Annotated in this window: 40 protein-coding genes and 1 tRNA gene (1 of these 41 running past the window's edge); 26 read left to right on the top strand and 15 right to left on the bottom strand. The window is 36.9% G+C overall.

The features are described 5' to 3' along the window. A protein-coding gene (locus tag JO178_RS02900) for a cupin domain-containing protein (protein ID WP_291931355.1) crosses the window boundary here: on the top strand, positions 1-342 show its 3' portion. The gene continues 21 nt to the left of window position 1, outside the view; 342 of the gene's 363 nt are visible here — the last part of the coding sequence; its start codon lies off the left edge, out of view; its stop codon occupies positions 340-342. A gap of 235 nt (positions 343-577) precedes the next feature. Next, entirely contained in the window at positions 578-958 is a 381-nt protein-coding gene (locus JO178_RS02895; RefSeq protein WP_291931352.1) for a PEGA domain-containing protein, read from the top strand. Positions 959-1,049: 91 nt separating this feature from the next. Here the strand turns inward: JO178_RS02895 and JO178_RS02890 are convergent, their stop codons facing one another. From JO178_RS02890 to JO178_RS02865, 6 genes are all read right to left on the bottom strand, one after another. Next, positions 1,050-1,793, bottom strand: a complete 744-nt coding sequence (locus tag JO178_RS02890; RefSeq protein WP_291931350.1) for a dienelactone hydrolase family protein — start codon at positions 1,791-1,793, stop codon at positions 1,050-1,052. 131 nt (positions 1,794-1,924) lie between these two features. Beyond that, complete coding sequence (locus JO178_RS02885; protein WP_291931348.1) at positions 1,925-3,601, bottom strand: S41 family peptidase; 1,677 nt, start codon at positions 3,599-3,601, stop codon at positions 1,925-1,927. A gap of 11 nt (positions 3,602-3,612) precedes the next feature. Beyond that, on the bottom strand, positions 3,613-4,329 hold the full coding sequence (locus JO178_RS02880; protein ID WP_291931345.1) for an outer membrane beta-barrel protein: 717 nt from the start codon (positions 4,327-4,329) through the stop codon (positions 3,613-3,615). Positions 4,330-4,560: 231 nt separating this feature from the next. Continuing rightward, a complete protein-coding gene (locus JO178_RS02875) occupies positions 4,561-5,172 on the bottom strand; it encodes an HAD family phosphatase (protein ID WP_291931341.1) in 612 nt (203 codons plus the stop codon). A gap of 147 nt (positions 5,173-5,319) precedes the next feature. Then, complete coding sequence (locus JO178_RS02870) at positions 5,320-5,745, bottom strand: hypothetical protein (protein WP_291931338.1); 426 nt, start codon at positions 5,743-5,745, stop codon at positions 5,320-5,322. A 95-nt stretch (positions 5,746-5,840) separates the two neighbouring features. Next, positions 5,841-6,272: a type I restriction enzyme HsdR N-terminal domain-containing protein gene (locus JO178_RS02865; protein WP_291931335.1), complete on the bottom strand. Its 432-nt coding sequence runs from the start codon at positions 6,270-6,272 to the stop codon at positions 5,841-5,843. A gap of 7 nt (positions 6,273-6,279) precedes the next feature. Here JO178_RS02865 and holA point away from each other — a divergent pair, with 7 nt between their 5' ends. From holA to JO178_RS02830, 7 genes are all read left to right on the top strand, one after another. Then, on the top strand, positions 6,280-7,317 hold the full coding sequence (gene holA, locus JO178_RS02860; RefSeq protein ID WP_291931332.1) for a DNA polymerase III subunit delta: 1,038 nt from the start codon (positions 6,280-6,282) through the stop codon (positions 7,315-7,317). 194 nt (positions 7,318-7,511) lie between these two features. Then, positions 7,512-8,453, top strand: a complete 942-nt coding sequence (trxB, locus tag JO178_RS02855) for a thioredoxin-disulfide reductase (protein WP_291931329.1) — start codon at positions 7,512-7,514, stop codon at positions 8,451-8,453. 427 nt (positions 8,454-8,880) lie between these two features. After that, a complete protein-coding gene (locus JO178_RS02850) occupies positions 8,881-9,258 on the top strand; it encodes a VOC family protein (RefSeq protein ID WP_291931327.1) in 378 nt (125 codons plus the stop codon). A 247-nt stretch (positions 9,259-9,505) separates the two neighbouring features. Next, a tRNA-Ser gene (locus tag JO178_RS02845) sits at positions 9,506-9,593 on the top strand. A 365-nt stretch (positions 9,594-9,958) separates the two neighbouring features. Beyond that, positions 9,959-10,552 carry a Crp/Fnr family transcriptional regulator gene (locus JO178_RS02840; RefSeq protein WP_291931324.1) on the top strand — a complete coding sequence of 198 codons (594 nt, stop codon included), beginning with the start codon at positions 9,959-9,961 and terminating at the stop codon, positions 10,550-10,552. 53 nt (positions 10,553-10,605) lie between these two features. Further along, entirely contained in the window at positions 10,606-11,751 is a 1,146-nt protein-coding gene (locus tag JO178_RS02835; RefSeq protein ID WP_291931315.1) for an FAD-dependent monooxygenase, read from the top strand. A gap of 740 nt (positions 11,752-12,491) precedes the next feature. Then, positions 12,492-13,928: a tail fiber domain-containing protein gene (locus tag JO178_RS02830; protein ID WP_291931310.1), complete on the top strand. Its 1,437-nt coding sequence runs from the start codon at positions 12,492-12,494 to the stop codon at positions 13,926-13,928. Positions 13,929-14,055: 127 nt separating this feature from the next. Here JO178_RS02830 and JO178_RS02825 read toward each other — a convergent pair whose 3' ends face one another. The 4 genes from JO178_RS02825 to JO178_RS02810 form a co-directional block, all read right to left on the bottom strand. Then, positions 14,056-15,177 (bottom strand): agmatine deiminase family protein, encoded by a 1,122-nt coding sequence (locus JO178_RS02825; protein ID WP_291931306.1) that lies wholly within the window; start codon positions 15,175-15,177, stop codon positions 14,056-14,058. Between the two features lie 69 nt (positions 15,178-15,246). Further along, positions 15,247-16,071, bottom strand: a complete 825-nt coding sequence (locus tag JO178_RS02820; protein ID WP_291931303.1) for an AraC family transcriptional regulator — start codon at positions 16,069-16,071, stop codon at positions 15,247-15,249. A gap of 174 nt (positions 16,072-16,245) precedes the next feature. Further along, positions 16,246-17,700 (bottom strand): sigma 54-interacting transcriptional regulator, encoded by a 1,455-nt coding sequence (locus JO178_RS02815; RefSeq protein ID WP_291931300.1) that lies wholly within the window; start codon positions 17,698-17,700, stop codon positions 16,246-16,248. 5 nt (positions 17,701-17,705) lie between these two features. Beyond that, positions 17,706-18,845, bottom strand: a complete 1,140-nt coding sequence (locus tag JO178_RS02810; protein ID WP_291931298.1) for a VWA domain-containing protein — start codon at positions 18,843-18,845, stop codon at positions 17,706-17,708. A 1,121-nt stretch (positions 18,846-19,966) separates the two neighbouring features. Here JO178_RS02810 and JO178_RS02805 point away from each other — a divergent pair. From JO178_RS02805 to JO178_RS02755, 11 genes are all read left to right on the top strand, one after another. After that, positions 19,967-23,179 (top strand): hypothetical protein, encoded by a 3,213-nt coding sequence (locus JO178_RS02805; protein ID WP_291931295.1) that lies wholly within the window; start codon positions 19,967-19,969, stop codon positions 23,177-23,179. After that, the gene (locus JO178_RS02800) at positions 23,176-24,132 is read left to right on the top strand and encodes a hypothetical protein (protein ID WP_291931292.1); all 957 of its coding nucleotides are present in this window, start codon (positions 23,176-23,178) and stop codon (positions 24,130-24,132) included. Before JO178_RS02805 ends, JO178_RS02800 begins: the two co-directional genes overlap by 4 nt. A 40-nt stretch (positions 24,133-24,172) precedes the next feature. Next, complete coding sequence (locus JO178_RS02795) at positions 24,173-31,018, top strand: hypothetical protein (RefSeq protein WP_291931290.1); 6,846 nt, start codon at positions 24,173-24,175, stop codon at positions 31,016-31,018. Between the two features lie 4 nt (positions 31,019-31,022). Then, positions 31,023-35,876: a hypothetical protein gene (locus JO178_RS02790; RefSeq protein ID WP_291931286.1), complete on the top strand. Its 4,854-nt coding sequence runs from the start codon at positions 31,023-31,025 to the stop codon at positions 35,874-35,876. Between the two features lie 417 nt (positions 35,877-36,293). Continuing rightward, a complete protein-coding gene (locus tag JO178_RS02785; RefSeq protein WP_291931283.1) occupies positions 36,294-38,006 on the top strand; it encodes a HAMP domain-containing sensor histidine kinase in 1,713 nt (570 codons plus the stop codon). Beyond that, a complete protein-coding gene (locus tag JO178_RS02780) occupies positions 37,990-38,643 on the top strand; it encodes a response regulator transcription factor (protein WP_291931280.1) in 654 nt (217 codons plus the stop codon). The genes JO178_RS02785 and JO178_RS02780 overlap by 17 nt, the downstream gene beginning before the upstream one ends. 445 nt (positions 38,644-39,088) lie before the next feature. Further along, the gene (locus JO178_RS02775) at positions 39,089-39,487 is read left to right on the top strand and encodes an ACT domain-containing protein (RefSeq protein ID WP_291931278.1); all 399 of its coding nucleotides are present in this window, start codon (positions 39,089-39,091) and stop codon (positions 39,485-39,487) included. Between the two features lie 137 nt (positions 39,488-39,624). After that, positions 39,625-40,572: an alpha/beta hydrolase gene (locus tag JO178_RS02770; protein ID WP_291931276.1), complete on the top strand. Its 948-nt coding sequence runs from the start codon at positions 39,625-39,627 to the stop codon at positions 40,570-40,572. 269 nt (positions 40,573-40,841) lie between these two features. Then, on the top strand, positions 40,842-42,098 hold the full coding sequence (locus JO178_RS02765; RefSeq protein ID WP_291931274.1) for an alkaline phosphatase family protein: 1,257 nt from the start codon (positions 40,842-40,844) through the stop codon (positions 42,096-42,098). Between the two features lie 12 nt (positions 42,099-42,110). After that, on the top strand, positions 42,111-45,068 hold the full coding sequence (locus JO178_RS02760) for a SusC/RagA family TonB-linked outer membrane protein (protein WP_291931271.1): 2,958 nt from the start codon (positions 42,111-42,113) through the stop codon (positions 45,066-45,068). A gap of 17 nt (positions 45,069-45,085) precedes the next feature. Further along, positions 45,086-46,540 carry a SusD/RagB family nutrient-binding outer membrane lipoprotein gene (locus JO178_RS02755; protein ID WP_291931268.1) on the top strand — a complete coding sequence of 485 codons (1,455 nt, stop codon included), beginning with the start codon at positions 45,086-45,088 and terminating at the stop codon, positions 46,538-46,540. Positions 46,541-46,658: 118 nt separating this feature from the next. Here the strand turns inward: JO178_RS02755 and JO178_RS02750 are convergent, their stop codons facing one another. The 3 genes from JO178_RS02750 to JO178_RS02740 form a co-directional block, all read right to left on the bottom strand. Then, positions 46,659-47,054 carry a VOC family protein gene (locus JO178_RS02750; protein ID WP_291931265.1) on the bottom strand — a complete coding sequence of 132 codons (396 nt, stop codon included), beginning with the start codon at positions 47,052-47,054 and terminating at the stop codon, positions 46,659-46,661. A gap of 129 nt (positions 47,055-47,183) precedes the next feature. After that, positions 47,184-47,987: a DUF4249 domain-containing protein gene (locus JO178_RS02745; RefSeq protein WP_291931261.1), complete on the bottom strand. Its 804-nt coding sequence runs from the start codon at positions 47,985-47,987 to the stop codon at positions 47,184-47,186. Positions 47,988-47,990: 3 nt separating this feature from the next. After that, positions 47,991-50,321: a TonB-dependent receptor gene (locus tag JO178_RS02740; protein ID WP_291931258.1), complete on the bottom strand. Its 2,331-nt coding sequence runs from the start codon at positions 50,319-50,321 to the stop codon at positions 47,991-47,993. A 344-nt stretch (positions 50,322-50,665) separates the two neighbouring features. On the opposite strand from JO178_RS02740, the gene JO178_RS02735 reads away from it, so the two are divergent. Together JO178_RS02735 and JO178_RS02730 are read left to right on the top strand one after the other, a co-directional pair. Continuing rightward, positions 50,666-52,429, top strand: coding sequence for a serine hydrolase (locus JO178_RS02735; protein ID WP_291931255.1), 1,764 nt, complete (start codon positions 50,666-50,668; stop codon positions 52,427-52,429). A gap of 44 nt (positions 52,430-52,473) precedes the next feature. Beyond that, positions 52,474-53,073: a TlpA disulfide reductase family protein gene (locus JO178_RS02730; protein ID WP_291931252.1), complete on the top strand. Its 600-nt coding sequence runs from the start codon at positions 52,474-52,476 to the stop codon at positions 53,071-53,073. A 138-nt stretch (positions 53,074-53,211) separates the two neighbouring features. Here JO178_RS02730 and JO178_RS02725 read toward each other — a convergent pair whose 3' ends face one another. Both JO178_RS02725 and JO178_RS02720 read right to left on the bottom strand, forming a co-directional pair. Further along, positions 53,212-54,255: an alpha/beta fold hydrolase gene (locus JO178_RS02725; RefSeq protein WP_291931248.1), complete on the bottom strand. Its 1,044-nt coding sequence runs from the start codon at positions 54,253-54,255 to the stop codon at positions 53,212-53,214. A gap of 63 nt (positions 54,256-54,318) precedes the next feature. Then, positions 54,319-54,909, bottom strand: coding sequence for a hypothetical protein (locus JO178_RS02720; RefSeq protein ID WP_291931245.1), 591 nt, complete (start codon positions 54,907-54,909; stop codon positions 54,319-54,321). Positions 54,910-55,285: 376 nt separating this feature from the next. Here JO178_RS02720 and JO178_RS02715 point away from each other — a divergent pair, with 376 nt between their 5' ends. The 4 genes from JO178_RS02715 to JO178_RS02700 form a co-directional block, all read left to right on the top strand. Then, positions 55,286-55,849 carry a Crp/Fnr family transcriptional regulator gene (locus JO178_RS02715; RefSeq protein WP_291931242.1) on the top strand — a complete coding sequence of 188 codons (564 nt, stop codon included), beginning with the start codon at positions 55,286-55,288 and terminating at the stop codon, positions 55,847-55,849. Positions 55,850-55,947: 98 nt separating this feature from the next. Beyond that, positions 55,948-56,337 carry a RidA family protein gene (locus JO178_RS02710; protein WP_291931239.1) on the top strand — a complete coding sequence of 130 codons (390 nt, stop codon included), beginning with the start codon at positions 55,948-55,950 and terminating at the stop codon, positions 56,335-56,337. Positions 56,338-56,480: 143 nt separating this feature from the next. Then, on the top strand, positions 56,481-57,269 hold the full coding sequence (locus JO178_RS02705; protein ID WP_291931236.1) for an SDR family oxidoreductase: 789 nt from the start codon (positions 56,481-56,483) through the stop codon (positions 57,267-57,269). Positions 57,270-57,427: 158 nt separating this feature from the next. After that, the coding region (locus tag JO178_RS02700) for a DUF2723 domain-containing protein (RefSeq protein ID WP_291931233.1) at positions 57,428-57,671 on the top strand (244 nt) is incomplete at its 3' end.

The following is a 57,671-nucleotide window of genomic DNA, read 5'->3' as shown; positions in this document are numbered from 1 at the left end:
GAATCCCCCTTTGTAGTACCTACTACAGACGGAAAACTCATCGAAGAACACTGGGGGAATTCTACAGGAAATGCTAATGTTTCCATTGCTCATATGGTGGCTCCTCCGGATTGGAGTGAACCTCATCAGACTCCCGAATTTGACGAGTTTACCTATATTATTTCCGGGAAAAAACAATTTGAAATTGACGGTGAAATTGTAGTACTGGAAAAAGGGCAAAGCATCCTTATTGAAAAAGGAGCAAGAATTCGCTACAGTAATCCGTTTTCTGAACCTTGTGAATATCTTGCTATTTGCCTTCCTGCTTTTTCTATGGAACTGGTAAACAGGGAAGAAATATAATACTGTTTCCGTTTAGCAATACACGGGTATTATGGCCCAATACAGGTTTTTGAATGGCTGATTGTATTGAAAGATTAAACGGCGATATTTTTAAAAGACAAATGTCTCGGGCAGTGTCCTGAGGCATTTTTTATGAAAAAGCTTTATTTTTATAATGATCCGGAAGGTTTGTTCTTTTTTATCTGAATTTATTTTGTAAGTTCGCGGGCTTAAAAAAAATAAGTCTTAAGAATATATGAAGAACAATCTATCAGTTGTATTATTATTAGGTATCGGACTTTCTACAACTTCATGTGCAAGCATGTTTACAGGTACTCAGGATTCGATATCCTTTTCCTCAACTCCTGAAGGAGCTACAGTATTTCACAAAGGAATTGAGAAATGTACAACACCCTGTACCGTAAAAATTCCAAGATCATTAAGCAAACAAACCGTTAGTTTTGAAAAAGAAGGTTTTAACAATAAAGAAGTGAAGCTGACGAAAAATTTTAATGCGGTAACCTTGCTAAATATCCTTTTTGGAGGGGCTATCGGTGTCGGGATCGATGCTGCTACAGGATCTCTTACTAAATATTCTCCGAAAGAATATAAGGTGGAACTGGAAGCTCAACAATAATCAGTCTGAGGTAATAGTCTGACAATGCGCCAGTGCTTGTTCATCACGGAATTATGGGGATATTGTCAGACTATCAATTGTTGTGATACAACTATTTCAGAATCTCCTTCAGAAACATCAGCGTGTGGTTCCAGGCTCTTTTAGCCATCACTTCATTATAATCCGGTGATTTCGGATCGGTAAATGTATGCTTGGAATGCGCATAGGTAATCATCTGCCAGTCTGCATTTCCATCATTCATTTCTTTGATGAGGTTGCTGTAATCATCAGGAGTTACGCTCTTGTCATCTGCCGGATTTTCAATCAGAATTTTAGCGTTTAATTTTTCACTTTTACGGGTCTGATCTTTTGCCAGACTTCCGTGAATAGAAACAACACCTGCCACAGGTAAGTTCCCTCTTGCAGCTTCTAAAGCTCCCGTACCTCCGAAACAATAGCCAATGACTGCTGTTTTATCAGCAATTGCTCCGTTTTTTTTCAGTTGTTCTAAAGCCAGCGAAATTCTTTTTTGATATTCTGCATAATTCTTTTTATAATATCCTGAGCTCTTCGCAGCAGCTTCATTATCAGCCGGTATCTTTCCTTCACCGTAGATGTCTGCAATAAAAGCAATATACCCCTGCTTCTCAAGCTCAATGGCCGCCGTTTTAGCTTCTTCATCAATTCCCTTCCAGGCCGGAAGGATGAGAACACCCGGAAGTTTTTTTCCTGCATTGGAGGTGACTAAGCCGCTAAGTTTCTGTGAGCCGTCCGGATAGGAAACGGGTTTGAGTTTCTGACTGAAAAATGTTCCTGAAACCATCATGAAAGTAGTTAATAAGATTGAACGTATCATTATATTCTGTAATTGAGTTAATAGCAAAGAAAAATCCTCATCTAAATTAATAAAATATAAAATAGGATGAGGATTATTGTTTTAAATGGCTATTGAAATATAAGATATGCTCATACTGAAAAATTTTCTTCTTATTTTGAAGAAAGATATTTTACGGCTTCCTGCATAACGCGGTCTGCGAATGTGGCAGGACTGTATTTCATCTGCTGTATTTCTGCCTGGGTAGGAGGGGTTACATAAATGTCAGGTTTTATACCAATACCTTCGATAACATTGCCGTTAAGATCTTTGGAAGCCATGGTAGGCATCTTGAATCGAAGTAATCCGCCTGCAACGTCTTGAAAGTAGGCGCCTCCATTGAAATCATTGGGATTAGGATCGAGGCCGGCGGTTGCTCCTATACTGTAATCTCCGATAGAAATGACCTGAGATCCCTGGCTTTTTAACATCAGTGTTGACATTTCAGACATACTGGCACTTCCTTTATCCGTTAGAATCACAATGGGAATATTGTTAGGAATGCCAAAGGGATGAAGCTGGGTCTGTACCGGAACCCATGGAGTGTAGTTATACAGTCCGGTTCCTTCCTTGGTTCTCTGGTAAAAGGCTGTTGTTTTCCGGGTAATAAAACGATCCACAAAAAAACGGGTATCTACAATAGCACCCCCGCCATTTCCTCTCAGATCTATAATCAGCTTTTTAATATCTCCTTTGTGCAACGGATTAAAGAAGGATTTGTAAAGAGAACCATTGGTAGTAATTTTTTGGGTGGCATTCTGAAACTGAGACAATTGATATCCTGATTCTATCTGAATATCCATTTGTTGTGCAAACCACAGAATGTAAGGAATAGTTTCATTGCTCCATACGGAGGCATAGGTTGAAGCATCATTATAATTGACCAGGTTTTTGGATTGATTCAATAGCTTCTGGGCCAGCGTTATCAGTGAATCAGACATCACCTCGGTTTCGTTAAATGTTTTAACCTGCTGGTTAAAGGTTTTTATATCAGGAGAACCGAGAAAAGTATTCCACTGATTGAGAATATTTACCGTGAAATCTCTTAGTTTTTTTCGAACGGAAATATCTTTAATGGCATTCAGGTTTGCAGAAGTATCAATATCAGTTACACTTAAAAGAAGTCCATTGCCCGGATCAGGACTAAGATACTTATCAGCTAAGCTAAGCTTAACAGTAGAAGACAGCGTAAATTGATTATAAGTAAAATAATAAATATCCGGATTAACTTTCAGGTTTCCTGCCAGATAGGTAAGCGGCTCTTCATCTTTAATAGGATAGCTATTACTCAGCTTATGATCCAGCCTGTCTTTCATATAGCCATACTTATCATTAAAATCATAATAAGAGGGAGCAGGATTATTCATTCCTCCATGAAATGTATCGTAATCTTGAGCAGTGATAGGCATTGCAATGCCTACAATAAAATGCCGGTCAATAATAGGATTGATAATTTCTGTAAAATATTGTTTGGCCTTTTCATAGTCTTCCTTTACCAAGACGGGAGCTTGGGAAGCAGACCTGTAGGTTTTCAGTGCTTCAAACTTTGGATAATATTCTTTATAGATGGTATTCCAGTCTTTTCCGTCCTGTCTTTTCTGTTCATAAAAGTAATTGTAACGTTGTTCCATCACATTCCAGAATACTTTAAAAAGGTCGGCATAGGACTGTATATCACTGGCAGTATATCGCGATGCATCAGTGGTTGTGGGAAAATCTTCAACGCATGAACTCAATGTTCCTGCTGCAACAAAAAATAACAGGCTTAAACGAATTAGATTCTTTTTCATCGGTATATGTTTTAATTAAATTTATATGATGCTCCTACAGAGAACATATGGGAGCGGAGCGATTCTTTTCGGCTTTCATCCTGATTATCTTTATTGATATCGGAAATTCCATGCAGATAAGTATAGGAACCGTATACATCAAATTTTTTGAAAGAGTAGCCTATCTGGGCTTTTCCTATGATACCGTACCCCCAGCGGTTAAGCTGATTTTCATTGGCTTTGAAATCGTAAGTATCCGATACTTCTGTGTAATTAAAACTGCCGTCTTCCTGAAGTTCATTAAAAACAGGGTATCTGCCACTGATTTTTCTCGACAGCCAGTATTCCGAGTACATTCCGCCTGCTGCTTTCAGCCATACTCCCTGCGTTTCGTGAGGGTTGTTGAGGAGGTAGGCTCCTATCATTAGTGGTGCTGTTAAGAAATTGTTCGTGTACCTGCTATACCAGCCCGCATAGTTTCCTGTTCTCTGATATTCATAGTTCTTTTGCTGGAAGCCCAGCCCTACGGATGCAAAAAGGGATTTCCAGATCATGTATTCTCCGGACAGATTAATGCCCAAACCGATACGGCTTTTATACCTTGATTCTATCTGATTGGAAAGATCAGCATGCAGGCTGCTGGAGGTAACCCCTGCATCAAGAGCCAGATTAAAATGATGCTGAGCCGAAACAAATGTACCGAACGACAGGGCGCCTATGCTTGCGGCCCTGCATATTTTTTTTCTCATATTGTGAATTATTTAAATTTTGCAGAAACGAATGTAAAAAAAATAATCGTATTATTAATGTTTTTTGAAATGTAATACGTTGATTTTGTGTATTTTGAATTGTTTTGGATCTTGCTTTTTTTCGTTGATTAATTCATGATTGAGAATATTTAATAATGAATCTTTCTAAATGAAAAAAATCCTCAATTACTAATTGAGGATTTATAGAATATTATTATAAGTGAAAAAATATTAGATTTTCACACCTAATTGATCGAGTTCTTCTGTTAAATTCGTATTGGTTTGTACCTGAATGGTATGAAATCCTAAAGACTTTGCCATCTCGATATTCTTTGGATTATCATCAATAAAAACAGATTCATTCGCCTGAATATGATACCTTTCCAGTAATACATGCCAGATTTTCGGATCAGGTTTAATCAGTTTTTCCGTTCCTGAAACCACAATTTTACCATCAAATAGCTGGAAGAAATCATAATTTTCTAGTGCATAAGGAAATGTTTCAGCAGACCAGTTGGTGAGTCCGAATAAGTGATAGTCTGTATTTTTAAGCTTTCTAAGGACCTCTACATTCTGTGGGATATCACTTTTCAGCATCACGGCCCAGTTATCATAATAAGCTCTTATTTCTTTTTCCCATTCCGGGAATTTTCTAATCTGGATATCAGTGCCTTCTGCAAGACTTCGTCCTTTATCCTGTTCGTCGTTCCATTCAGACTGGGCAATGTTTTCAAGGAAATATTCCATTTTTTGATCATCATTGAAATATTCTTTGAAGAAATACCTGGGATTCCAGTCCATTAAAACCCCTCCGAAATCGAATATAATGTTCTTTATTTTCATCTTAATTATTTATACTTTAAAATTAGGTAATTTTTATCCTGAGAAGTTGTCTGCTGCTGTATTTTTTTTATTAAAGGGTAATTTTTTGCAGATTAAAAATAGTCAAATAAAAAACCGAAAGAGATCTTTCGGTTTATATTTTTAGTTTTATCCATGATGTCCGTCGTGATGATCATCGTGGCGGTCATTAAACCTTCTGTCGTGACGATCTTGTGGTCTGTCAAAGTGTCTTCTGTAATCGTTATCATATTTTAATCTTGGGTTTTGTCCGTGATAATAACGAGCATAAAATCTTTTGTACTGTTCGGCAGTCATGATTTTTTCCATGGCATAATATCGGTCTGTATACCATCTGTTGGGTGCTTTACCATACATACGGTTCCAGGAATTGTAATCGGGATAACGATTATTCAATATATTCAACTGATGTACCTGGTTGTTGTTTAAGCCAAGAAAAATGGCTACATCTCCCCAGTTGATAGAGGAAATACTTCCTCTGTAATCATTGTAATAATTTTGTGAAAAGCCTAATGTGAATATACCTAAGGCTGCCACAATTAATAACTTTTTCATAACTAAAACTGTATTTTAAAACTAATGATATAATACCCAAAAGCATACCATAGTGTTCATTTTTCAATACATTTTAGACACTCATTTCTTTGTCTTTAGTCTGGTCTGTAAAAGTGGTACTGCCCATCCTTATAATAGGCATTAATATGCTGAAGGCCATTGGTCAGAATAATTTCCTTTGCTCCGATGATTGAGTTGTATCGGGCTGTCTGTTCAAAAGTTTTTTCCGTTAATTTGATATGGGGAGCCTTGCATTCGATGAGGATTACAGGTTCTGTTTTTTCGGTCACCAGAAGGTCGATTCTTTTTGTTAAACCGTTTAATACGATTTTTTTTTCAGTGATCAAAGCTGATGCAGAATAGGATTTTACCGTGAGATAATAGTGCACCCAATGTTGTCTGACCCATTCTTCAGGAGTGAGCAGAAGATAAGTTTTACGAACCAAATCATAAATAAAAAACTTATCTTTGTCTTTCTTGAATTTAAAATCAAAAGTTTCCTGAAAATTCAGTTTTGGAAGTTCCATTATTAAGATGAAAGAATTAGATTTAATCCTCAAAAATATTAAAAATAAAGAAGTTTTACCTATTTATTTTTTCCACGGAGAAGAAGCCTACTTTATTGATGTTGCCGTAAAAGCTCTTGAACACAACTTTTTGGAAGAGGATGAAAAAGCCTTCAACCAAACGGTTACTTACGGGAAAGATACTTCATATCAGGAAGTTCTTTCTCTGGCAAGACAGTTTCCGATGATGGGAGATAAACAGGTGATTATTGTTAAAGAAGCACAGGATCTTAAATTCAATGAAGAGGAAAACAGAATTCTGGAAATGTATGTGGAAAATCCGGTGCCTTCCACGGTATTGGTTTTTGCCCATAAGCATAAAAAACTGGACAGCAGAAAAAAAGCTGCCAAAGCTTTGGATAAGAAAAATGCTTTGTTTCTGAGCGAATCTGTAAAGGAAAATAATCTTCCGAAATGGATTGCCGATGAATGCATCAAACTGAGTATTAAAACAGCTCCTAATATTTCTCATCTTTTGGCAGAATACCTTGGAAATGATCTTTCAAGAATTGCTAACGAATTAAATAAGCTTACAATTATTCTTAAAGATGGAGAGGTTCTGGATGGTACCATTGTTGAAAATCATATCGGGATCAGTAAAGAATATAACGTTTTTGAACTTCAGAAGGCCTTAGGAACAAAAAATGCCAGTGCTGCTTTTAAAATAGCTCATTATATGGGTAAGAATCCTAAAAATAACCCTTTTGTTATGTTGCTGGCTAGCCTGTACAACTATTTTTCAAATGTTATTATCTATCAGACGATGGCAGGCCAGTCTCCCCAAACAATCGCATCACAAATGGGCGTAAACCCGTATTTTGTTAAAGATTATGCGGAAAGTGCCAGATTATATCCCCTGAAACACGCTACAAGAGTCATTTCCATTTTACGGGAATTTGATATGAAAGGGAAAGGGCTGGGTGCAGTAAATATGGGAGAAGCAGAGCTGATTAAGGAATTGGTTTACAAGATTATCAATGTAGACAAAATTAAGATGAAAGTCTAAGAAGCAGATAAACAGGTGCTGCTGAAAAGTTGTAAGTTGTCAGCCTCTGATGCTTACCCTGCAATGCCAGATTCTCCATTGAGAATTCACATATCTGTTATTGACAAGTATCATTAAAATAACTTTAAAAAGACGTTAAAAATTCCGAAATTAGCAGTCTTAATTTAATTAAATCTTTTTCGAACAAGTAAATTATGGAGCAAAACATTTTAGATTGTGTGATCGTAGGATCTGGACCTTCTGGTTTCACAGCTGCTATTTATGCAGCAAGAGCAGACTTAAAACCTGAATTGTATACAGGTTTGGAGCCAGGCGGACAATTAACTACAACTACGGAAGTTGATAACTTTCCAGGGTATCCGGCGGGGATTACAGGTCCTGAAATGATGATGGATCTGCAAAAACAGGCAGAAAGATTTGATACCAAAGTTCATTATGAAATGATCACTAAAGCTGAGTTTTCCCAGGAAGTGGGTGGTGTTCATAAACTATATGCCGGAAATAAAGAGATTTTAGCTAAAACCGTTATTATTTCTACGGGAGCTACCGCAAAATATTTAGGCCTTGAAGACGAGAAAAAATATGCAGGGGGTGGCGTTTCAGCTTGTGCAACCTGTGACGGATTTTTCTACAGAGGGAAAGATGTTGTGGTAGTAGGAGCAGGAGATACGGCTGCAGAAGAAGCTACTTATCTTGCAAAATTATGCAGAAAGGTAACGTTATTGGTGAGAAAAGATGTGTTCAGAGCTTCGAAAGCAATGGTTCACAGAGTGGAAAATACACCTAATATTGAAGTTAAATTTCACCATGAGCTGATCGCTATTGAAGGAGAAAACAGCTTAGTGGAAAGAGCTGTGGTGATCAATAACCAGACCCAGGAAACATCTACAATAGATGTGGAAGGTATTTTCATCGCTATCGGCCACAAACCGAATACGGATATCTTCGTGGGGCAGGTTGATCTTGATGAAAACGGATATATCTTAACTGAAAAGGGTTCTTCAAGAACCAATCTTCCGGGTGTATTTGCTGCCGGAGACGTACAGGACCATATCTACAGACAGGCTATTACAGCTGCTGGAAGCGGATGTATGGCTGCAATGGATGCAGAAAAATACTTAGCTGAATTACACTAATATTTAGTTTTAAAATAATACAAAGCGTGCCCTAGGGTGCGCTTTTTTTATGAGCTGTGGTCCACTCTGTTTTTGCCGCTAATGCACAAATTTTAAATCATGCATTTTATGATATATACAAATTATATCTTTCAAAGGACGTCTTTATACCGTTTTAAAACAGGCCACATTAAGAATGTATTCGTGCATGAGTAGCCATTAAAAGTAGTATCCAATTTTATCGCAGATAAAATCCTTTGCGCCTTAAGACCATTTTTTTTATTGGTATTTGTGTCTTTGAGATTTTCCAACTATAAATTGATATTAATGTGAAATATTCAGTTAAATTAGTGAAATATATAATTAGTATATTGGTGTATTTGTGGAGCTGCAAAGAAAATGTAAATTTGTACTCTATTATCTATAAACTGAACAAAACGAATAAAAAATGAAAAAAGTAACAGCCATCGGTGGAATTTTCTTTAAATGTAAAGATCCTGAACAGGTAAACGACTGGTACAAAACGCATCTTGGTGTAGAAACCAGCCCTTACGGAGCGAAATTCGACTGGAAAGATGCCGGAACCGATAAAAAGGGATATACCCTGTGGAGCCCTTTTAAAGAATCTACTCAATATTTTGAGCCTTCGGAAAAAGATTTTATGATCAATTATCACGTGGAAAATATTGAAGCTTTGGTAGAAGAATTGAAAAAAGAAGGAGTTACTATTCTTGATGAGGTGGCTACCTACGAATATGGAAAATTTGTACACATCATGGATCCGGAAGGAAATAAGATCGAATTGTTTGAACCGGCAGGGGAGTAAAGTTTCATTTTCTTAATAATAAGACTTTTAAACAGTCGGATTGATCATAGGCTTTGGAGGAAAATCTCTTTGTTAATGGCAGATCTGACTTGTTTGTATCCGCTTTTTAATAGAGCGTGAAAAATAATTCCCTTGATTTCTAGTTCATTATTAATTTTTGTTAAAATTTGTTCTCTAAAAGTTTTGCAGAAATTAAAAATCGTTCTATATTTGCACCACTGAAAACAACGATATAATCGGAGTTTAGGGAGAGTTGGCAGAGTGGTCGATTGCGGCAGTCTTGAAAACTGTTGACTGTAACAGGTCCGGGGGTTCGAATCCCTCACTCTCCGCCAAGGGAGACGTTATAAAATATAACGTCTCCTTTTTTTGTATTCTATATTCTTTGACTTTCAGTTTGTTACATTGTTTTGATGTAATATAGAAAAGTGTTCGAGCTTTCCGATGTGGAGGTCTTAGGACGTTTTTTTATTTGAAACAAAATCAAAAAAATAACGAAATGGGGCTGTCAGGCTGGAAATAGTTTTAATTTTATTGTTCTTTTTTGATGGCGTTAAGAAGTGTAATAATGCAATCTTACAATAATTTATAATGATTGGATCGATTGTAAGATAAGGGCTCTGATTTGATTGATCTTTTTGGCAGCGTAGTTCTGGATATGTATATTTGAGAAAGATTCTTATAAGCTTCTTGATTTATCATGATTGATCATAATACCTTTAAAAAAACATTAGCTCAGGCACTTGCTGTGGATGCGTTTCGAATAGATACTTTTTATGAATTATTAGAGTTCAGAGAGCTGAAACGAAAAGAATTTTTAATTCAGCAGGATGAGTTTTGTCAGTTTATTGGATTTGTCATTAATGGGACGCTTCGTACTTTTTACGTCAATGAAGAAGGTAATGAGATCAATTTTCTTTTTCATTTTCATAACAGGCTGGAAGATATGGGATTCACAGATTTTGAAAGTTTTCTTTTACAGGAGAAGGCTAAACTCAGTATCCAAGCTTTAGAAAAATCATATGTTGCCCTGATATCACGTAAAAACTGGATGGAACTTACTCATAGTGATGAATACTGGCAGCTATTTGGGCGGCGGATGACAGAGGTTGTATATCTTGCTGCCAAGCACCGGATTGAAGAATTATTATATTTTACACCGGAAAACAGGTATCTCAAACTGATAGAGAATTATCCGGAAATTGTTTTGAAGTTTCCTCAGAAGTACATAGCAAGCTATCTCGGTATTCAGCCTCAATCGCTAAGCCGGATCCGCAAAAGGCTTATGCGTTAGAATTAAATATTAACTTTAGTGAACGTTTTTGGAGAATAGGGGCCTCTATATTTGTGGTATCAAAACAGCATGTTACGAAAGAAACAATCACAATTATAGGAGCTGGTATCGGTGGACTGGTAACGGCACTAACGCTCAGACAGCAGGGATATGCAGTCCATATCTATGAGGGAGCAACAGAAATAAAACCTGTTGGAGCAGGAATCATTATGGCGAATAATGCCATGCAGGTCTTTAAATCCTTAGGCCTTGATCAACAGGTTGAAAAGGCAGGTAACCGTATATCTGCAATGAAAATTACAGATAGTGATCTTAACGTCCTATCAGGGGTTGACCTGAAAGATTTTGAAAAGCAATATAAGGTTTGTAATACGGCTATCCATCGTGGAGTGTTGCAGCAGTTATTGGTAAAAGCATTAGGTAACGAGCATATAAGTTTATCAAAACGGCTGCTAAGAATAGAAAAAGAAGACGATTATCATCTTTATTTTGAAGACGGTTCTATAAATACGGCACGGTGGCTAATTGGAGCGGATGGTATACATTCTGTAGTACGCAAGCAACTGTTTCCTACAAGCAGTCTCCGTGATGCTAAGCAAACATGTTGGCGTGGAGTTAGTGAAATGGATTTGCCTGCAGCATATCATCATGAGCTTAATGAAGCTTGGGGAAAAGGAAAACGCTTTGGTTTTGTAAAGATAGGCCCGAATAAAGTCTATTGGTATGCATTAGTGAATGAGAATGCCAAGGAAAAAGATTTAACGAAAAGCTTCAGGGATTTTCACTCGGATATTCAGTCGATAGTTTCTCAATGCGGGGATAGTGCTATTTTTACCAGCAATATTGCCGATCTTAAGCCTATTGATTGCTGGCAGCAAGAGCAGGTATGTCTTGTAGGGGACGCTGCGCATGCTACAACACCTAATTTAGGACAAGGCGCATGTCAGGCCATAGAAGATGCTTATGTACTTGGAAAGCTTCTCGCCAAAGAACAAGATATACAGACTGCCTTTCAACAATATGAAGCAATACGCATGCCTAAGGCATTACAGGTCGTAAGCAGCAGTCGTATTGTGGGCCGCCTGGCGCATGTAGATAACCGTTTGGGAGTATGGCTGCGAAATAATCTTATGAAAAATATTCCAGCTTCTGCCAACCGGAAGCAGCTTGAAAGTATATTTAAACTGCAGATGGATTAGATTATTTTATAGATACTACCCAGAAGGGATGTAATGGAATACAAGTACCTATCAAAATAGGATATAATATTTTTTTTTTACATGAATTTAATCAACCTGCGATAGAAATGTAGCAGGTTTTTATTTTTAAGGTAGTAAAAGTTTGATAATTCCATGGTATATTATTCTATAGTGCTAATTCTCAGTGTTAAGTGAAAATTATTACTTTTGTTATCGAAGAATATTTTTTCGTATTTGAACCACCATTTTTGAACCTGCTATCGAAATATAGCAGGTTTTTATTTTCTTATAAAGGCTCAGCAAATGAGTTGATCAACAGAGATGAGAAAGATTTCCTGTTTTTCTTTTTCAGAGATGCTGTGATCTGTACAACAGATAAATTTACTATTTGTTTTCTCTATAAATATGTAATAATTTTTCTACAAGACGTGGAAAAATTATTACCTGTTTTTTTTCTTCAGGATTTCGGGAACGTCTAGTTTTGTATTGATAAAACGCTTCATCATGCAAAAAAAAACAAGATTTCTTTTCCATTTCAAATGTTCAGGAGTACAGAAAGTGTAGAATATTTATAAGGCTGTTATAGCCCTTCAATATTATTATGTACATAAAATATTGGGGTATCATTACACAATATACTTCCTGATCTGCTGAAGATTTTCAGTTGTATTTTCAGAGATCGGGCGTGAGAAATATACATTCATTTAAAACTATATAATTCGATCATGAGGTTTAAAAAATTGACTACATTATCAGTAGCTGCGGCGTTACTTTCCTATGGGATTACTGCTGCACAAAGTGTGGGGATCAATACGGCTCAGCCAGGTTCAACGCTGGATGTTAACGGGTCCTTCGCAGCAAAATACACCGCTGTGACTTCAACGACCTATGCAATGACTTCCGCAGATTTTTATATTGCTTATAACGGAACGGCAAACGCAGCTTTTACTTTACCGGCTGCTATATCGGGAACAGGTAATTTCAAAGGCCGTATGTATACCATCAAAAATAACACTGCTTTTAGTATTACCGTAAATCCGTCTCCTTCTGAAACCATTAATGGAAATACGACAACGACTATAGCACCCAATCAGAGTCTGCAGCTGATCAGTACCGGTCTTACAGGAGCTGTTTCTACCTGGGATATTTCATCAGCCACGACTGGTATAACAGCGAGTAATGGTCTCGGTATAGTGGGCAATGATGTGAGATTGGGGGGAATACTCTCACAAAATACAGCGATTGATTATCTGGATAAAGCTTTATATTTCAGAAGTAATGTGAACGGATTCGGGCTTACAGCATTCAGTAATGCCAATAACGGGGCGAGTGCCGGTACTCTTTTGCAGTTTACCAATGATGCCGGAAATGCTCTGAATATGTTTCTGAATTCTTCCACTAAAACAACAGATGGTGGTGCCAATGCGGGGACCATCAATAATGTGGCCGGTCCTCTTTTGGTTGCCGGAAATAATAATACAGCACAGGTTAAAGTAGGAACCGCAGGTCTTCAGTATTATTATAACAATACCACGGATAGCTGGGTAGATATTAACGGATTCGGTGATATCAATATGAACAGACCTGAAGATGCATCAGGAATTGGCGGAAACAGAATTGCCGCTACCAAAGGACATATTGATTTGAGTGGTTACAATACCCTGAACCCACTACAGCCGACTCAGATTTACCTGGGCAAAGACGGGTTTAAATACAGCTACAACGGCAGTACACAAACAACCATTGATGGTGTGGGAAATATTCACACCGGCGGAGCTGTTTTTTCAAACGGGGTACCTCTTACTTCGGATATGCGTTTGAAAACCCGGATTAAAGAAATCGGATACGGGTTGCGTACAGTTATGGCTTTGGAGCCTAAGCAATATGAATTATCAGACAATAAGGAGATTAAAGGCGGGAAACCTGTGGTAGATCCCACATTGAAGACACAGCATAGAATAGGATTCCTGGCGCAGGATCTGTATAAGCAGATTCCTGAAGCTGTTCATAAGCCCAAAGATGACAGCAAAGAAGCCTGGGCTGTTGATTATACAGTGCTTGTGCCTGCACTTACCAAAGCTATTCAGGAACAGCAGGCAGAGATAGAACGGCAAAATACAAAAATCAAAAAGATGGAGGCCGAAATGCAGGCCATCAAAAAAAAATTAGGGCTTTAGGATTCTAAAAACACGATAATTCTTTTATCAGGCAGGATTCTAGTGAAATTTCCCTCAGTTTCATTACAATCTGCAGATTTATAAAAAACCCTACCGGATTCCGGTAGGGTTTTATACTTTGATCATTTTATTGAGGTTGCTGCTGCGTAACACAATGAACCATTCCGCCATTGGCAAACAGGTTACGGCAATCTATGCCCACTACCTTTTTATCAGGATATAGTCGCTGAATAATCTGGTTGGCAACTGCATCATTAGGATCATTGTAATTAGGAACCAGAACGCGGTTATTCGTGATATAATAATTGATGTAAGATGCTTTACCTGCATTTTTGCCATAGGTAGTGATGACATCTTTTTTAGTCAGAGGCACTTTCACAAACTGATAGGTACTGTTGTTTTGTCCTGTAGCATTGTATAATCTGTCGATATCAGCATCAGGAACCTGCCAGTAAGCAAGATCATCAGGACTCATAGTGATAATTGTAGATGAGTTGGCAAATCTTGCAAATCCGTCAATGTGCATATCTGTGATATCCAGTCCTGCTTTTCCTTCCAGCCAGATAAATTTAGTTACCCCTAAGTTTTTGGTGAATATCGCCTCTGCCTGTTGTTGTGTCATTCCAGGGTTTCTGTTATTATTGAGGATAGAGCTTTTACAGGCCATTAATACTCCGTTTCCGTCAATTTCAACACTTCCGCCTTCATTGATCATGACCGAATTAAGGTCAACTTTAGGAATATGGGTGTCTGCTGAAATTCTGGAAGGGATTAGGTTACAGTTATTATATTCGGCTTTGTTGCCCCAGCCATTGAATCCCCAATCCTGAATAAACAACTTTCCGTTTTTATCCTTTACATAAATAGGTCCGTTGTCTCTTACCCAAAAGTCGTCCGTAGGATAAAGTTTAAAGTTTACATTGGTTAAAGGAACGCCTGCATTATTTAATAACTCTACAATTCGTTCTTTTTCCGTATTATCATAGGCAATAATATGAACCTTTTCACTCTGTACCAGTTCTTTCGTCATGGCTACCCAGGTGGGGTCGAGACGGTTCCGATAGGTCACACCATATTGATACTCGTGGGGCCATTGAAGCCAGGTTCCTTCATGGGGTGCTGATTCTTCAGGCATTTTGTAAAGGATTGTACTTTTGTCTGCTGTTCCCGCATTGTCAGTTAGTTCTGATTCAGCACAGGAAAATAAAATTAAAGATAATAGTAAAAGCATGATTTTCTTTTTTTGCATAATTGATCTGTTTTTGACAGGGCAAAATTAGATCAGGAAATATTTTCAAACTTGTCCGAAATTGACAACTTACTTCAGAGGCAGCAAAATATAAGTCAGCTGCTCTTCAGTTTGGTCTGCATATTTTGCATGTCTTTCATATTTTTCTATAATGGGGGTATGTGAAAATTCAAGTCCGGAACTAAAAATCCAGCGGGAATAAATTTTTGTATACGTTTCATCAATTGTGTCATAGCTGCCTTTGTGGGTAAAACGGACATATTTTCCTCCCAATATAGTTTTTGAGGGTAGCTTTGTATTATTAGACTGTATCGTAGAACAGGCATCGTACCGGCAGTTGATTTCCGTTCTGATCAATGGTTCATCTGCTATAACGCCAAAATATTCTGTGCCGGAAACAGGAAATTCATTGTGGATGAATTTTTCCCACAACACTTCAATTTCTTCATTATTATAATAGGTTTTTGTACTTTGATAAAACACCTGTATGGGTTTAAGATACACCATTTCAGGTTCTAATAAGACTTCTGATAACACCGGGATCATTTCATGACCGCAAAGCAGCTGTTCTTTACTTAATTTTGCGGTTTTAGGGGACATCCCAAAATGTTGTTTAAAAGCTTTGGAAAAGGAAGCTATATTGGCAAATCCTACTTCAACGGCGATAGATGTAAGGCTTTCCTGGGTGTAAAGGATTAGTTTATAGGCGTTTTCCACTTTTAGTCTCTGCTGAAAAGCACCTATGGTTTCTCCGCAACTGTACTTGAAAATACGTTGGATATTTCGGTAAGAATAATTTGAAATCTCTTCCAGATCCTTTACAGAAACCGGCTGATCATAATTTTTCTCCATAAAATTAATGACCCTGTAGATACAATTGAGTTGATCTTCCATAAGTAAGGGTATTTTCAGCGGTAAACAGTCTAAATATTATAATACAAAGAAATAAAAAATGTACCATAGTCTATAGATGAGCGGATCTGTTTTTGATTTATCAAAAAACGACTGCCTCAAAAAAGAGACAATCGCTATTCTATTTTACTATTTTTTGTGTACCGACAGGTTCCTTTAGTTGCGCAGGAACTGTCCGATTCCTGCAGAATCAAAGGTAAATGCAGATTGATTTTCCGATTTATCTATTTTACTGCTAATCGTTAAGGCCCATAATACGAGTTCTTTACAGAAATTCTGATTTTCTGTACTTAATTCGGAAGCATTTTCTTCAACCAGCGTTACCAAAGGAGCTATTTTATTAAGTTTAGCATAGAATACTTCGTCCGAATCATCGTAATTAAGTTCAAGGTGATTTTTGTTGAACCATCTGATGAGGTCGGTATAAGGTGTTTTGATATCTTCTTTTTCCAGTTTGGGTATACGAGGGAAAATGCTTTCAAACTGAAGCATTACGGCTTTGTCTATCAGTATTTTTGCCACATAATCAGCCCCTTCCTGTTCTCCTTCATATACAAGTTCAATTTTTCCTGTAATAGAAGGAATAATTGACATAAAATCAAGCAGACGAATGGTTGTTTTTTCTTCACCAGATTCTATAAGACGTAATTTAGCTGCCGCAATTAAATTTTCCATAGCACTGATGGTCAGACGGGCACTTACGCCGCTTTTTGTATCTACGTACTCACTGTCACGGGCCACGAAAGCAACTTCTTCCAACAGGTTTTTTGCCAGATCGGGAATCTGTATCCTTGACTTGTCTTCAGGAGAAATTTTAGCTTCCTGTTCTGTAATCTGGCGGGCAAGAGCAATCGTTTTAGGATAATGTGTGAAAATCTGCGATCCGATTCTGTCTTTTAGGGGAGTAACGATGCTTCCTCTGTTGGTGTAATCTTCCGGATTAGCTGTGAAAATAAACTGAATGTCAAGAGGCATTCTCAGTTGAAATCCACGGATCTGAATATCTCCTTCCTGTAAAATATTGAATAAGGAGACCTGAATTCTGGCCTGTAAATCGGGAAGTTCATTAAGGACAAATATAGAACGGTTGGCACGGGGAATCATTCCGTAATGTAAAACCCTTTCATCGGAATACGGCAGTTTTAAGGTGGCAGCTTTGATGGGATCAATATCGCCAATTAAATCGGCCACATTCACGTCGGGGGTAGCCAGTTTTTCAAAAAAGCGGTCGGAACGATGTACCCATGAAATCGGGGTATCGTCTCCAAGCTCTGAAATAAGATCTTTCGCGAACTTTGAAATAGGATGAAAAGGACTGTCATTAATTTCAGATCCTTTTACAACAGGTATATATTCATCCAGGAGATCCACCATACTTCTTGCTATTCTTGTTTTTGCCTGTCCGCGCAAACCCAGCAGATTGATATGATGGCCGGCAAGAATGGCCTTTTTCAATTGGGGAATTACGGTGTCTTCGTATCCCCAGAGTCCTTCAAATACCGGCTTTTTTGCTTTAATTCTTGAAATTAAATTAGCCTGAATTTCTTCATTAATCGTTTTATCGATATAGCCTGATTTTTTTAATTCTTTGAATGTAATATCGTTTTTCATTTTCTTTATATTCTCTTTATTCTGTTTTTTTCGTAATCTTCAAAAATCATTTGCCCTAAACCTGATAATCCGGTTAGAAATGCTTTTCCTTTATTCTGTGCCGTAAAAGCTTCCACAAATTGCCGCAGATAAGGGTCCTGAGCAATCATAAAAGTAGTAATCGGAATTTTAAGTTTTCTCGCCTGTGCAGCCCTGTTGAGACATTGATTAACAATCATTTCGTCAAGCCCATAACTATTCATATATAATTCTCCGGTTGGCAATTGCATACAGCTTGGTTTTCCATCGGTAATCATGAAAATCTGTTTATTGGTATTTCTTTTCCTTCGGAGAATATCCATCGCCAGTTCCAGTCCTGCCACCGTATTGGTATGATAGGGACCTACTTTTAAGTAGGGAAGGTCTTTAATTTTAATCGGCCATGCTTCGTTCCCGAAAACGATAATATCAATGGAATCTTTAGGATATTTTCTTTTGATTAATTCTACCAGAGCCATGGCTACCTTTTTAGCAGGAGTAATCCGGTCTTCTCCATACAGAATCATGGAGTGGCTGATATCGATCATCAGCACGGTACTCATTTGCGCTTTATGTCTGGTCTCTTCTATAATAAGGTCATCTTCTGTTAAATGAAGATCGGAAATTCCATTGTTAATCTGGGCATTTTTTAAACTCTCCGTCATATTCACGGCAGACAAATCGTCTCCATATTGAAAAGAGCGGGTTTCGCCATCCCGTTCATCTCCGACCCCTGTTTTAGTGGTACGGTGATTTCCGGTGCCGCTTTTTTTAAGTTTTCCGAAAATCTGATTTAAGGCATATTCGCGCAGAGCGGATTCCAGTTTCGGAGTCAGGATATTCTTACCTTTTCCCTGTCCCGAATTGCCGTCTTCAGGAGCTTCTTCTTTGATATAGCCCCGTTTTTTCAAATCATTTTCAAAGTCTTCAAGGGTATAGTCATCATTAAAAATATCATATTCTTTATCCAGCATATCGAGCCATTCAAAGGCCTCCTCAATATCACCGGAAGTATGGGTGAGCAAATCTTTGAACACATCAAAGACCCGGTCAAAATTTGATAATTCTTCAGGAATATGTTTACTGAACGTAAAACCTTTCTGAGAATTAAGATTTTTATTTGTCATAAGATGATGAAGCAGTTTTATTATAATTGTTTCTGAATACCTGAGATAACGGGTGGAATAGGGATGGATAAAAGAACCTAAGTGTTTTTTAGCACAATAAAATTATCTGCAGGTATTTCTATTTCTATGGTTTTTTAAATGAGACAAGTTAGGAAAATATAAGATTCGGTTGGTCTGAGAAAAATAGAAAATACTAATGATGGTGATATGAAATCGAAATAAAACAATGTGATAATCACTCTGGGGGCCCATACGGAAAATATTCTTCCATGGAGAGTATCCAAAACCATTTTGACTTTACATCCATCCGGAAAAGGATTGTTTAGTATGTTGAAAATCAGATGTAAATAAAAGCAACAATATATTTGAGCAGATCATCCTGATCCATCCGGACTCTGATTCAATACCTTTGAATAGGAGAGTAGATTTTACTGATGATACATTTCAAAGTATATTGTTGCCAGGGATACTGTGATTTAATAAGCATTTCAAAGTAACAAATAAGAGGATATATGTTCTTAGCGTATAAATAACCAATTGTGGTGTTGGGTATAAATACGGAAGAGCTGGATAAAACAGGTGAAATACTTTCAGATCATAATTCCAAAAGATGATCTTTTAAAGCTATTCTTCAGAATGACAGAGGGTTGATGGAAATTTTATAATCTTAACCCTAATTAAGTGAAAATTTTTCAAAATGAAATTTAACACGTCAAGTTTTGACGTTGCACCCCTATACTTTTGCTGTAGAACAAAAAACGAATAATAACAAGGAAACCACATATAGTAGCGCTGCTATATAAAAATTAACCACTTCATGAAAATATTTCATTTTTTTAACTACAGAATATATCCATCCCATTTTGTCGCCAACACGGAATATACCGTTCCACACTAACGAATCAAGTAAGAGAATCACAAAATATATTGTATAACGTTAGAAAAATTAAATCCATTGATTGATCTTCCATACCCTACAACGCTTTCCTTGTTGTTATTCGGTTTTTTTATGAAGTGGAAAAATCAATCATATATACAATATGAGATGATTTAAGTAAAAAATATTAACAAAAGTTATGTTAAGACAAAATAAACTAATTTTAATTTAATGTTTAAAATCAATGTTAACAGATATTAAAAACGGGCCAGTTTCTCATTTTTTTACAGAGGAAAACAAAATTATTAGTGGCTTTCAAGATGCGAAATACGCTTTCGGTCCAGTACCAGATTTTCTAGATAAAAAATTTAGACTTACAAACACTTTTAGCCATGTCGAAAATTTAAAAGCATTTGCTGTAACAGATGGAACCTTGTTCATTGTTCCCCAAAAGGGATCAACTGATTTAGTAAATATATTTTTAAAGCCAGATTCTAACGGATCGGGTTTAGGAATCAAGGTTAAATATTATGTATACAGAAGTGTACTAAAAAAAAATTTATATAAAGAAAATAATTCATTTTTACAAATAGTCAAAAAAAATGATCCTCAGATAATTGATTTTTTGATCAAAATATGGAATGAATATTTAGAATATAATGAAATTAATGACTCTTCTACCGTAGTTTTAGACGCGGGTAAGTTGGGGATATCGCAAACTGAATTAGCAACGTATAAAGCTTTTTATAAAAGTAATAAATATATATTACCAAAAGTTACAATAGGAACATATATTGGTAACTTTGCTAACGAATTTGGTTTTGAGGTAGTGTTAGATGAGGGAGATTTTTCGCAAGATAAAAGTGATACCGGTTTTGAATTTGCAAATGATTTTTTTAGTGCTAAAGAATGCGTTTTAAGTGTAATCGGAGGTAATGATCCTAATGTATATTATGGTAATTTACCGAGTGTTTCTGAAAAAGTATTTAGAGAAAGTATTTACTTATTTTTAGATCCAATTGCTTATTATGGTGCACATATTACTAGTGTGGACAAAACTGAGAACAAAACTAAGAACAAAGGAAAAATAATTTCAAAAGTAAAAGAATACACTGATCCTGATGAAATATATACAAATATTAATCTTAAGTTTAAAAATAATGATTTAACGTATTTATATATAAAAAGTAAGAGAGGAAGATCATATAATTTTTATCCTAACACTAGTAATCCTATTACAAATCCAATAGAAGGTTTAGATGCTAATAAAACTTTCGCTCAAAATCAATGGCCAATACGGATTATAAAAGAAAAAAATTTATCTTTTAAATTAAATATCTTTAGTAATCGAAGCACTATGTACTGCTATCAGGGATCAGAGAAAAAACTCTATAAATCAAACGATCTGATGACAGGAACATTAACTACAGATCCGAAATTTCAGCCCTTGACTTTTGTTTTACCAATTATCAATACAACAAAGAAAATCTCATCATTTATTTACCTTTCATATAATGATGGTATAGAAGATTCTTTAAATGGAATTTTTGGTCCTGTAAATATATCTTCAATTATTGAAAGTGGTGATGGTTTAAATAAGCAAGGTTCAACAGTTAGTCATTTAAGGCCAAATGTGATTAAGAGCGGAGAAGACTGTGGCTTGTATAATATGAAGGTTGTTTTAGAAGGTTATCTAGCAAACGTTGATCCCCCCACTACACCTGTAAATCCGGATTCTGTCAATAGAACATATATTTTATTTCCACAAGAAGTAAGTAAATCATCAGCAGATTTTAACAAAGGAAATTTAAATGCCTCCTATTATACAGGAGTGAATGATTCAAAAAGTTATTGTCATACTATATATGGAGAAGGAGAAATTTGGAAAGGGAAAATATATGATGGAGAAGATTTTAATGCTCTATCATATCGAAGAAAGGATAATGATAATAATAATTTTCCATTGTATCAATTAGGAATATCACAAGCTGATTATATAAATCTTACTCAAAATATCAACAATGCCACAAATTTAGTATTTAATTTTAAGAATAAAACATTTGATCCTAATGGTTCTTTTGTAAAATATGATTTAAATATATTATTTGACGCACAGAGTGGGGTTTCTCAGGAAACAAATGAAAAAGTCGCAATTTATACAGTAGATGGCTATTTCTTTTTTACAAAAAAATATTCAAATAACTTTGAATATTTTAATGAATTTGCTAATATTGCTGTAGATTTTTTACCTGTAGACATGGATACAACTCTTAATGGTTATGAGTCCGCAGGATTTGACTATATTGGTTTTAACACGACAAATAAAGTTTACACAAATAGAAGTTTATATAAAGAATTGCTCGGAAAATATTATAATACAACTACAGGAAAGCTGGAAAATTATGATGTTGATAATCCTGGAAATTATACGTTTAAAACTGATAGAGAGTTTTTCCATAAGCTGTTGTACGAAAAATATAATTGTAAACCGACAAACTGGAGAAAAAATACTGGTGATTTTCCTTTTCATACAGATTCCTTTATTACGTTGTATCCAGGGAGTGAAACAACAATAAAGCTGAAATTTACTAAAAATAATGAGGTCACAAAACTATTTATAAAATATAACAAAAAATATATTTCTGTAAATAATCCGACCGCAACTGCAAGTATTAATGATGAATTTGAATTATTTGAAATTCCTTCATCAAATTATCAGCCTTCAATTAATGAAAGCTATACTATAAATGTAAAATCATTGCAAGTTACCGAAATCGACCAAGCCTTAGAGGTTTATGCAGTAGAAAATAATAAGACATCTCTTGCTGGAAAATGTTGGTTACGAAGTAATAGTGAAAGATATAAGCTTAAAGTTGTTTTAGTTAATTGTAAAACGAATATTAGTTCAGTAAAAGAAGGATTACCATCTGGAGAAAGAGACCTGACTAAAAAGATAGTAAAAAACTTTTTACATCAATTGTTAATTGAACCGGATTTTGTAGTGGCTGATTTGGATTTAGATATTGCAGAATTTAAACCAGGTGGAATTCATTTTAATGCCCCTACTTATGGTATAAAATCTACCCCTGAAATGTTTAAATTTTGTAAAGATAAGTTACCTGCTACATTAAGAGATGAATGTACACTCTTATTTTTTAGAGAATATGGTGGATCAATGGGATTAGCAGGAGAAGCCTATAAACTTGGGGGTGCTGATGGTGCAAGAATTTTTTTACCAGGGTTAAAAAAGAATACCATAGCTCATGAACTTTTACACTCTATAGGATTAGAACATTCATTTGATAATAATAGTGAATTTACATTTGAAATTTATAGCACAGATAATGTGATGGATTATAATGGATCAGACCCCGATTCTAAAAGAAAATTGATTTGGAAATGGCAGGATAAAAAAATAAAAGACACTAATAATAACAACAAACTTATTCCTATATGAAAAAAATAGCTTTGCTAATTTTATGCGTTTTCAGTAGCTACGCTTTGTTTTCCCAAAGTATTCATGATACAATAATTATTAATAAGATTGATAAAGAATTTTTTAAACACAAAAAAATTGTTAACGATTATATTTCTAAAAGAGATAGGGCAATGGAAGAACACAAGATTTTTAAATATAATTTTGGTTCGGTTAATATCGATGATTATATCTATAGGCCTTATTACGATTCATTAGTGTTGAAAAAACTTCCGGATTCTATACTTCTTAACACTAGTTTGTTTTCTATTAAAAATGAAGGGATACGATATAAAATGAGTAAGTATCAAGATAATGACAGTTATAAATATTATTTTTCAGGTTATAAAGAAAATAAAAATATAGTCAATTTTGCCTGGAATACAAAATCATTTTGTAAAGAAAATATTTTACAAAAAGAATCTATCTGTCGTACTTACAACGGTGATACTAAGTCTCCTTTATATTCTTATACTAAATATGAACAATCTATTGGAAATAGATTATATATTCCAATCTATAGCAAAAATATTGATGAAAATAAGGTTTCTACAGAACGATTTTACAAAAAAGATTTTCCTTTATCTGAAGCTGAAGTTTTAAATATTCTTTCTCAAAAAATTAAAACTCAATCTGTACTTCTAATGAAAAATAAACCGTTCATCAGATTTAAAACTGTTTTAGATAATAAAGGAAATGTCCTTGAAGCTACACCTATTTATGGTAATACTTCTTTCAATCAGGAAGATGCAAATCTAGCAAGCGAAATATTTATAAAAATACTTAAAACAAAAAAAAATAAAGTAGATATTAAAAAAATATATGTTAATGAATCTACTCCGTTATATCAAATTGTATTTAACTCCTATTCATTAAGTGTTGATCCCAGTACGGGAAATATCTTAAAAATGGACTTTATAATACAAAATGAATAACTTTTTTAAAGAAATTATTACAATGTAAAATAATTTTAACATGCCAAACACACCAATATTACAATATTACCCTAAATTATCTAACTTAATTACATTAGACAACATTCCTTCTTCACTTGATTTTGTAAAAAGCATTAGTCAAGGAATGTTTTCAAAGATATATTATAAAAATTATCAGTCGAGTGTAAGTCCACTAGGAGACAGTGCATTTTACAGTCTTGATATAGTTGCGAAAGACAAAATTGATTTTGATCTTGTTTATGGATTAAAATTTGTTCTTAACAGAGATTCTCAAAATAACTCGATTTCATCTTTTCCAGTAACTGTACAATATAACTGGCCTATTTTAGGATATGTATCGCAATTTGATTTAGATAGTTTTTCATTTTTACCGGAAGATATTTTTAAAGTTATTCTGGTTAGTCTTAATTTAACAGAGACTAAAGTTATTAATGAGATTATTAATGTATTTGTTAATTCTACGGGAGATCCCATTAAAAAATTTGTTGATGATTTGAATGCTGAGTTGGGAGGCTCAATGACAGCTCCAATTCCTTATCCAACTTCAGATGACAGGATTAAAGAACTTACGGATTCTATCAACAATATGTATGGAAAAGGAGCAGCACTTGCTGCATTTACAACATATATAGTAGATAATCTGAACATTTCAAATACTAAAAATAATTTAAAATTATTTTTCAGGAATATTTTACCTCAAGATCTTGATGATTATATCCTGAATATTATTAAACCGAGAGCAAAAATTACATTAGAAACTTCTGCATCAATTGAATTTCCAAGGAATATTTTAAAACCTTGGATTATAAGTGGCGGAGAATTAATGCCTCATCCTGATCCTAATTCGAAGACATCCTTTGATTTTGCCAAAGCAATTTTATATGCTGATACAGTAGAAGGAATAGGTTATAATTTAGATATCGCAGGGTCTTTAGGGCCAAGCAACTATTCAGAAATTGGAAATACGGGATTACTACTTCAGTTAGACAGATTGAAATTAGATCTAAGTAAAACTAAAAATATACCGGAGGCAGATGCTTATGGCTATTCTCCAGATTTCACAGGGGTATATGCAAGAGCTGTGTCAGTTACTTTTCCTCCAAAATGGTTCCGTAATGAAAATAACCCTCCTTCTGCGTCAAGCACTACATTACGATTAGGTGGATATGACTTATTAATAGGTACTGGAGGTGTATCAGGAACATTTATGCTGGAATCAGTGCCAGTAGCAGGACAAGGAGGTAGTTTTGAATATTATAATGATAAATTTTCGTTTAATTATCCTGTAATATTATTTAAGAAAAATTCGACTACAAATGAAGTAATTGAAGCTAAAGCAAATAATTATCAGGAGCTTAAAACTATTTTGCAGGGACTTAAAGCAACGTCAGATGCTCCGTTTTCATTTAAATTCCCACTATCACTAGTCCCTAATGGACAGGTAACTCCGCGTATTTTTAATAATGCTCAAACTTATCAAACTTATCTATCAGGGCTTAATAGCAGTAATACCATGCTTTGGAAAAAACTTGGAGGACAGGATGGTTTTCAGGTAGGTTTCAAATCTTTTGATATTACTTTAAAGCAGAATGCGGTGGTTTCTTCCAATATTGAAGGCCAGTTGCTTATTCCAAAATTTACGGACGGAAATAATAATCCGGCTAATATTAACGTAAAAGGACATATTGAAGCCAATGGAGATTTCCGTTTAGCTGCAGCAGCAGTACCGCCGTTTGATCCTACGATCACACTGCCGGGAGTCTTTAAACTGCATTTGAAATCTGTAGAGCTAGGGAAAGAGAATGATAAGTTTTTCATTGGTGCTTCTGCGGATATCGAGTTTATTGATACTTTACTTGGAGGCGCATTAAAAGGGCAGACCCTGAGTATCTCCGCACTGAGAATCTATAGTGACGGACGTATCGACTTCAGAGTAAACGGAGGAAATATGACCCTTCCGAAACCGATTAAAATTCCGATCGGGCCTACAGAGGTTTCCGTAACGGCTATTCACTTCGGTTCTCACGAAAGAATGAAAGGGGATGTACTTCGTAAATATAATTACTTCGGTTTCGACGGCGGAGTCAGTATCGGGGTGGCAGGAATTGATGCCCGCGGAGACGGAATCAAGTTTTACTATACCATTGATGATGATGAGCCTAACGGTAAAAAACATGACTCATACTTCCATATCCAGACGGTGTATGTTGACATGATCATTCCGGCGAACTCGAGTGATCCTTCCGTTTCGATCAAAGGATGGCTGTCTATTCCGGAGCCGGGTGAATTCCAGGAATATAAAGGAGGCGTAAGCCTTAAAGTTAAAAACCCTAGAATTACGGGTGGGGTCGACATGCGTTTGGCACCTAAATATCCTGCATTCCTGATTGATGCCAATATTGAACTTCCGAATCCTATTGCATTAGGCCCGGTATCGATTTACGGATTCCGAGGATTATTAGGATACCGCTATGTCGCTGAAAAAGAAGCGATCGGGATGACCTCTCAAAATACATGGTATCAGTATTATACAGCGCCAAAACGAGGAGTAGGGGTTGATAAGTTCAGCCGTCCGGACAAAACGGAGAAATATAATTTCCCGTTCTCACTAGGGGTAGGTGCTTTACTTGGAGATACGATGGCCAACGGAAATATCATCTCTGCCAATGCCATGTTATTGCTATCTCTTCCGTCCATGGTGATGGTAGATGCAAGAATGAAGATTCTTTCAAGCAGAGTGACGTATCAGGATGATCCACCATTCTTTGCCTTCTTTATTTTTGGAGATAACTCTCTGGAATTCGGATTTGGAGCCGATTATAAATTCCCGGAAAAATCAGGGGATATCATCAAGATCTATGCTGAAATTCAGGCCGGTTTCTTCTTTAATAATCCATCCGCATGGTATATTAATTTCGGAACCAAACAGGTCCCTATTTCTGCCAAACTCTTAAAAGATCTGTTTACCCTGAAAGCCTTCCTGATGATTTCCGGAAAAGGAATTGAAGCCGGAGCCAGAGGAGAGTTCAGATTTGACAGAACATTCGGACCGGTGAAGATCTTTGTACTGGCTTATCTTGAGCTCGGAGGAAAAATCAGCTTCCAGAAACCTCAGATGGGTGCTTATTTTGAAGCCGGACTGACGATCGATATTGATGTTAAGATCATTAGAATCTATGCTTCCGTCACCATTCTTCTTGCCGTGGAATCTCCGAAACCGTTCTTAATCTATGGAGCGTTTAGTGTCGCATTTAAATTAAAAATCCTGTTCTTTAAGATCAGTTTCAGCGTTAAAGTGGAGCTTAAATGGGAGTTCAACAAAATTGTAGAGCGAGATCCTGTGAATCCGATGACTCAGATTGAAGGCCAGGAAAAGAGCCTGGTGAAAGGGGTCAGTATGTTAACCAATGAAACATTTGATCTGGAGTCTGTAAGTCCTGATAATTATCCGAATGTGGATACGATCAAAAAAGTAGTTCCACTGGATACTTATATTGATATCAAAACAACAAAAGGATTGCTGCCGACAGTTGAGAGTAGCAAAGTTATCGGTGGGTTTACCAACCCTGCAAGTAATTCTGCTGACCTTATTCCGCCTGATAAAATTATGAAAGGACTGGAAATGAGACAGGTAAAACACCAGTATACGCTGGAAAGCTTTGAGGTTAAGGCTTATGTAAATGGCAGCTGGGTAAAATATGATCCGTTTAAAGCCATGGATCCTACCAATGCTTATCTGGCGAATGCGAAAGCCGGTCAGTGGCAGAAGAAAGACAATCAGTACAATGCAATCCGTCTATTAGGGACAACGCCGTTCTCCTATACGGAACAGGGGAACCCGGGATGGTTTACTCCTGAGCAATACGGTGTCTTGGCTACTACTTTATTCTGTCACGGACAGGAAATTGAAAATTCCGTTTCAGACTTTTTAAATAAGCCGTTGAATACGCTTTATTATGCTTCTACAAACAGTTTCTTCCAGAGCAAAAAAGCATCTTACCAGATTTCGGGAGATGTACAGTATACAGTGGGTCCAAACGGAACTCCTATCATGCAGGGTGATTCAGGTAAAGTTTCGGATGCTGCCAATATCTTCGGATTTGATAAATCACTGGAATTTAAGAATAAATCGCATCTTACCATTATGCTGCCTGCACGGGCAAGAAAACTGAAACTGAAACTCAGTACGTATAGTACGGGATTAACCATTCAGTACTACAGTCCGATTATTGACGATACGCAGTCCTTTGTTCAATATGAGATGGAACAGGAGTATTATCCAAGAGATGTTTTTAATGGCGAATTAGATGTTTCTGAATATTTTACGAAAAAAGGAATTACAAAAATTGTTATTATTCCTGATGTGACAGATACCGTTCAGATCAATCTGATTTTAGAACAGATGGCCGTATTGATGCAGCAGGGTTACCAGCAGGCTTTAGCCCACGGAGGAGTGGTAGGTACAGTGCAGCCAAGTGATATTCAGCTCTACAGAAAGCTGGAGGGTCAGCTGAACGAATTGCAATCTGTAGGTTGTGAAGGGCTGAGACAGGAGAAAGAAGAAATGATGTGCAGGTATTATCAGGATATTGTACAGCATTATAATCTTAATTTCTTTGTTGGCTTCAATAGAAGGGGAGGAACACCAAATGGTATTACGTATGCAGTATTTATTAGCAATATGGTGACTTCCCGAGTTTATCACGATATGTTGGAAATGCTTGCAGGAATCGGAGTTCAGTCTCCGCTGTTTGAGGTTTATCTGCATCAGTACGCAAGATTGTTAGAAGATCTTACAGAATTTGTGGAAGCCCAGCCGGTAAGCTATGATGGAATCATCTCCCGTTTTGAATTGGTGAAAGCCAAATTCAGACAGATTGAAAGATTAGCTCTTGAATTAAATCTTTGTACGGACTCTACTTTATGTAATTTAAGTGCAGAGCTTGCTCTGAAAGATTTCGGACAGTTTAATGACAGACAGGGAATCAGCAGATCTCCGTTGATGGAAGCATTTAATGCATTTCTATCTACCCATCCGCAGTATTCATACTTAACGAAGATTCTGTCAAGACAGATCAATACAATCAATACGGTTGTAATGCTTGGGCAGTCTTTCTATATGATGAATGCAGGAGCATTTAATACCGCATGTCAGGATATTATTGATATTCTGAAAGATCTGGGCAACTGTTCATCCAAGAAAAAGTGCTTCACTTTGTTCCATGAAGTTCAATGGTTATCTGTAGAAGATCATTTTTATAATGTGAACATTCCTAGCCAGCAGGCTATTCAGGAGGAAACAGCGGCCGCAGTCAATGCAGTGACAAGATTTGTTCAGCCGATCTGGAGACCGGATACCGCATATTATATTAAGTTTGTCTTAAAAGATACTGTAGATGACGGAATAACCCAGAAACCTTACCCTTATGCTTATGCTTTCCGTACAGCAGGACCTTTAGGATTCTTCCATTTAGATAAAAACTCTACGTATGGAGATATTGAAATCAAAAATCCTGACGGCTCAATATATAAGCTTGAAGATACTACCGGAGAAATTTATGATGCGAACGGAAACCATGTGAAGTCACAAACTCCGCATCCTGACCAGTATCCTCATACTTCACTGAGAGCATATATCGATTATCAGCGTTCTTATCCGAATGCGGACGGTAATATTGTGAATGCCAAGCCATTGTTCTATAATGATTTAACAACGAAGATTTCACTATATTTCACCTCCACTTATGTCTCCAAATTATTAAGCGGATGGGAGAGTTTTGTATCTGAAGGTAAAACTTTTGCACCTCTGGGAGGCACCATGAAGGTGATTATCAAAGACCCTGTAGAAGATACTGCGGTGAATAATCCGCCGACACTGGATCCTACCGAACAGGAAATTGTGCAGTCGGCAGTAGATATTCCCCAGACTTTTGAAACCTGGGCTGTAGATGATAATCCGGCGATTCCTACTATACTGGATCAGTATTTCAATATGCTGAACAACGGTCAGACCTGTGTAGGAAACTTAACGCTTCAGAAACCAAAATCAATATACCGTGTGGTACAACCTAAAAAATTAAAACCTCAGAAGCTTTATACAGCGCAGGTTCTTAACTTCTATTGGGGAACAGATACGGTGAGTAGGGAAAGTATTGATGAAAATATGAAGAGGAAGTATGCTAAAGAAGTCCACAAATTTGTGTTCCAGACTTCCCGTTATGAAAACTTTAAAACTCAGGTTGAAAGCTGCTTTATTTCCTACCAGGATGCCAACGGAAACAACCTGAAAAAACAGGCGGTTTATACAATTGAAAAATCCGTAGCAGCAGATAAACTGACTGCGGCATGGGATATTATCAATACAGAACTTGGAAAAGAAAGTCAGAATGCTATAAGTAAAGCGATTGCCAATCAGTATCAGCATCCGTTTGACAGAGTGGTTCAGGGATTATTCGGAATCAGTCCTCAGGAAGATGCTCCTACAACGGAATTCAATAAAATTGTTGATCCGAACACTGGAAAAGTACTGGCATTATTGATCCGAAATCCGGAACCATTCAACCATCCTAAAATTCCTTTGGCGGATATGACAAGGAAAGTTACCCTTAATCCGGACGGAACCGTTAAAAAAGTAGACAGCCCGGGAATGGTGGAAGTAATAACCTATAATTCAGCAGGCGTGTTGAGTGAAAACGCTAATTATAATGCGATTTATTCTAAGGATTATTCACAGATCCTGATTATGAATAAAGACAAATCCATTACAGAAAGTGTGATGAACTTCTTATTCACGTATAAAATCTGGGACGGAACCAATTATATTAAGTCCAGCGCAGTTGAAGTTAAAAATATTAAAATAAACTAATACAATGTCTTTCAATACAAATACTATAAAAAATGCGGCAGCAGCCTCATTATCAACAAATAATATCTTTTTGCAGTCAGATTGTTTATATATTCAGGCTGCCGGATCAAGAGGAGAGGAGAGTACTGTAGGAATCCATTTAAGATGGATGCTAAAGGGGCCTGCAGCAGAACATTTACCCAAAGGAGGAGCCTATCAAGGCTCTCCTAAGGGGTTCAACAGGCAGGATGACTTTGTAAGAATATCAAGAATCCGTTATGAGCCTTCAATTACCTCGCTTTATTTAACGAGTTCACCTACAACAGTCATTGATTCTGAAGCGCTATGGTTGTATTCAAGCGGAAAGCGTGACGGCAAAATGTTCTATGTTTATTTTAGAAATACAAGTAAATATAATGAGGTAAGAGCCGGTATTAATCCGTTTTCAGATCCAAGCGGTTTTTTAGATAAGTACGGAAGTAATCTTATCGAAGTGGAATCGAAGGATTCTTTATTCTTCGCATTACAGCTTACTCCTGCAACTGCTCTAGGAAGTGCCAAAACAGAAGTGCTTTCTGTGGAAACCAATAAGCAGAACCTTCCCAAGAACGTAACGTTCCGAAGAGATATTTCAGATTTCACAAGAAAAATATTTGCTGAAAATGGAAGAAGTGTTCGTTTTGTACCTTCAGGAACCATTATTTCCAGAATTGATTTTGAATTCTATGAAGATGCTTACAACAGGGAAGGCTGGGAAGAACTGGGTAAATTTGCCCTTACCACGGAGGATGATGAAGCGCTTTACAGATTGGAACCGGATGCGGAAAACCATCCTGTACATGCGACCTGGCCGAGATATAACGATGGTGAATTTGTCAATATCGAAAATTATGTTTCAAAATGGTATGACGATAAAAAAGATGCTGAAAACAGCATCAAGGATTCAGTGTATAAGTATCTGAAACTGAGTGATAATTATGACAATCCTTTAGCGTTGGATCACTACTATCCTGAAGATGATACCACTAAGGAGCCTCTGGAGATTTCTCATTTCTCAATTTTACAAATGGCGGCTCTGGACTTCCACGTAGCCAGAATGCTGGGACTCGGGCATATGGATATGACAGACGAAGCATTTAGCGGAGAGCAATTTATGTATGCGGCTTATTATGTGACAGAAGCAGATTTAGGAAACGGACAGGGACCTTTCGAAGCCATTCACGTGGCTCTTACGTTACCGACCTCAATGACGGATCAGCGTCTTTGTTTACCGGTACGGTTAAAGCAGCCTGTTCCGGGTATCCTTTCAGCAGACCCTACAGCCGGTGTTACCATGAGCAGCCTTACGGATGCCAACGGGTATACCTATGACGGGACGGCAAGATTTTTAAGTTTACTGACAGAAGAGCAGACTCCGGATGAACCGGCAAACAGTCCTTTCTATTATTCTAGCCAGCAGTTTGATATGTCCACATTTACCTATCCGGTACAGGTGGGAATTGAATATAAATCCAGTGATGAAGCTAAATGGAGACTTCCTGAGCTGCCTCATAACCCCAATTATTCGAATGTCGACGGCAGCGGATATAAAGCGCATTTTGAAACCGTAGCTATCGGACTTCCTGATTACGGAAACCCGGCATACGTTCATAAAGAAAAGAGATCCGGGAAACGTAAATTCGGTTCTTACGGAGTCAACTGGTTTTCAAGAGCCCAGTCTGCGTCGATTGTATTTGAGGTGGAGTCTACTATTAAGCCATCCAATGTTTTATTACCGGCTTCAAGTGTCAATGCCTTTTTAATTCAGGAAGAAAGTCCTTTATTACTGACTTCCGATAATGAGCAGCAATTATATAAATTGAATACGGCCAGTGATAAAACTTTGGTGAGACTTACCATGGAATACGATGCTGCACAGGATATGATTACCTATCAGAAAGCGATTAACGGAGAACAAATTACCGACTTCAATCCTCTTCCTGATGCTGAAGAAGTATTCGCAGATCATATTGAAGTATTCTTCCGTCCGGAAATTCCAAACAGGGTTTTCGGAGCAATTGATACGATAACGGATCTTACAGGTAATCCGCTGGTTTCTGTTATTAAAACGAAAGGCTTTGTGCTCAGCAGCACAGGAACTGCCGCCCAGGGAACTCTTCAGACGCTGAAGCCAACTATCGCTACAGCAGCATTCCCGAATTATATCGGTGGAATATTTACCGTAGGAACTGATGATTATATTATCCATAATATTTTACCGGGAACCAACCCTGATTTTCCGATTTTCCATGTCCTGAAAAAACAGGTCGGAAATGCCTTCGGTCAGAATGCAAATATTCCTTTCGATCCGGCCAACTTTACCGTACCTCATGCAAATGATGCATTTATGGTGGTAGAAAATATGCAAAACCCTTCCACATGGGGAACTGTAAACCCGCATCCGCTGAAAATTCAGATCGGAGACGGATGGCCGATTCATACCGAAGAGAAAACAATTAAATCCGGCCAGGATCCTGATGTTACGATGAATACCTATTTCAGAAAATTCAGGGGAATTAAAAAAACGGCAGTCGTTAAACGATTTATTGAATATGCTCCCAACCCGGATCCTAATGGCCCGGCTCAGGTGCCTCTTCCTTTCACGGGAATGTATGAGATTGATTTTCCGGGTTTCACCCTGAATAATCACCCTCAGTATTCAACCGATCCCCAAAAAGATATTGTACAATGGTACAGAGGAAGCGTACGTATTGAGAAATCCAATGCTAATGCTCCGTTTGAAGAAAAATCAACACTGAAAGTAGTTCGTATTGAAAATATTAATAGCGGAGACCTGAAATTATTTGCGCTGGATGAATCCTTTGCAACGGACCCTCTTCAGCCTGATGAAACGATCATGCCTAGCAGAACGGTAGAGGTGAATTTCTACCCTGGATACAGAGCTTACCTTCATTATAACGGCCCATGCCGTCTGAGAAACGAGGATATCCTTCCTCAGAATGATGACCTGGAAAAGTATACTATTTTCGGAACACGTACCGTAGATCTTACGTACCCGGATTATAAATCAAGGATTTCCACTCCGACAATGATGTTCGGAAGAAAAATCGTGGCACCTAAAACTCCGGAACCACCTTCAGGCTCATCTCTGTATGCTACAAGACCGGATTCCTTCGGGCGTTCCTCTTATGCTTTCACAACAGAATATAAACATAAGCCGTTCAGTGTGATGTTCCTTCGTTCTAATGATGACATTTTATTAAGCTCATTATATAAGCACACAAAAGATTATAATGCAGCTCCTGAAAAGGATTCGGTAGAATATATCCGTGAGAGAATCAATGACGAGTATTTCAATAACAGACTCTCGGATCTGGCCAATGCCATTTTTAACGGGTCTACTTTTAAAGAATATAACGGATATGCACTTCCGATTCCAAACAGTGAAGACTTATTGAAGTGGATTAATCTCTTTATTCAAGATCATAACCAGCATTATACTCCTGCGATTCCGCAAAAGACATATAATGATATCCAGGATTTATCAACGGTGATTATTCCTAAGGATCCTAACGGTAAATTCGGGGAGCTGAAATTCGGAGATTTTGTGAAACAGACGATTCAGAATACCTATGTTCCGTTAACGGAAATTCCGGTTCTGTATCAGTATATCAAAGGAAATGATTATCAGCCGATTCCTAAAGCACAGGTGATCAGAGCCAAAAACGGAACATTGCTGACACCGGGTAATGATATCAACGGAGAATTTGATATGGCCCCGATGATGAAGATTGTGAGTACAGCCCCTCATAAAACGTTATTTGTAGATTATACCTTAGACGGAGCTTCTACCAGTACGTATTTCTATGCAGCCAGAGAAACCAATGTACAGATGGTACAAAGTGAAATGAGTACCGCGATCGGACCGGTGAAAATGGTGAACTCTTTCCCGCTTAAAACCCCTGAGATTAAGAGCGTGATTCCGGTTTTAGAAGATAAAGCTGCGGATGTCAAGCCTCAGATGAAAGTGACAATCAATGCTTATAATAAAGTATACAACGTTAAAAAAGCCAAATTGTACCGTGCCCTTACCATGCAGGATGCTGTTTCAGTAAGAACCATGGAACTGGTTCATGAGCTTGTCCTTGAAAAAGAAGGCGTATCGGATGATAACAGCTGGACTCTGACTGATCCATTCCACGATCTGGTACAGGTTCCGTTTACAGATCCATTGTATTATCGTGTAACGGTAGAAGCAGAAGTTGAATATTCTGAAGCGAAGTATGCTGCCAATCAGCCGGAAGTGGTTGTAAAAGAATTTGCACCATCCGAAGCATCAAAGATTATGATCACTACTATGGTAGAAAATGTATTGCCACAGGCTCCGGAATTGAAATTCGAATCCAATCCGATTACCGGAAATGTAGTTACCTCAGGACTTCTGGAATGGAAAGAACAATGCTATAAAGGAAAGTATCACCTGTATCAGATGACTAATCAGGGGAACTGGAAAGAAGTGGCCAGAATGAATATTCTTCCGAACAATACTTCTAAAGTACAGCTGTATCTGTTTGAAAATGATCCTCAGACCAATACAGATACCTGGATGCCGAAAGAAATCTTTGATATAACTGATAAGACAATCTTTTTAAGACTGCAAAAATTAGGACTGGACCCTCTCACTGTAAAAGATGCAGATGGAAATCCTATTTATTATCATTTCAAAGTTGTTACCGAGAATACAGCCGGAATGTTCAGTAAGGAAGACAAGGTTCTTACCATGTACAGTCCGGATTCTTCAACAACGATCGGAGGAATTTCTTTTGATGGTACGCAGGGAATGATCGTAGAGCAGACGTTTATTGTAAACCCTAATTAAGATCCTTACAATACAATAATCGTAGTGGAATAAAAACCACCGATCACAATACTTTTTAATTATATACACTAAACCCCTTCCAGAGTCGCTTTGGAAGGGGTTTTTTATACATTTTTTATTCTTTTAAATAATGTCTGTAAGACTTCATTTTTTGTATCTTATTTAAAATTGAGATTTATGTTAACAAAATCTTAATTTTTTGCATGGATTTTGATGAAAAGAAAAATGAAATTCTTCGTTTTTTATCTGATATTCACTATTATAACAAGACAAAAATTACTTTAACTTTGTAAATTAAATGATATACGGCGATTGCCCGATTTTGTAAGGTCATTTTTAATAATTAAAAATAAGATTTGAACAGTTTGCGTAATTACCAATTAATTTATCTGATCGATACCTATGAAATATAAATTCTTGAATTTTAAGTTGAGGAAGGTTGTTCACTACTCGTTAATCCTGTGTATTTTATTGATACAGGTGATTATTGCCACCTTTTTTTATACTGAATCTGTCAATGAAAAAAAACTGAAATTTATTAAGACCCAACTGGAAGAAAGCAGAGCATTAGGCGGGCTGACTGATAATTCGAGGAAAGATTTTATGGACGCACAGAATCATCTTCAGAAATATATGATCAGTCAGGATAATAAAGATCTGCAGGCTTATTTCCAGTCATTAAGAAAGCTTAAGCTGAATTTTGACAAAATAGGAGAGTATGAAAAAACCAGTCCCAGGCTGAAAAATACTCTGGCAATGCATAAAAAAGATACTTTGAAAGCCCACCAGCTAAAAACGTTGATCGATTCTGTATATCAGACCTCCCTGAATCCACCGGGAAAAATTGAAGATAAAAAATATGAACCGGAAAAGTATAAAAATGACTTTGAGGATTTCAATATACAGACCCGTACTTATGCCGATACCATCAAAAAGAAAGGCTTTATGGGACGTTTAAAAGATGCTATAACGGGTAAAGTGAATGTACAGAAGGAAAGTACAGTAGTTACTTTAACGAATAGCAAGACAATAGACCTTTCTCAGGTAAAATCAAAAATGACCAATACGATGAAGTCTATAGATCAGCACTATGCGGCAGAAGTAAAAAAGGTACAGCTGTATGCAGCCAAGAATCAGAAGGAGAATCTGCAGTTTTACAGTAATTTCAACAAGTTGCTGGTATACAGTAATGGCCTTATAGAAGTCTATGAAAATGCAATTAAAGATTTTAAATCAGAACTCGAAAAAGAGTATAATGATCAGAATTCAAATAATAATAAAATAAGAAATTATCTCGTACTGGGATTGATGGTTCTCATGTTCATTGTATCGATCCTGATCATGTATTTTACCAGGGTTGCCTTTATATATGAGCGAAAACTTAATGCAGCCCATGAGGAAATTAAAAATAATCTTAATTTCAAAAACAGAATTCTGGGAATGCTGAGCCATGATTTAAGGTCGCCGCTGAAAATTATTAATATTTTTATTGATAAGATCCACAGAACAACAAAGGATGATACGATAAAAGATTATTTACAGTCTATAAAATTTACCAATAGTACGCTGCTTTTGCAATCCAACCAGATTCTGGAATATACAAAAAATCAGGAAGCAGATAAAAAGCTGGTGAACAGCGTGTTTAACCTTAAAGATGAGCTTAACGCTATTGCTAAGGTAATTACTCCTTATATAGAGACCAGAAATAATAAGTTTGTTGTCACAGATATGATTCCGGAAAATGTGGTGGTATACTCAGACAATATAAAGATCAATCAGGTATTTATGAACATTCTGGGAAATGCCAATAAATTTACAGAAAACGGACAGATCGATCTTACCATGATCACCGAACCGATTGATAAAAACAGAATTTCCCTTACTACAACAGTAGCCGATACCGGAGTGGGAATATCAGAATCTGATGTGAAGAAAATTTTTGAACCTTACTATCAGGGAGTTGTTTCAGATGAGATTGATAATCTTGGCGCGGGATTGGGATTAAGCTTATGTAAGGAAATTGTAGAGCTTTTTGATGGCGAAATATCCGCTACCAGTAAGCTCTATAAAGGGACAAAAATAACATTCAGGATCAATTTAAATCTTAATAACGATGGAAATACCAATTGAAAATAAAGAAATTACATTCCTTTTGGCAGATGATCACAGTATTGTAAGACAGGGAATGGAGATTATCATCACTGATATTGTTCCCAATGCAAAGGTTTTTCACACATCCTCTTTGCAGCAGGCTGTAGAATTGGTAGGCTCAAAGGGAATAGAAATGGCTATAATAGACGCTCATTTTCCGGATGGCAATAGCCTGCACATCCTGTCACAGATAAAAAGTATCAATCCTGATCTTAAAATCCTGATTTTTACAGGGCTTGAAGAGGATGTACATGCGCTTAAATTTTTTAAAGCCGGAGCTAACGGATATCTGAGCAAATTAAGCGAAGAAGATGAAGTAAGAGAAGCTATTTCACATTTTATACAAAAAGGAGAGTATTTTTCATCCGTATCCAGGGATCTGCTGGTACAGCTGGTTTCTAATCCGGATATGATTAATCCGCTGAGCCGTTTAACCAAAAGAGAACTGGAGATTGCAGAATTATATGCAGCAGGATATGGGAATCTGGAAATTTCAAATCAGCTGAATATCAAACAGAATACAGTAAGTACCATTAAGAAAAACCTTTTTGATAAATTAAAAATAGAGAACCTGGTAGAGCTGATAGACCTGATCAAAACGCATCATAAAAGTTAAAATCCAAAAGATTTTATGGGTTTATCGATAAATATCGATGCTTCTTTAGACGTGTATCGATGGGGAATAGGATGGAAATTATACCATAATGTCGTTACTTTGCAGTAGAAAATTCAGGAGATGAAAAGAGACAAAATTTTCAAACGCTGAACTTTTTACACAAATGAGAAATATGACTATACAAATAATAAACTATAGTTATAAAAAACGCAAGTGATGAAATTAAATATAAGTATAAATGTCCTTATACCGGCTTCTTAAAAGCCCACCAAAAAAACACAAACATTCATATAAAGAAGTTAAATAGGTCTTTTAAGGTATTTAATACATAAAAAAGGAGGTGGGGACCTCCTTTTTTTATTATATATGAAAATAGACAGACTGCATTTTTTATCAAATGATAAATAGATACCTGAAGAGATCACTTAGTTTTGTACAAAAAAAGATGTCAGGAGAAAAAGACTTAGCCGTTTTGCTTCAACATATGGAGCCTGTGCTGAACACCGGAAATTATGTTTTTTGTACAACTGAAAATCAGATGCAGATTCCGGATCTTAGCCAGGTTTTATTTTTCTTTCGTGAAAATGAAGCCATTACCCTGGTTTTGGAAAAAGAAATAGCAGATAGCTGGAAGCTGGAGTATATCTATATCTCTTCCTGGATTACCCTGAATATTCATTCTTCACTAGAGGCCGTAGGACTTACTGCTGCTTTTGCCAATGCTTTGAAAAAGGAAAATATCAGCTGTAATGTAGTGGCTGCCTATTATCATGATCATATTTTTGTAGCCAGTGAAGATGCAGGAAAGGCCATGGAAACCCTGAATGCCCTGAAAACTATTTGAGAAGACCTGCTTTTATAATTTTCAACGTTTTAAATGTCTGCTTTACTTCCCGAAATGTCCTGTTGAACAAGCTTGTGAGTGTTCCGTTTATATTTGCGTGTTATGTTTGCATCATAATCATACAAAAATAAACTACAATGAAAACAATCAGAAAAATCTCAGCAGTAAGCTTATTATGTTTAACCCTTTTTACTGTGGTAACAATGTCCTGCAGTGAAGAAAACGAACCTCCCACGATACAGGAGGTACAGAACAGGAACCACCAAAATGCCAAAACACAGTTCGTAAATGTTAAAGGAAATACGTTTGCCTATCGTGTTTTAGGAAAAGAAGATGGTATTCCTTTGGTTTTACTTCCCGGCTTAGGAGGGTCAATGGATGATTGGGATCCTGCAGTTACAGACGGGTTGGCTAAAAAATACAAACTTATTCTCTTTGATAACAAAGGGGTGGCTTCTTCAAAAGGAACAACTCCCAATACGGTGCAGGCTATGGCTGACGATGCCATAGATTTCATTCAGGCTCTGAATCTCAGTAAAGTCAATATTATGGGGTTTTCCATGGGAGGATTTGTGGCTCAGAGAGTTGTTTTAACAAATCCGGCACTCGTCAACAAAGTTATTCTGACAGGAACAGGTCCCAAAGGAGCCATCGGATTATCCGATTTACCCAATATTATTGCCGGTACAGCCGGGCTGAGTCCTGAAGCTTCTTTCCTGAAATTCGGATTTACAGCCTCTGCCCAAAGTACCGCGGCAGGAAAGGCTGCATATGCAAGAATTCAGCTTCGTACAACAGACAGAGACCTTATTTTAAGTGATGCTGCATCCGGTTCACAGTTTACGGCAGTGCTGAGCTGGGCACAGCCAGACACCGGTGCACTTACAGAATTGAAAAATATTAAAAATCCCGTTCTTATCGTTCATGGTGAAAATGATCTCCCGGTAGCCGTTCAGAATGCAAAGAATATGGCTCAGAGCCTGGAAAATTCGGAATTGGTTATTTTCCCGGATTCAGGACATGCCTCTTTCTTTCAGAATCATGAAGCTTTTGTTACAAAAGCACTTGAATTTTTAGGAAAATAAACTAGGTTTCATAATAATCGAAAACTTATTTGATAAGTTCTGATTATTATGAAATTTATTTATATGGCCATCTTATAAGATTTTTATTAGCCAGAACAATCCATTCTTATTATAGATAATACATACAACCGAAAATTAAAGAAAATGTTTTAATAGGCTTATGTATAGCCTTTAAGCAAACTTAATATGTTAAATTTATTTGTTAATATTTTGTTAAAATATGATGTCCGTTTTTTTATGGATTTTTACCAAAATAAAAAAAACGGCAAATGAAGTTCTTAAAAAAATCTTTATTTATTATTATCTCTTTTGTTACTTTTAGTGTTTTTGGCCAGAAAAACAAATTACAAAAAAAAGTGGTTTTTATCATTGTGGATGGTATTGCGGAAGATATGTTGAATAAGGCTGAAATTCCCAATCTTAATAGAATTAAAAAAGACGGGGCATTATTGAAAGCATATGTAGGAGGAGAAAAAGGAAATTATAGTGAAACACCAACAATTTCTGCGGTAGGATACAACAGTTTGCTGACAGGAACTTGGGTCAACAAACATAATGTTTATGATAATGATATTAAAAACCCTAATTATAATTACCCTACTATTTTCAGACTTTTTAAAGATCAGTTTCCGGATAAAAAAGCAGCCGTCTTTTCAACATGGGAAGATAATCGTACTAAGCTGATTGGTGAAAATCTTGAAGCTACTGGGGAAATAAAAATGGATTTTGCTTATGATGGCATGGAGAGAGACACTTTACATTTCCCACACGACAAGCAAAGCAGGTATATCCGTAAGATTGATAGTCTGGTAGCGGGAAAGGCAGCAAGCTATATTACAGAGAATGCCCCGGATCTTTCGTGGGTATATCTTGAGTTTACCGATGATATGGGGCATCATCATGGAGATGGAGATATCTTATACAAAGCGATCTCTTTTGAAGACCAATTAATTGGAAAGATTTATGATGCGGTAAAAAAACGTGAAGCCAAACATGGAGAAGACTGGTTGTTTATAGTAACCACAGATCACGGCAGATCTGCAAGCAACGGGAAAGGACATGGTGGGCAAAGTGATAGAGAACGCGATACGTGGATCGCAATCAATAAACCCAATATTAATACTTATGCTCAAAACAATAGGGTGGCTATTACAGATATACTTCCTACAATAACTGATTTTCTCAGTATAAAAGTGCCGGAAAGGATTCAGCAGGAAATGGATGGTGTCGATCTGCTTAGAAACAGAACAACCTATCAGTTGAAAGCTTCTTTATTGTCTGATAATACCCTTGATCTTACCTGGAAAACAACAGATTTTTTAAAAGAATGGGCAGAAGTATATATTACTAATACCAATAATTTTAAAACTGGAGGTAAGGATAAGTATCAGTTTCTCGGGAAGGTGGATGTGAACAGTGGTAAGTTTATTTCAAAACAAAAAATTAATAATTCCAATATTTATAAAATCTTATTGAAAACTAAAGAAGGTTTTCTGAATACATGGATTACTCACCACACTAAATAAAGAAATATACTTATGAAATTACACCTTTTAATTGGACTGGGTTTGGTATCCGGTTTGGAAGTCTATGGCCAAAATGTACAAAAGATAGACCGTATAGATACGTTAAACACTCATGAGAAAAAGATCGATGAAGTTGTTGTCACTGCTTTAGGAATCAAAAAAGACAAAAAAGCACTGGGGTATGCAGTACAGGAAGTAAAAGGAGAGATTTTTGAAAAGGCAAAAGAGCCCAACTTTATCAATTCATTGTCAGGACGTGTTGCTGGATTGAATATTAATAATAGTACGGATCTTTTTCAGGATCCAGGGATCAGCCTGAGAGGAGCTAAACCTCTTATCGTCATCGACGGAGTTCCTGACAGAACAGCCGATTTATGGAGGGTAAATGCTGATGATGTTGACAATATCAGTGTTCTGAAAGGAGCTACAGCTTCTGCGTTATATGGATCTGTAGGGAAGGATGGTGCCATTATGATTACCACCAAAAAAGGGAAAAAAGGGAAAATGACAGTTTCCTTTAACAATTCTACGATGTTCCAGACTTCTTTTATTCGGATTCCGAAAGTTCAAACGGTGTATGGTGGCGGAAATAACGGGAAATATGCTTATGTAGACGGAAGTGGTTCCGGTAGTGAGGGAGGTGGATGGATTTGGGGACCTAAACTGGATCAAAAAGATCCTTCGACGCCAAGCGGATATTTCGAAACCCCACAATATAACAGCCCTGTTGATCCTGTAACAGGAAAACTTGTTCCATTACCATGGATCTCCCGAGGTAAAGATAATATTAAAAATTTTTTTGATACTGGAATTATCCAATCTAATAATATCAGCGTAGACTGGGGAAGCGACAAAGCAACATTCAGGTTATCTCTTTCTAATATCTACCAGAAAGGAATCGTTCCCAATACCGATCTGAAAACAACATCAATTAGTTTAGCCGGTTCTGTGGATCCCATTGAAGGGCTTAAGATTAATTCTACCTTAACGTATAATAAGGAGTATACTTCCAACTTTCCTGAGGTAGGCTACGGACCTACCAATTATCTTTATAACCTCGTACTATGGACTGGAGCAGATGTAGATGTAAGAGATCTGAGAAACTATTGGGCAGCTGGAAAAGAAGGTTATCAGCAAAGACATTATAATGTGTCTTATTATAACAACCCTTATTTTCAGGCTTATGAATACCAGAGGCCTTATTATAAAGATAATGTGTTGGGGAATGTTAACATTGAATATCAAATTGTCCCCAAATTATTGGCTAAAACTCGTGTAGGAGCTAATATCTACAGTTTGAATCGGGAATTCAGAGAACCTAAAAGCTATATTGGATATGGTAATAAATCATTAGGAAATTATACGCAGGTCACCGGAAATTATTTTGATATCACTTCAGAATTAGGTCTTAAATATCAAAACAGATTTTCAGACAACTTTGTGTTGACAGGAGAAGGATATTTATCTAATTATTATAGGGAGCTTAAAAATAGCGAGGTGCGCACCGATGGGTTGGTAAGTCCGGGCTGGTATAATCTTTTCAATAGTGTAGGGCCTTTATTCGTACCAAAAATCGGAAACCGAAAAGAATATGAACAGATCAATAGTGCTTACGGTTATGTAGACATGGAAATTTATAAAGCATTTTTCCTGAATATGACCGCACGTTATGATAAAGTATCCACACTTCCCCAAGGAAATAACGGGTATTTCTATCCGTCCGTTTCCGGATCTGTAGTGCTAAGTCAGCTGCTTACCCTTCCGAAGTGGATTAATTTTGCAAAGCTTCGCGGATCTCTGGCTCGTGTTTCCAATGGTAAAATTGCCAATGACACCTACGGCTATATTTCTGCTTTTGAAAAAAGTGATATCAGCTGGAACGGAAAACCCACATTTTCTTTTGGTAGTGCTCTTATCGATGAAAATATAAAACCTGAAACATCGAATTCGTGGGAAATAGGGACTAATATAAGTGTATTTAAAAATCGAATCAATCTAGATATTGCCTATTTCCAGACCAGAGACTATAACAATCTGGCAAATATTCCCATATCAGAAGCAATGGGTTATACATCCTATCTTACAAATGGAAATGTTTTCCAAAGAAAAGGTATCGAGATCACCCTGAATGCAGATGTAATAAAGAAATCTGATTTTAAATGGAGTACACAACTTAATTTGAGCCATTACCGTAAATATTTAAAAGAAGCCTATGGAGGTGAAGATCATACTACAATATATAACGAAGCAAATAAAAGGTACAATTTCGTTAAAGTAGGAGAACGGGCAGATAAACTGACTGCCGTAGCATATGAAACGTCACCTGACGGACAGCTGGTATTACAAAACGGATATCCAGTACCTTCCAAAGCACCATTCGAATCCAATATGGGGTATTCCGATCCTGATTTAACCTATGGATTATCTAATAACTTTACTTATAAAAATTTCGGACTGTCTTTACTGTTTGATGGCCGAATCGGAGGTTCTATGTATTCTACAACCAACCAGAAAATGTGGTGGGGTGGTATTGATCCGGGAACCGTTAATCAATACAGAGATGATGCCAATGCCGGAAATAATACCTACATAGCGCCGGGAGTAAAAGTTGTGAGTGGCTCTATTACTTATGATCAGAATGGGAATGTAAAATCGGATACCCGGGTTTTTGTTCAGAATGATAAAGCTGTCAATTATAATGCTTATATGCAAAGTACAAGTAATGCATTTGAACGCAATTACCATTATTATAAACAAACCTTTATCAAGCTACGTGAAGTTATTCTTACCTATAACTTTGAAAAGTCTTTTGTGAAAAAAATGGCTCTTTCTTCGGCGAGTATTTCTTTGATCGCAAGAAACCTTTGGCTGGCTTCAGATATTAAGAATGTAGACCCTGATTCCGGGATAGATCAACTTCAGACTCCGGCAACAAGAAGCTTCGGTGTCAATATTAATGTGAAATTCTAATTTTAAATATCAAACAAATGAAACTAACTAAAATATATATTGGGTTATCGATTGCTGTATTAGGCCTAACAGGCTGTAGCAGAGTCGCAGATTTCCAGGAAGATCCCAACCGTCCTAAAACCGTGGGCGCCGAAAATATTCTTTCCGGAATTGAAGTGAGTGCTTTTAGTAATATTAAGGCAGAAGCTGCGCTGGCCTCCAGACAGCTTACATATATCAACGGAGTGAGCCGTGAGCAGTATTATGATTTTCAAAGAGGATCTTTCGGTACATACGACAATATCAAGCAAGTGGAGAAAATGATAGAAGAAGTGAATAAAAATGGTGGAAAAGAATATATAGCATTAGCCCGTTTCTTTAAGTCATATTATTTTATATCTTTATCTGAAATGTTTGGAGATATTCCCTATAGCGAGGCGGTAAAGACTAATAATTTTTTTCCAAAATATGACGATCAGAAAAGCATTTATAAAAATGTGCTTAATGAGCTGGCACTTGCTAATACGGAGCTTTCTAATTTAAACCTGAAAATTGCAGGAGATATTATCTATGAAGGAAATATTCTTAAATGGAGAAAACTGATCAATTCCTACAGACTTAGAATTTTAATAGATCTGTCTAAAAGAACAGATGATACAGATCTGAATGTAAAGCAAACATTTGCTGACATTGTCAATAATCCTTCTCAGAACCCTATTATGGAAACAAGTGAAGACAGTGGGCAATTATCTTTTTATAATGTAGTCAACAACCGTTATCCCTTTTTTAATAGTAACGATCTGCAAACAGCATATTATATGGAACAAAGTTTTGTGGATAAGCTAAAAACTTCTAAAGACCCACGGTTGTTTATGATGGCTGAAAAGAAAACAAGTACTACAGGAACGGTGCCGACAGATCCTTTTAGCTATTACGACGGATTAAAGGGGAGTGGAGATTTGGGACAAAATTCTACAAGAGCATCTAATGGTCTGGCATCAAGGATCAATCCGAGGTATTTTCATGATCCTATCAATGAACCTACATTGCTCATGGGGTTTGCAGAATTGCAGTTTGTTTTAGCTGAAGCTGCTGTACGTGGTTGGATCAGTGGAAATGCAAATACCTATTATCTGAAAGCAATTAATGCATCTATGAACTTTTATAAAGTAAATACAACTGATGTTACTACTTACTTGGCTCAGCCTGTGATCAATTTACAACCAGGTAAAGAGATCGAACAGATTATGGACCAGAAACACACTGCATTATTTTTTAATACAGGTTGGAGAATATTTTATGATCAGAGAAGAACAGGATTTCCTAAATTTAATACAGATGGACCTGGTATACTGAACAATGGTAAAATTCCAAAAAGATGGAGGTATCCCGCATCGGAAATTGCCAATAACAATGCAAATCTCAATAATGCAATTGTAAAACAATATCCGGGAGGAGATGATATTAATGAGGCCATGTGGCTAATTAAATAAAAGATGCAAAAAAAATTTTTATTTTGCAACCTTAATCTTTTAATTAAGTAATGATAAACCAAACTCCTGCTTTATTGAGGCAGGAGTTTATTGTTCAATAGAAAATAATAGAGAAAGTTTAGCTAAACTTTTTCATAGCACCTTCACTTACCGGGGTAAAGAAGTTAATCAGGTTTCCATCAGGATCAGAAAACAGGAGAGACCTGTTTCCCCATGGCATTGTGGTAGGTTCCTGTACAATATCATGAGTGAATGCTTTAATTCTTTCATATTCTTCGTCTACATTGGCTACAAGAAACTCAACGATGGTATTTTTACCGCCTGTGAACTCTTCCTTAGGGTTACCAAACATTTTCATAGTGCGGGTACTTCCTATGGCAATTGTGATGGAAGGGGTAGAAATCTCGGCAAAATCTTCTGTATACCATTGAGCCGTAATCTCTGTCGTTTTTTCATAAAATTCTACGGCTTGTTTGATGTCTTTGGTAATGATTCTTAATGATGTTAATTTCATACGATTTTAAATATAGGACAAAATTAAAGAAGGGTAGTGACAACAGGCTGTCAGTAGAGCTGAGATGAGGGAAAATAAAAAATCCCGATTTTCATCAGGATTTTAGTTTGTATAATTTGGATTGATTTTTTACTGAATGACATAATCCATTGTACTTGACGTATGTGCTGAAAAATAGCCCAAAGCTCCATTACTGATATTACTTGGGGGATTAGCCGGAGTTACACCGCCGCCGTTTCCGTCGGAAATCTGTAATAAGGCATTGTAATACGTAAAAATACTATTGTCAATACACTGCATCTCCACATGAATAGTGTCGCCCACTACCACTTCATGGTCTCTCCCGTCATTATCATCATTGGGAAGAATTAACGGCCGCTGGTTGGGAAGCCCGTTATTCACATTGTCTGAAAATACGTTAAATGTTTTCTTCGTTAAATTGTTGATGGTAAAGCTGAAAAGATAGCGATTACCTAGGGCTAAAGGATCTGTGAAAACAGGTAAAAGTGTATAGCTTTTTTTATTTCCGAAATTAAAAGAATCCTGTACCAGCCCCTGAAAGTATACTACTTCAGGCATCGTGCTTTGGGCAGTATATTCTTTTCCTTCCGCCTGGACCTTCAGAGTATAGGTTCTGCCGGATGCTCCGACAAAATTAGTGGTTTGATATTTACCCTGACCTATATATTGCAGAATCTCAGTCTGTCCGGTATCATCACTTAAAGTAACTTTCGCTCCGGTAACGGCAGGATATTGGTTAGGTTGTGAAACACCAACGGTTTTTGTTATTCTTACGATATAAGGCCCTGCCTGATCAGTAATATTGCCTTCAATGACTATGTTTCCGCTCTGATCGGTAAGATCCAGATCAATTTCTTTCTGACAAGAAGTTAACGTAAAAAGAGATATGAGGATATAAAATATATTTTTCATGATTTAAAATTTGAAATTGTAAGTGATGTTCGGTACCCAACGGAATAAAGAAGTCTGCATGGCTCTGGTAGTTCCCGGATTATTCGGATTATCTTCAAAAGTGATGGTGTAGGCATTTTCCCGACCGTAAATATTATAAATACCAAAAGTCCAGGAGCCACGGAAGCGCTTGTTGGAGCTTGGTTCATAAGTAGCACTCAGATCCATTCTGTGGTACGCAGGCATTCTGTCTGCATTCCGGTTGCTGTACTGAAATACAGTTTGTCCGTTCAGCTCATATTTTCCGGTAGGGAAGGTCACTGCATTTCCTGTACTGTAAAGGAAAAGTCCGGACATAGACCATTTCTCATTAAACTGATACGTTGCCACTATGGAGAGATCATGTGTTTTATCCATTCTGGCATTGTACCATTCGTTATTATTTATCCCGTTTATTTTTCTTTCCGTTTTGGATAATGTATAGGAGATCCAGCCGGTAAGTTTTCCGCTTTTCTTTTTGGCAATAAGTTCAAGGCCATAGGCTCTGCCTTTACCGAAAAGCAATTCACTTTCTACATCAGATCCTGTGTCAAATCCGATTTCAGCTCCGTTTTTGAAATCAATCTGGTTCTGCATGGATTTGTAATAAATCTCAGCATTTAATTCATAATTATTATTGTTGAAATTTCTGCTATATCCTAAACTTACCTGATCTGCAATTTCAGGTTTCACCGTATAGCTGCTTCCGATCCACTGATCGGTCGGGTTTCCGCTGTTACTGTTGCTTAAAAGATGCAGGTTTTGAGTATTACGTGAATATCCCCCCTTTACACTGCTTACTTCATTGATCCGGTAATTGGCTGTAATACGCGGTTCAAGATTGATATAGGTTTTTCCGAATTTTCCTTTCTCTAAAAATCTGCTGTCAGTAAGTACTCCATCCTCAAATGTATTGAATGTATCACCTCCCAATACACTGAAGGCGGAAAGCCGCAATCCGTAATTGACGGTCAGCTTTTCCGTAGCTTTAAAATCATCATTGATATACACTGCATTTTCCCAAGAATATCTTGGGTTTCTTGGAAAAGTACTTACACTTGTTCCGGAAGCACTGCTTGGGGTAAGTGTATGATAAATAGACTGAAGGCCAAAACGTACAGAATGTTTGTTTCCGGCAAACCACGTAAAGTCCTGTTTAAGATTCCAGTCCTGGATTTTTGAATTCAGATCGAATACATTATCATTGCTTTTTAAGCTGATTTTATAATCATAATTGCTGTAAATAAAGGATGTATTGGAGAACAGCTTACTACTGATAATACTGTTCCAGCGCAATGTGGCCGTCGTATTTCCCCAATCTGTTGAGAAGGTATTTCCCAATCCCAGAACATCTCTGCCAAAATAGGCAGATAAGTAAAGACGGTTATTCTTATTAATCTGATAATTGGCCTTTAAATTAAGGTCGTAAAAGTATAATTTGTTGTCCTTATAATCTTTATTGGCTTTCAGAAATAAGTCTGCATAGGTTCTTCTTCCGGAGACAATGAATGATGATTTTTCCTTTTGAATAGGACCTTCCACACTTAGTCTGCTGCTGATCAGTCCGATTCCTCCGTTCACATTATAGTTCTGGTTATTTCCGTCTTTCATTTTTACATCCAGTACAGAAGAAAGGCGGCCTCCATATTGGGCAGGGCTGTTTCCTTTAATAATACTTACATCTTTCAGGGCATCACTGTTGAAAGTGCTGAAAAAACCAAGAAGGTGAGATGCGTTATAAACAGGAGCTTCGTCCAGTAAAATAAGGTTCTGGTCTGTAGCACCGCCTCTTACACTGAAGCCGCTGCTTCCTTCACCGTTGCTTTTAATACCCGGTAAAAGCTGTATGGTTTTCATGACATCTTTTTCACCAAATAAAACCGGTAGCTTCTCAATATTTTTGATACTAAGAGTCTCCGTTCCCATTTGGGCAGTAGAGAGATTTTTGTCTTTTTTAATTCCCGTTATCACTACTTCATCAATAGATTTGGAAATGACTTCCTGCGGGATAAGGGGAAGATCCAGCTTCATATTCTGATCTACTTTGATCTGCTGCTCAAAATCTTTATATCCGGGATTGGAAATAATGAGAGTATAGTTGCCTTCGGGAAGTGATAAAGAATAAAAACCATATTCATTGGCAACAACATTAATCGATGGGTTTTCACTTACTTTTACCGTTACTCCGATCAGTAGCTCGCCGTTTTTTTTGTCTTTCACCGTTCCGCTTACGGAATAGGTTTGCTGGGCAATCACAAAGGTACTGAAACAGAGCGCAGCGGTAGCTGCGGTAATCTTTAAAAAGGATGTTTGCATTAGTTTTGTTTAAAAAAGAAGTATATCTTTCTCTATAGTAAATAGTTTATTGATGTCCAATTAGTTGGAGATAAAGGGAATTAGTTACACAAAAATTGAGTATTGAATAAATTAATTTCCTAACCGGTCTTTTTAATAGAAAAATGTTCGGAAAGCTCCACTGGCAAAGATAATAGAACTTATGTGAAACATAATATTATTATGAGTATAATTTTCAGTTAATTATCCAATGAGTGGAGAATTATTTAATGAAGACTCGTTCTAAAGTTCTATTTTTGACAGACTAAATTTCAAAATCCCTGAAAGCCAAAGCTCATTTCTATATTGCATTCACTCTCGGAATAATGGGAACTCCCATTTCAGCCCAGGTAAAATCTGAAATAAATAAGAAAATTTCCGAAGTGGAATCAGGACTGATGCCGGGTACCCGTTTTGAAGGCGAAGCACTGTGGACGCTGGCTTCCCGGATGAAATACTATAACGTTCCCGGACTAAGCATTGCCGTTATTAAAAATTCTAAAGTAATCTGGAGCAAAACCTATGGATTCGCCGATGTGGAATCTAAAACTCCGGTTACTTCCAAAACGTTGTTTCAGGCAGCTTCTATGAGTAAACCGGTAAGTGTTTATGCTGCATTAAAGGTAGTGGAACAAGGAAAGCTGGATCCGGACGCAGATGTCAATACTTATCTGACTTCGTGGAAGATTCCTGAAAATCAGTTTACAAAAGAAAAAAAAGTAAGTCTTAAAAATATAGCCAGTCATACCGCCGGCTTTACGGTGAGTGGTTTCCCGGGATATGAATCAGGAAAACAAATTCCTTCCCTGATTCAGGTTTTGAACGGACAAAATCCTTCGAATACCTCAGCAGTTATTGTAGATCAGGCTCCGGGTAAATCTTTTCGGTATGCGGGAGGCGGATATTGTGTCATGCAGCAGATGCTCATAGATATTGAAGGTAAAGGCTTTCCAGACATTATGAAGGATAATGTACTGGTGCCGTTGGGCATGAAAAACAGTACTTTTGTACAGCCATTACCTGAAACTCAGATGCAATGGGCTGCAACAGCATATGATATGGATGGAAAAAGAGTTCAGGGAAGGTATCATATCTATCCTGAAATGGCTGCTGCAGGCTTATGGACAACAGCTGAGGACCTTGCCAGATTTGTTATTGACGTTCAGAATACGCTCAGCAATACAAGTAATAATGTTATTTCCAAGAAAATGGCTGAAGAATTTACAAGCCCTTTCTTTGATAAGTTTGAAGGACTTGGCATCTTTCTGGAAAATAGAAACAAGGAAGCTTATTTTACCCATGGAGGCTGGAATGAAGGTTTTTCCAGTAAATTTATAGGAAGTAAAACGAGTGGAGATGGTGTGGTTATTTTAACCAATACCAATAAACCTGATTTTATAGAAGAATTAGTACGATCTGTAGCAGCAGTGTATAAGTGGCCCGGCTTTGTGAATGCAGCCCATCAGATTTTGCCGTTAACGGAGGAGGATTTCAGCCGGAATGTCGGTCGGTATCAATTTGATCATTATGGACTTTTCAGAGTATATCGTGAAAAAGAAAAACTAATGTTGATTACCAATGATATACTGGATCCAATGGAACTTCTTAAAGTAAGAAAAAATACCTATGCAGCACGGAATTCAGAGTTTACGTTCGAGTTTGTAAAAAATGTACAGACAGGAAAGCTGGAACTTGTGCTTGTTTTACAGGATAAAACCGTCCGGTCCAGAAATCCTCAGATGGAAAACGAAGAAAAGACACCAATGGAACTGATTATGGCGGGCAATTTTGATCAGGGCACAGAAGCTTTTCGGAAGGCCAAATCTGACAATCCGGATCATTATTTTCTTTCTGAAGATTTTTTAAATAATATAGGATACGACCTGATCCGCGAAAAGAGAACGACCCAGGCAATTGATGTTTTCAGAACATTAGCGTTATTATATCCCGAAAATAAAGGGGTGTATAATGGCTTGGGAGAAGCCTATCTGAAAGCTGGCCAAAAAGAAAAAGCGAAACAAACCTATCTGAAAGCCTTGGAAATAAATCCTGAAAATGAAAATGCAGCTAAGGCTTTAAAAGCACTATAATTAAAAATGTATTTTTACTGAAGAATTGTATCAGAGTAAAAAGTATGGAAAATTTGAAAAAATGGATAAAGAATAACTGGTCTACGGCCATTCTGACTATTTTATTTATCATTCTGCTGGTAAATACTGATGCGCGGGCATGGCTAATGAGGCAGGTGGCATCTACAGGGATCCTGAATTCCGGTATATCCGAATCTTCTAAAGATAAAGGAAATGATCCGGTAAGGGCCCATGCTGATCTTCTCGTAAAAAATGAAGACGGAAGTCTGGTGAATACGACAGACTTAAAAGGAAAAGTTATTTTTATCAATTTCTGGGCTTCGTGGTGTCCTCCATGCAGAGCCGAGTTTCCTTCGGTTCAGAAATTCTATAATCAGTATAAAAACCACCCGGATATGGTTTTTCTTACTATAAATCTTGATGATCAACCTGAATCCGGTAAGGTTTATCTAAAAGAAAAGGAACTTTCTGTCCCGTTCCTGACCCCTGCAGGGAGTATTCCTAAAGAATTTTTCAGCGGTTCGTTACCTACTACGGTGATCCTTGATAAAAAAGGAGAAATCCGGCTTCATCATGAAGGACTGGCTGATTACAGCAAAGAATCTTTTTATACCGAGATCAACGAGTTGTTGCAAAAACCATGATGACGTTTTTTTTTGCATTAAAAATTCAAAAGGTGGCTACAGGACTTAAAATAGAAAAGACAGGATGCATTAAGACGGAATTATGAAAGATAAAAGCCTACAGACTGGGGAATCACTGCAGGCTTTTGTAAGACGATATTATGGAAGAGATTTAATAAAGTCATCAGAATACTGAATTAATTGTCTCAGCCCCTTTTCTTCTATAGGATAGTGGCCGGCTCCTTCCAGCAGTTTGACAGTGAACGGAGCTTTTATTCCTTTCATGGAAATCTCACTTAATTTCAGGGGAGTCCATCTGTCCAGTTCCGGCTGTGTTAATAAAATCGGAGCCTTATTGTATTGATTAACAGGGATAGGTGCTTTGTACGTCATATAATCCGCTAAAAACTGCAATTGTACTTTAGCCCCCGCTGATGCATCATCTTTCAGGAATATTTCCAGTGCTTTTTCATTATTAACCAATGCTTTCATTTTGGAGACATTTTTCATGGCTATTAAGTGGGTTTTGGATTTTGTTTCAGCCAGTTTCTTCATTAAAGGAACAACAAGCCAGTTCGTACCTTTATACTTGGAAGTTTCATTACCCACTGTTTTATTGTCATTCTGCAGAAAACACATCCCGATCATTCCATCCACTTCATCAATGAAAGCAGATGAATTGTAGATCAGCATTCCGCCGGCGCTTAATCCGTATAAAATCGTTTTCTTGTGATCCCTTTTTGTTTCAGCATTAACGAAATCTGCAAACAGATGAACCCAGTCGTCATAAGTAATATCTTTTTGAAAAACTTCTGTCATGCCATATCCAAGATTATCAATCGCTACGACATCGTAACCCAATTCGGCCATTTTATGCCCGAAAATCATATTAAGCTGTCTGCCGTTGGTGCCTACGCCATGATGCAGGAAGATTCTGTATTTTGAATCCGGATTGGGATACCGGTCCAGATGGATTTTATTTCCTTTCCATTCCCATACTTCTTCCACGGGCAAATGATTGTCTTTGATCTGAAAGTCTTCAGGAAGTAATTCATTTAATAATCTCCAGGCTTGGTTGTCGGACTGATACGTTTTCATTTTTGTACTTTTGTCGGTGATTGATAAGGTTTTATTTTGAGATTTAATTCGTATAAAAGCTGTGGCTAGCAATAAGATAGCCGTAGCATACTTCAGTTTTTTCATTGTGTGTATTTTTATTTCTGAAGCAAAGATTGGAAACCTGCCAACAATTTTGTTTAAATTAATTTAAAAAGTGATTTTCGCTTTTAAATTACTCAGCCATACATTGGTAATTCCCATAAAGCTGGCAATATTCTGCCCGGGAAAACGAAGGAAAAGAAAATTATAATTCTCGTAAAGCCATTTAAGGTACTCCTCACTGGTGAGACCCAGCTGAAAATTACGGAACAGATCGACCGCCAGAAAGAGTTCCTCAGTTTTATGGGTATAGAATTCAAGCAGCTCCCTGTTATTTTTAATCAGTTGAAAGAAAAAATCATAATCAACCGCAATGACTACCGAAGGCTCATTGGCTTTGATTTCATAATTTGTTTTTTGATGGAAATAAACCGTATCATAAGACTTTAAGAACTCACAAAAGCTTTCCGTATGAAACATCACCGTTTTTTCTTCCCCTTTTGAAGTGATGATATTCCGGATAAAACTTCCCTGAACAATACAGTATATTTTTCGGTTGCTGGACTGAAATGCCACTAAAGATTCTCCTTTTTCAACATGTATGATCTCGCATTGCCTTTCCAGCTGATGCAAAATAGTGGAGTCATTTACAGATGGAAGCTTGCCCGTTAAAATCTTGAAATATGCTATACTATCCATTAAGGTCTGTTTGATACTAAGATACAAATTATAAAGAACAAATCACTTTGAAATTCGTACAAAACAGAACTTTTCAGCCTGCTTTCATCTTGTCGTTATACCGGATATTTCTTTTTTTTCTAAATAATCTTCCAATATTATACTTTGCATTTAAGGGCGGTTGGTTCTGTTAATTCTTTTTCTATTTAATGTGCTTTAATATATTATTTAATATATTGTTAATTTAATTAATGTAAATTTTACTTAAATATAAATTTTTGTATTTGTTACTTTAAGGAAAAATCTGTTGTTATCGTCTCATTCTGCCTGAATGTTTAAAAAATGTTGTAAACATCATTCAGAAAAAAGACTAATTTTATGAATCAATAAACAGAATATGTCTGATCCGCTAAGAATACATATCGAGAAAATTATACCGCTCACAGATGAAGAATTCGGGATAATCTCTTCTTTTTTTATCCCTAAAAAATACAAAAAACATCAGTTTTTAGTTCAGGAAGGTGAACCGGTTGTTTATAACTATTTTGTCATCAAAGGGCTTTTAAAATTAGTCTATACCGATGAGACCGCAAAAGAACATATTGTAGGCTTTGCTATGGAAGACTGGTGGGAAACTGATTTTCAGGCTTACTATCACCAGACGAAGGCTGCCATGTCATTGGTATGTGTTGAGGATACGGACGTATTAGCCCTTAATTTGGAGGATTACAGACTATTATGTACAGCATTGCCGAAGATAGAGCGTTTCTTCCTGGAAAAGGCTTATATGGGCTTTATTTCGGCACAACAAAGAATCGTTTCCACGATGACAACAGGAATTAAAGAGCGTTATGAACAAGTGATAAAAAAATACCCCTCACTGATTCAGCGTGTTCCCAAGTCGCTTATAGCGGCTTATTTGGGCGTCTCCAGAGAAACATTAAGCCGGCTGTCTTTGTAAATGTGACCTGCCTCACTTTATAATGGTGACCGGGGTCACAGTCTTTTGTTATCTCTACGCTGCAATTTTGCAGTCTAATCTATAACAAATTCAAGACAATGGAAAAAAGAACAGTAAGCCCATGGAAATGGCAGGACGAGCGAAGTTATTCTCAGGCTGTCGAGGTAAAGAACGCTGAAAGTACCTTGTATTGCTCCGGTCAGGCCGCTATTGATGAAGACGGCACATCCAGTGATAAAGATATGAAATCGCAGCTGGAACAGGCCATTGCTAATCTGGAAAAAGTCATCATCTCTGCAGGCTACGAATGCAGAGGAATTGTAAGGCTGAATATCTATACGACTTCCGCAAAAGAACTTTGGCCTTATTTTCCGATTCTTCAGGAGTGGATTGAGGAAAATCAGATTGAACAGGCCCTGACAATGCTGGAAGTAAACGGATTATTCGAGACTCTGAAAGTAGAGCTTGAAGCTACAGTCGTTAAATAGAATAACGTATATAGAAACAAAGCATCGGCCTTTACCGGTGCTTTCTTGTGTATAAGGACTATGGATTATTTCTATGGGATCTCATATCCGGTTGCGGTGCTTTTTCATAAATTTATCCTGTAATTTGTAATCATCGGAGAACTATGAATATTCAACTTTTTTCAAAAAATGCTTTAATAGGCGGAGCTACTCAGGGAATAGGAGCAGGAATAGCTAAGGAACTGGCTCAATGCGGAGCCAATGTTACCCTGATGGCCCGAAACGAAGCAAAACTACAGGACGCTGTTGCTTCGTTACCTGTTGTCGGTACTGATCAAAAACACAACTATCTGGTGGCAGACTTTTCGGATTTTGATCATTTTAAGAAAACAATTACAGGCTATTTCAGCAATCATACGGTAGATATCCTGGTTAACAATACCAATGGTCCAGTACCGGGCTTTGCCCTGGATAAGAATGTTGATGATTATCAGCTGGCTTTTGATCTGCTGTTTAAGACGGTATGTGAAACTACTTTACTGGCTTTGCCTCATATGATCCAGCAAAAGTACGGGCGTATTATCAATGTTTCTTCACTATCTGTCAAAGAACCTATTGGTAATCTGGCACTTTCCAATTCCATTCGTTCAGCAGTAATAGCCTGGGCAAAAACATTGTCTAATGAAGTAGCCCAGCATAATATTACCATTAATAATGTCCTTACCGGTTATTTTGATACCGAGCGAATCCAAAATCTGATGAACAGCGAATCACAGCAAACCGGAATATTAGAAGAAGAAATAAGAAAAACAAGAGAAAATAAAATCCCGATGAAAAGATTTGGAAAAACAGAAGAATACGGGCATCTGGTGGCTTTTCTTGCATCAGATTATTCTTCTTATCTTACCGGAACCAGTATCCCTTTAGACGGGGGATTAAATAATACCTATTGAGAAGTTACTCAGTCATTAAGTATATGAAAAATATAAACCTTCAGATTCTTTATCTGGAGGTTTTTTTATGAAAATTCACAATGTTTAGAATTTTTAATGAACGGTGTAATATTTACCCCTGATGAGTTGTTTTTATTAGGTATTGAAAAACATGACATATGAAAAACTGGTCTTTTAAAAAATGGAATACCGCGTTAGGATGGTTCCTTTTTATTGTTGCACTGATTACCTATCTCTCTACCATTGAGCATTACCTCAGTTTCTGGGATTGTGGAGAGTACATTTCCTCTGCCGTAAAACTTGAAGTAACGCATGCTCCGGGAGCAGCTTTGTTTCAGATCGTAGGGGCTGTAGCTGCTATGTTTGCATTGGGGAAAGGCGAAAATTATTCGATCGTGATTA

It is taken from the genome of Chryseobacterium sp. (assembly GCF_019236175.1).
GTDB lineage: Bacteria > Bacteroidota > Bacteroidia > Flavobacteriales > Weeksellaceae > Chryseobacterium.
The sequence above is the reverse complement of the archived record's forward strand: the minus strand, read 5'-3'. Positions and strand labels throughout refer to the sequence as shown.

Excerpts from the sequence above, each read along its gene's own strand:
- JO178_RS02875 (WP_291931341.1), bottom strand. The coding sequence starts at position 5,172 with ATGAAAATAAAGAACATTATATTCGATTTCGGAGGGGTTTTAATGGAC.
- JO178_RS02735 (WP_291931255.1), top strand. The coding sequence starts at position 50,666 with ATGGGAACTCCCATTTCAGCCCAGGTAAAATCTGAAATAAATAAGAAA.
- JO178_RS02890 (WP_291931350.1), bottom strand. The coding sequence starts at position 1,793 with ATGATACGTTCAATCTTATTAACTACTTTCATGATGGTTTCAGGAACA.
- JO178_RS02800 (WP_291931292.1), top strand. The coding sequence starts at position 23,176 with ATGAAAAAAATAGCTTTGCTAATTTTATGCGTTTTCAGTAGCTACGCT.
- JO178_RS02715 (WP_291931242.1), top strand. The coding sequence starts at position 55,286 with ATGTCTGATCCGCTAAGAATACATATCGAGAAAATTATACCGCTCACA.
- JO178_RS02825 (WP_291931306.1), bottom strand. The coding sequence starts at position 15,177 with ATGCAAAAAAAGAAAATCATGCTTTTACTATTATCTTTAATTTTATTT.
- JO178_RS02765 (WP_291931274.1), top strand. The coding sequence starts at position 40,842 with ATGAAGTTCTTAAAAAAATCTTTATTTATTATTATCTCTTTTGTTACT.
- JO178_RS02755 (WP_291931268.1), top strand. The coding sequence starts at position 45,086 with ATGAAACTAACTAAAATATATATTGGGTTATCGATTGCTGTATTAGGC.
- JO178_RS02745 (WP_291931261.1), bottom strand. The coding sequence starts at position 47,987 with ATGAAAAATATATTTTATATCCTCATATCTCTTTTTACGTTAACTTCT.
- JO178_RS02790 (WP_291931286.1), top strand. The coding sequence starts at position 31,023 with ATGTCTTTCAATACAAATACTATAAAAAATGCGGCAGCAGCCTCATTA.
- JO178_RS02705 (WP_291931236.1), top strand. The coding sequence starts at position 56,481 with ATGAATATTCAACTTTTTTCAAAAAATGCTTTAATAGGCGGAGCTACT.
- JO178_RS02775 (WP_291931278.1), top strand. The coding sequence starts at position 39,089 with ATGTCAGGAGAAAAAGACTTAGCCGTTTTGCTTCAACATATGGAGCCT.
- JO178_RS02710 (WP_291931239.1), top strand. The coding sequence starts at position 55,948 with ATGGAAAAAAGAACAGTAAGCCCATGGAAATGGCAGGACGAGCGAAGT.
- JO178_RS02795 (WP_291931290.1), top strand. The coding sequence starts at position 24,173 with ATGCCAAACACACCAATATTACAATATTACCCTAAATTATCTAACTTA.
- trxB (WP_291931329.1), top strand. The coding sequence starts at position 7,512 with ATGGAGCAAAACATTTTAGATTGTGTGATCGTAGGATCTGGACCTTCT.
- JO178_RS02730 (WP_291931252.1), top strand. The coding sequence starts at position 52,474 with ATGGAAAATTTGAAAAAATGGATAAAGAATAACTGGTCTACGGCCATT.
- JO178_RS02865 (WP_291931335.1), bottom strand. The coding sequence starts at position 6,272 with ATGGAACTTCCAAAACTGAATTTTCAGGAAACTTTTGATTTTAAATTC.
- JO178_RS02870 (WP_291931338.1), bottom strand. The coding sequence starts at position 5,745 with ATGAAAAAGTTATTAATTGTGGCAGCCTTAGGTATATTCACATTAGGC.
- JO178_RS02750 (WP_291931265.1), bottom strand. The coding sequence starts at position 47,054 with ATGAAATTAACATCATTAAGAATCATTACCAAAGACATCAAACAAGCC.
- JO178_RS02850 (WP_291931327.1), top strand. The coding sequence starts at position 8,881 with ATGAAAAAAGTAACAGCCATCGGTGGAATTTTCTTTAAATGTAAAGAT.
- JO178_RS02880 (WP_291931345.1), bottom strand. The coding sequence starts at position 4,329 with ATGAGAAAAAAAATATGCAGGGCCGCAAGCATAGGCGCCCTGTCGTTC.
- JO178_RS02805 (WP_291931295.1), top strand. The coding sequence starts at position 19,967 with ATGTTAACAGATATTAAAAACGGGCCAGTTTCTCATTTTTTTACAGAG.
- JO178_RS02810 (WP_291931298.1), bottom strand. The coding sequence starts at position 18,845 with ATGACAAATAAAAATCTTAATTCTCAGAAAGGTTTTACGTTCAGTAAA.
- JO178_RS02895 (WP_291931352.1), top strand. The coding sequence starts at position 578 with ATGAAGAACAATCTATCAGTTGTATTATTATTAGGTATCGGACTTTCT.
- JO178_RS02820 (WP_291931303.1), bottom strand. The coding sequence starts at position 16,071 with ATGGAAGATCAACTCAATTGTATCTACAGGGTCATTAATTTTATGGAG.
- JO178_RS02815 (WP_291931300.1), bottom strand. The coding sequence starts at position 17,700 with ATGAAAAACGATATTACATTCAAAGAATTAAAAAAATCAGGCTATATC.
- JO178_RS02780 (WP_291931280.1), top strand. The coding sequence starts at position 37,990 with ATGGAAATACCAATTGAAAATAAAGAAATTACATTCCTTTTGGCAGAT.
- JO178_RS02840 (WP_291931324.1), top strand. The coding sequence starts at position 9,959 with ATGATTGATCATAATACCTTTAAAAAAACATTAGCTCAGGCACTTGCT.
- JO178_RS02770 (WP_291931276.1), top strand. The coding sequence starts at position 39,625 with ATGAAAACAATCAGAAAAATCTCAGCAGTAAGCTTATTATGTTTAACC.
- JO178_RS02885 (WP_291931348.1), bottom strand. The coding sequence starts at position 3,601 with ATGAAAAAGAATCTAATTCGTTTAAGCCTGTTATTTTTTGTTGCAGCA.
- JO178_RS02725 (WP_291931248.1), bottom strand. The coding sequence starts at position 54,255 with ATGAAAAAACTGAAGTATGCTACGGCTATCTTATTGCTAGCCACAGCT.
- JO178_RS02720 (WP_291931245.1), bottom strand. The coding sequence starts at position 54,909 with ATGGATAGTATAGCATATTTCAAGATTTTAACGGGCAAGCTTCCATCT.
- JO178_RS02760 (WP_291931271.1), top strand. The coding sequence starts at position 42,111 with ATGAAATTACACCTTTTAATTGGACTGGGTTTGGTATCCGGTTTGGAA.
- JO178_RS02740 (WP_291931258.1), bottom strand. The coding sequence starts at position 50,321 with ATGCAAACATCCTTTTTAAAGATTACCGCAGCTACCGCTGCGCTCTGT.
- holA (WP_291931332.1), top strand. The coding sequence starts at position 6,280 with ATGAAAGAATTAGATTTAATCCTCAAAAATATTAAAAATAAAGAAGTT.